This window comes from Cupriavidus sp. GW823-FHT07B10 (assembly GCF_058794355.1).
This window is the reverse complement of sequence record NZ_JBXAGS010000008.1, coordinates 1-55,317: the sequence shown is the minus strand read 5'-3', so window position 1 is coordinate 55,317 and position 55,317 is coordinate 1. Positions and strand designations below refer to the sequence as shown.

The 55,317-nt window shown below is 67.1% G+C and carries 54 protein-coding genes, 1 pseudogene and 2 riboswitches (1 of these 57 only partly in view); of the genes and pseudogenes, 19 read left to right on the top strand and 36 right to left on the bottom strand.

Annotated features, from left to right (window positions below; translation table 11 throughout):
• Positions 1–464 carry the beginning of an RtcB family protein gene (locus AC1Q6V_RS18195; protein WP_011616675.1) on the bottom strand. 766 nt of this gene lie to the left of the window's left edge, so only the first 464 of its 1,230 coding nucleotides appear in the window; it begins with the start codon at positions 462–464; its stop codon lies off the left edge, out of view.
• 75 nt (positions 465–539) lie between these two features.
• Positions 540–1,505, bottom strand: coding sequence for a threo-3-hydroxy-L-aspartate ammonia-lyase (locus AC1Q6V_RS18190; protein WP_010810406.1), 966 nt, complete (start codon positions 1,503–1,505; stop codon positions 540–542).
• A gap of 336 nt (positions 1,506–1,841) precedes the next feature.
• Between AC1Q6V_RS18190 and AC1Q6V_RS18185 the strand changes: the two genes are divergently transcribed.
• Positions 1,842–3,293, top strand: coding sequence for a serine hydrolase (locus tag AC1Q6V_RS18185; RefSeq protein WP_454749402.1), 1,452 nt, complete (start codon positions 1,842–1,844; stop codon positions 3,291–3,293).
• Positions 3,294–3,404: 111 nt separating this feature from the next.
• On the opposite strand, the gene dmpG is transcribed toward AC1Q6V_RS18185, so the two are convergent.
• The 17 genes from dmpG to AC1Q6V_RS18100 all read right to left on the bottom strand — a co-directional run bounded on the left by dmpG (position 3,405) and on the right by AC1Q6V_RS18100 (position 19,402).
• Complete coding sequence (dmpG, locus tag AC1Q6V_RS18180) at positions 3,405–4,469, bottom strand: 4-hydroxy-2-oxovalerate aldolase (protein ID WP_454749403.1); 1,065 nt, start codon at positions 4,467–4,469, stop codon at positions 3,405–3,407.
• A 17-nt stretch (positions 4,470–4,486) separates the two neighbouring features.
• The gene (locus AC1Q6V_RS18175) at positions 4,487–5,431 is read right to left on the bottom strand and encodes an acetaldehyde dehydrogenase (acetylating) (RefSeq protein ID WP_454749404.1); all 945 of its coding nucleotides are present in this window, start codon (positions 5,429–5,431) and stop codon (positions 4,487–4,489) included.
• A gap of 24 nt (positions 5,432–5,455) precedes the next feature.
• Positions 5,456–5,674 (bottom strand): 2-hydroxymuconate tautomerase, encoded by a 219-nt coding sequence (gene thmT, locus AC1Q6V_RS18170; protein WP_255266301.1) that lies wholly within the window; start codon positions 5,672–5,674, stop codon positions 5,456–5,458.
• The gene (gene dmpH / locus AC1Q6V_RS18165; protein ID WP_439672452.1) at positions 5,671–6,459 is read right to left on the bottom strand and encodes a 2-oxo-3-hexenedioate decarboxylase; all 789 of its coding nucleotides are present in this window, start codon (positions 6,457–6,459) and stop codon (positions 5,671–5,673) included. The genes thmT and dmpH overlap by 4 nt, the downstream gene beginning before the upstream one ends.
• A 36-nt stretch (positions 6,460–6,495) precedes the next feature.
• Complete coding sequence (gene dmpE / locus AC1Q6V_RS18160) at positions 6,496–7,278, bottom strand: 2-oxopent-4-enoate hydratase (protein ID WP_454749405.1); 783 nt, start codon at positions 7,276–7,278, stop codon at positions 6,496–6,498.
• A 9-nt stretch (positions 7,279–7,287) separates the two neighbouring features.
• Positions 7,288–8,742, bottom strand: a complete 1,455-nt coding sequence (locus AC1Q6V_RS18155) for a 2-hydroxymuconic semialdehyde dehydrogenase (RefSeq protein ID WP_454749406.1) — start codon at positions 8,740–8,742, stop codon at positions 7,288–7,290.
• 115 nt (positions 8,743–8,857) lie between these two features.
• Positions 8,858–9,793 carry a catechol 2,3-dioxygenase gene (locus AC1Q6V_RS18150; RefSeq protein ID WP_011616670.1) on the bottom strand — a complete coding sequence of 312 codons (936 nt, stop codon included), beginning with the start codon at positions 9,791–9,793 and terminating at the stop codon, positions 8,858–8,860.
• A 71-nt stretch (positions 9,794–9,864) separates the two neighbouring features.
• A complete protein-coding gene (locus AC1Q6V_RS18145) occupies positions 9,865–10,188 on the bottom strand; it encodes a 2Fe-2S iron-sulfur cluster binding domain-containing protein (protein WP_454749407.1) in 324 nt (107 codons plus the stop codon).
• 11 nt (positions 10,189–10,199) lie between these two features.
• A complete protein-coding gene (locus AC1Q6V_RS18140; protein ID WP_454749408.1) occupies positions 10,200–11,267 on the bottom strand; it encodes an NADH:ubiquinone reductase (Na(+)-transporting) subunit F in 1,068 nt (355 codons plus the stop codon).
• A 37-nt stretch (positions 11,268–11,304) separates the two neighbouring features.
• A complete protein-coding gene (locus AC1Q6V_RS18135) occupies positions 11,305–11,664 on the bottom strand; it encodes a phenol hydroxylase subunit P4 (protein ID WP_010810417.1) in 360 nt (119 codons plus the stop codon).
• A 32-nt stretch (positions 11,665–11,696) separates the two neighbouring features.
• Positions 11,697–13,217, bottom strand: coding sequence for an aromatic/alkene/methane monooxygenase hydroxylase/oxygenase subunit alpha (locus AC1Q6V_RS18130; RefSeq protein WP_454749409.1), 1,521 nt, complete (start codon positions 13,215–13,217; stop codon positions 11,697–11,699).
• A gap of 35 nt (positions 13,218–13,252) precedes the next feature.
• Positions 13,253–13,534: an MmoB/DmpM family protein gene (locus AC1Q6V_RS18125; RefSeq protein WP_010810419.1), complete on the bottom strand. Its 282-nt coding sequence runs from the start codon at positions 13,532–13,534 to the stop codon at positions 13,253–13,255.
• Between the two features lie 32 nt (positions 13,535–13,566).
• Complete coding sequence (locus AC1Q6V_RS18120) at positions 13,567–14,562, bottom strand: aromatic/alkene monooxygenase hydroxylase subunit beta (protein WP_439669704.1); 996 nt, start codon at positions 14,560–14,562, stop codon at positions 13,567–13,569.
• Between the two features lie 50 nt (positions 14,563–14,612).
• Positions 14,613–14,837 (bottom strand): phenol hydroxylase subunit, encoded by a 225-nt coding sequence (locus tag AC1Q6V_RS18115; RefSeq protein WP_010810421.1) that lies wholly within the window; start codon positions 14,835–14,837, stop codon positions 14,613–14,615.
• 502 nt (positions 14,838–15,339) lie between these two features.
• Positions 15,340–17,067 carry a phenol degradation transcriptional regulator PoxR gene (poxR, locus tag AC1Q6V_RS18110; RefSeq protein WP_010810422.1) on the bottom strand — a complete coding sequence of 576 codons (1,728 nt, stop codon included), beginning with the start codon at positions 17,065–17,067 and terminating at the stop codon, positions 15,340–15,342.
• 155 nt (positions 17,068–17,222) lie between these two features.
• Complete coding sequence (locus tag AC1Q6V_RS18105; RefSeq protein WP_454749410.1) at positions 17,223–18,218, bottom strand: tripartite tricarboxylate transporter substrate binding protein; 996 nt, start codon at positions 18,216–18,218, stop codon at positions 17,223–17,225.
• 65 nt (positions 18,219–18,283) lie between these two features.
• Positions 18,284–19,402: a muconate/chloromuconate family cycloisomerase gene (locus AC1Q6V_RS18100; protein WP_010810424.1), complete on the bottom strand. Its 1,119-nt coding sequence runs from the start codon at positions 19,400–19,402 to the stop codon at positions 18,284–18,286.
• A 112-nt stretch (positions 19,403–19,514) separates the two neighbouring features.
• Here AC1Q6V_RS18100 and AC1Q6V_RS18095 point away from each other — a divergent pair, with 112 nt between their 5' ends.
• Complete coding sequence (locus AC1Q6V_RS18095) at positions 19,515–20,405, top strand: LysR family transcriptional regulator (protein WP_010810425.1); 891 nt, start codon at positions 19,515–19,517, stop codon at positions 20,403–20,405.
• Positions 20,406–20,411: 6 nt separating this feature from the next.
• On the opposite strand, the gene AC1Q6V_RS18090 is transcribed toward AC1Q6V_RS18095, so the two are convergent.
• Positions 20,412–20,585 carry a hypothetical protein gene (locus AC1Q6V_RS18090; protein ID WP_010810426.1) on the bottom strand — a complete coding sequence of 58 codons (174 nt, stop codon included), beginning with the start codon at positions 20,583–20,585 and terminating at the stop codon, positions 20,412–20,414.
• A gap of 297 nt (positions 20,586–20,882) precedes the next feature.
• On the opposite strand from AC1Q6V_RS18090, the gene AC1Q6V_RS18085 reads away from it, so the two are divergent.
• Together AC1Q6V_RS18085 and AC1Q6V_RS18080 are read left to right on the top strand one after the other, a co-directional pair.
• The gene (locus AC1Q6V_RS18085) at positions 20,883–21,080 is read left to right on the top strand and encodes a hypothetical protein (protein ID WP_010810427.1); all 198 of its coding nucleotides are present in this window, start codon (positions 20,883–20,885) and stop codon (positions 21,078–21,080) included.
• A 46-nt stretch (positions 21,081–21,126) separates the two neighbouring features.
• A complete protein-coding gene (locus tag AC1Q6V_RS18080) occupies positions 21,127–23,331 on the top strand; it encodes a phosphocholine-specific phospholipase C (RefSeq protein ID WP_011616665.1) in 2,205 nt (734 codons plus the stop codon).
• 123 nt (positions 23,332–23,454) lie between these two features.
• On the opposite strand, the gene AC1Q6V_RS18075 is transcribed toward AC1Q6V_RS18080, so the two are convergent.
• Positions 23,455–24,381 (bottom strand): MBL fold metallo-hydrolase, encoded by a 927-nt coding sequence (locus AC1Q6V_RS18075; protein WP_010810429.1) that lies wholly within the window; start codon positions 24,379–24,381, stop codon positions 23,455–23,457.
• A gap of 52 nt (positions 24,382–24,433) precedes the next feature.
• On the opposite strand from AC1Q6V_RS18075, the gene AC1Q6V_RS18070 reads away from it, so the two are divergent.
• The 3 genes from AC1Q6V_RS18070 to AC1Q6V_RS18060 all read left to right on the top strand — a co-directional run bounded on the left by AC1Q6V_RS18070 (position 24,434) and on the right by AC1Q6V_RS18060 (position 27,164).
• Positions 24,434–24,646: a hypothetical protein gene (locus AC1Q6V_RS18070; RefSeq protein WP_143010754.1), complete on the top strand. Its 213-nt coding sequence runs from the start codon at positions 24,434–24,436 to the stop codon at positions 24,644–24,646.
• Between the two features lie 62 nt (positions 24,647–24,708).
• Entirely contained in the window at positions 24,709–25,683 is a 975-nt protein-coding gene (locus tag AC1Q6V_RS18065) for a Bug family tripartite tricarboxylate transporter substrate binding protein (protein WP_058698505.1), read from the top strand.
• An 11-nt stretch (positions 25,684–25,694) separates the two neighbouring features.
• A complete protein-coding gene (locus AC1Q6V_RS18060) occupies positions 25,695–27,164 on the top strand; it encodes an N-acyl-D-amino-acid deacylase family protein (RefSeq protein WP_010810431.1) in 1,470 nt (489 codons plus the stop codon).
• Positions 27,165–27,177: 13 nt separating this feature from the next.
• Here the strand turns inward: AC1Q6V_RS18060 and AC1Q6V_RS18055 are convergent, their stop codons facing one another.
• Entirely contained in the window at positions 27,178–28,086 is a 909-nt protein-coding gene (locus AC1Q6V_RS18055) for a LysR substrate-binding domain-containing protein (protein WP_010810432.1), read from the bottom strand.
• Between the two features lie 192 nt (positions 28,087–28,278).
• Here AC1Q6V_RS18055 and AC1Q6V_RS18050 point away from each other — a divergent pair, with 192 nt between their 5' ends.
• Together AC1Q6V_RS18050 and AC1Q6V_RS18045 are read left to right on the top strand one after the other, a co-directional pair.
• Complete coding sequence (locus AC1Q6V_RS18050; RefSeq protein WP_234788265.1) at positions 28,279–29,745, top strand: amidase; 1,467 nt, start codon at positions 28,279–28,281, stop codon at positions 29,743–29,745.
• A gap of 66 nt (positions 29,746–29,811) precedes the next feature.
• Positions 29,812–30,747, top strand: coding sequence for a LysR family transcriptional regulator (locus AC1Q6V_RS18045; RefSeq protein WP_011616661.1), 936 nt, complete (start codon positions 29,812–29,814; stop codon positions 30,745–30,747).
• A 31-nt stretch (positions 30,748–30,778) separates the two neighbouring features.
• On the opposite strand, the gene AC1Q6V_RS18040 is transcribed toward AC1Q6V_RS18045, so the two are convergent.
• Complete coding sequence (locus AC1Q6V_RS18040; protein ID WP_454749411.1) at positions 30,779–31,738, bottom strand: aliphatic sulfonate ABC transporter substrate-binding protein; 960 nt, start codon at positions 31,736–31,738, stop codon at positions 30,779–30,781.
• Positions 31,739–31,893: 155 nt separating this feature from the next.
• On the opposite strand from AC1Q6V_RS18040, the gene AC1Q6V_RS18035 reads away from it, so the two are divergent.
• A complete protein-coding gene (locus AC1Q6V_RS18035) occupies positions 31,894–32,259 on the top strand; it encodes a glyoxalase superfamily protein (RefSeq protein WP_010810436.1) in 366 nt (121 codons plus the stop codon).
• A 40-nt stretch (positions 32,260–32,299) separates the two neighbouring features.
• Here the strand turns inward: AC1Q6V_RS18035 and AC1Q6V_RS18030 are convergent, their stop codons facing one another.
• On the bottom strand, positions 32,300–33,676 hold the full coding sequence (locus AC1Q6V_RS18030) for a DUF1214 domain-containing protein (protein ID WP_454749412.1): 1,377 nt from the start codon (positions 33,674–33,676) through the stop codon (positions 32,300–32,302).
• 221 nt (positions 33,677–33,897) lie between these two features.
• Complete coding sequence (locus AC1Q6V_RS18025) at positions 33,898–34,506, bottom strand: glutathione S-transferase family protein (protein WP_037025592.1); 609 nt, start codon at positions 34,504–34,506, stop codon at positions 33,898–33,900.
• 116 nt (positions 34,507–34,622) lie between these two features.
• On the opposite strand from AC1Q6V_RS18025, the gene AC1Q6V_RS18020 reads away from it, so the two are divergent.
• Genes AC1Q6V_RS18020 through AC1Q6V_RS18005 form a run of 4 tightly spaced genes read left to right on the top strand, consistent with a single transcriptional unit; the run spans position 34,623 to position 39,843 of the window.
• Positions 34,623–35,363, top strand: a complete 741-nt coding sequence (locus tag AC1Q6V_RS18020; protein ID WP_058698512.1) for a DUF3348 domain-containing protein — start codon at positions 34,623–34,625, stop codon at positions 35,361–35,363.
• A gap of 10 nt (positions 35,364–35,373) precedes the next feature.
• Positions 35,374–38,511: a DUF802 domain-containing protein gene (locus AC1Q6V_RS18015; RefSeq protein ID WP_454749413.1), complete on the top strand. Its 3,138-nt coding sequence runs from the start codon at positions 35,374–35,376 to the stop codon at positions 38,509–38,511.
• Entirely contained in the window at positions 38,508–39,155 is a 648-nt protein-coding gene (locus AC1Q6V_RS18010; protein ID WP_010813237.1) for an OmpA family protein, read from the top strand. The genes AC1Q6V_RS18015 and AC1Q6V_RS18010 overlap by 4 nt, the downstream gene beginning before the upstream one ends.
• A complete protein-coding gene (locus AC1Q6V_RS18005) occupies positions 39,148–39,843 on the top strand; it encodes a DUF2894 domain-containing protein (protein WP_011616653.1) in 696 nt (231 codons plus the stop codon). The genes AC1Q6V_RS18010 and AC1Q6V_RS18005 overlap by 8 nt, the downstream gene beginning before the upstream one ends.
• A gap of 16 nt (positions 39,844–39,859) precedes the next feature.
• Here AC1Q6V_RS18005 and AC1Q6V_RS18000 read toward each other — a convergent pair.
• Positions 39,860–40,195, bottom strand: a pseudogene (locus AC1Q6V_RS18000) (zinc-binding dehydrogenase); the annotation flags it as partial.
• Here AC1Q6V_RS18000 and AC1Q6V_RS17995 point away from each other — a divergent pair.
• A complete protein-coding gene (locus tag AC1Q6V_RS17995) occupies positions 40,175–40,597 on the top strand; it encodes a LysR substrate-binding domain-containing protein (protein ID WP_454749414.1) in 423 nt (140 codons plus the stop codon). The pseudogene AC1Q6V_RS18000 and the gene AC1Q6V_RS17995 overlap by 21 nt on opposite strands.
• A gap of 21 nt (positions 40,598–40,618) precedes the next feature.
• On the opposite strand, the gene AC1Q6V_RS17990 is transcribed toward AC1Q6V_RS17995, so the two are convergent.
• Entirely contained in the window at positions 40,619–41,473 is an 855-nt protein-coding gene (locus AC1Q6V_RS17990) for an amidohydrolase family protein (protein ID WP_058698513.1), read from the bottom strand.
• Positions 41,474–41,592: 119 nt separating this feature from the next.
• On the opposite strand from AC1Q6V_RS17990, the gene AC1Q6V_RS17985 reads away from it, so the two are divergent.
• The 3 genes from AC1Q6V_RS17985 to AC1Q6V_RS17975 all read left to right on the top strand — a co-directional run bounded on the left by AC1Q6V_RS17985 (position 41,593) and on the right by AC1Q6V_RS17975 (position 44,400).
• Positions 41,593–42,342: a GntR family transcriptional regulator gene (locus AC1Q6V_RS17985; RefSeq protein WP_058698514.1), complete on the top strand. Its 750-nt coding sequence runs from the start codon at positions 41,593–41,595 to the stop codon at positions 42,340–42,342.
• Between the two features lie 26 nt (positions 42,343–42,368).
• Entirely contained in the window at positions 42,369–43,349 is a 981-nt protein-coding gene (locus AC1Q6V_RS17980; RefSeq protein WP_439672443.1) for a tripartite tricarboxylate transporter substrate binding protein, read from the top strand.
• Between the two features lie 61 nt (positions 43,350–43,410).
• Complete coding sequence (locus AC1Q6V_RS17975; protein ID WP_454749415.1) at positions 43,411–44,400, top strand: Bug family tripartite tricarboxylate transporter substrate binding protein; 990 nt, start codon at positions 43,411–43,413, stop codon at positions 44,398–44,400.
• A gap of 25 nt (positions 44,401–44,425) precedes the next feature.
• Here AC1Q6V_RS17975 and AC1Q6V_RS17970 read toward each other — a convergent pair whose 3' ends face one another.
• Genes AC1Q6V_RS17970 through AC1Q6V_RS17960 form a run of 3 tightly spaced genes read right to left on the bottom strand, consistent with a single transcriptional unit; the run spans position 44,426 to position 48,502 of the window.
• Positions 44,426–44,929 carry a TlpA family protein disulfide reductase gene (locus tag AC1Q6V_RS17970; RefSeq protein ID WP_454749416.1) on the bottom strand — a complete coding sequence of 168 codons (504 nt, stop codon included), beginning with the start codon at positions 44,927–44,929 and terminating at the stop codon, positions 44,426–44,428.
• Positions 44,926–46,149 (bottom strand): sialidase family protein, encoded by a 1,224-nt coding sequence (locus AC1Q6V_RS17965; protein ID WP_454749417.1) that lies wholly within the window; start codon positions 46,147–46,149, stop codon positions 44,926–44,928. Before AC1Q6V_RS17965 ends, AC1Q6V_RS17970 begins: the two co-directional genes overlap by 4 nt.
• A gap of 25 nt (positions 46,150–46,174) precedes the next feature.
• Complete coding sequence (locus AC1Q6V_RS17960) at positions 46,175–48,502, bottom strand: TonB-dependent receptor (protein WP_454749418.1); 2,328 nt, start codon at positions 48,500–48,502, stop codon at positions 46,175–46,177.
• Positions 48,503–48,658: 156 nt separating this feature from the next.
• A riboswitch (glycine riboswitch) is annotated at positions 48,659–48,757 on the top strand.
• A riboswitch (glycine riboswitch) is annotated at positions 48,758–48,876 on the top strand.
• A 56-nt stretch (positions 48,877–48,932) separates the two neighbouring features.
• Between AC1Q6V_RS17960 and AC1Q6V_RS17955 the strand changes: the two genes are divergently transcribed.
• Positions 48,933–50,201: a D-amino acid dehydrogenase gene (locus tag AC1Q6V_RS17955; RefSeq protein ID WP_010813248.1), complete on the top strand. Its 1,269-nt coding sequence runs from the start codon at positions 48,933–48,935 to the stop codon at positions 50,199–50,201.
• A 348-nt stretch (positions 50,202–50,549) separates the two neighbouring features.
• On the opposite strand, the gene AC1Q6V_RS17950 is transcribed toward AC1Q6V_RS17955, so the two are convergent.
• The 6 genes from AC1Q6V_RS17950 to AC1Q6V_RS17925 form a co-directional block, all read right to left on the bottom strand.
• Positions 50,550–51,143, bottom strand: a complete 594-nt coding sequence (locus tag AC1Q6V_RS17950; protein WP_011616644.1) for a type VI secretion system amidase effector protein Tae4 — start codon at positions 51,141–51,143, stop codon at positions 50,550–50,552.
• A 580-nt stretch (positions 51,144–51,723) separates the two neighbouring features.
• Positions 51,724–52,122, bottom strand: coding sequence for a PAAR domain-containing protein (locus AC1Q6V_RS17945; RefSeq protein WP_454749419.1), 399 nt, complete (start codon positions 52,120–52,122; stop codon positions 51,724–51,726).
• Positions 52,123–52,414: 292 nt separating this feature from the next.
• On the bottom strand, positions 52,415–53,359 hold the full coding sequence (locus AC1Q6V_RS17940; protein WP_371258389.1) for a branched-chain amino acid ABC transporter permease: 945 nt from the start codon (positions 53,357–53,359) through the stop codon (positions 52,415–52,417).
• A 71-nt stretch (positions 53,360–53,430) separates the two neighbouring features.
• Positions 53,431–54,315, bottom strand: coding sequence for a branched-chain amino acid ABC transporter permease (locus AC1Q6V_RS17935; RefSeq protein ID WP_010813253.1), 885 nt, complete (start codon positions 54,313–54,315; stop codon positions 53,431–53,433).
• A gap of 10 nt (positions 54,316–54,325) precedes the next feature.
• Positions 54,326–55,063, bottom strand: coding sequence for an ABC transporter ATP-binding protein (locus tag AC1Q6V_RS17930; protein ID WP_010813254.1), 738 nt, complete (start codon positions 55,061–55,063; stop codon positions 54,326–54,328).
• 17 nt (positions 55,064–55,080) lie between these two features.
• Positions 55,081–55,317: ABC transporter ATP-binding protein C-terminal domain-containing protein (locus tag AC1Q6V_RS17925; RefSeq protein WP_492316435.1), on the bottom strand; the 237-nt coding region annotated here is incomplete at its 5' end.

The following is a 55,317-nucleotide window of genomic DNA, read 5'->3' as shown; positions in this document are numbered from 1 at the left end:
TGCGGATACTTGTCGGTGATGCGGCGAAAGCCCGGCGCCATTTCGGCCCATGCCGCGTCAACGGGCGCCGGCGCCGAGCCCCAGGCCCCCTGGTCGCGCCGCCCGCCCTGCGCGGTGCGACCGTGAGGAACGGCGTGCTCGATCGCGCTGCGCAGCGGCCCGAGGTTGTCGGGCAGGTCAGCGGCGGTGAGCGAGGTCTTCACGGCCATCATGCCGCAGCCGATATCCACGCCCACCGCGGCGGGAATCACCGCGCCCACGGTCGGGATCACCGAGCCGATGGTCGAGCCCTTGCCCAGATGTACATCCGGCATCACCGCAACATGGCGGAAGATGAACGGCATCCGCGCCGTGTTCAGCAGTTGCTCGCGGGCAGCGCCTTCCACCGGGACGCCGCGCGTCCACAGCTTGACCGGCTTGCCGGCGCCGGTGTCCAGCACGTCATAGTGGCGCTTGTCCGTCATGGCCGCCCCTGGCTTTGTCGTCGCGGATTGCAGGTTAGACGGCCAGGGCCAGTCCAGGATTCCCTGCCGCCCGACTCAGCCCAGCAGGAAGCTGCCGAAGGCGCCCAGGTCGACATTGCCGCCCGAGATGATGATCCCCACGCGCTTGCCCTTCACATCCAGCTTGCCGTGCAGCACCGCGGCGGCGGCCAGGCAGCCGGTGGGCTCAGCCACGATCTTCATGCGCCCGGCGAAGAACTTCATGGTGTCGACCAGTTCCGCATCCGACACCGTGACGATGTCCGTCACCAGCTCGCGGATCACGGCAAAGGTGTGGTTGCCCAGGAACGGCGTCTGCGCGCCGTCGGCAATGGTGCGCGGGGTGTCGATGCGGACGATCTCGCCGCTGCGCAGGCTGCGCTGGCCATCGTTGCCGGCCTCGGGTTCGACGCCGTACACGGCGCAGCCGGGCGACATCGCCCGGGCCGCCACCGCGCAGCCCGACAGCAGCCCGCCACCGCCGAGGCACACCACCAGCATGTCCAGCGGCCCGGTTTCCTCGAACAGCTCCTTGGCCGCCGTGCCCTGCCCCGCCATCACGTGCGGATGGTCATACGGCGGGATCAGCGTCATGCCGCGCTCGGCGGCGATGCGCCGGCCCAGCGCTTCGCGATCGTCCTGGTAGCGGTCGTACAGCACCACTTCGGCGCCATAGCCGCGCGTGGCTTCGATCTTGATCGCGGGGGCGTCCTGCGGCATCACGATCACCGCCTGCACGCCCAGCAACCGGGCCGACAGCGCGATCGCCTGCGCATGGTTGCCGGAAGAGAACGCCAGCACGCCGCCCGCCTTCTGCTGCGGCGTGAACTGGGCGATGGCGTTGTAGGCGCCGCGGAACTTGAAGGCGCCGATGCGCTGGAAGTTCTCGGCCTTGAAGAACAGCTGCGCGCCGGTGGCCACGTTCGCGGTGGCGGAGGTCAGCACCGGGGTGCGGTGAGCCGCCGCGCGGATGCGTTCGTGTGCGGCGGCGACGTCGTCGAAGGAGATAGGCAGGGCGGTCATGGCGGTGGCAAGGAGGCTGGGACCGGCCAGTTTACCCGCCCCGGGGCCACCTTGCAGCCAGGCCGGCCCGGCGTGGCGCTATGCCGCGGCCCGCCTGTGCGCCGCGCGCCGCTGCGTGGCCAGCGTATCGGCACCCCGGTCCGTGCTCCTGTTGCGCTGGCTAACGACGCGACGCGCCGAACTGATCCCTACGAGAGAGGGGCATGGCGTGGCCAGCAGGAGGAATGGCTGTCAACGCTGGGGATGTTGCAAGCAAGGCACGGTCACTTCGACCCGGCGATGACTGCGTCGCCAGGACATGGCAGCATACGGAGCCCATGCCCCCAGGAATGCCCCATGCTGAACGGATTCGATGCACTGGTCGAAGAGTCGATGGCGGACTGGAAGATCCCCGGGCTTGCGCTGGCCGTGATCCGCGACGGCGAGCCCGTCCTGATGCTGGGCTACGGCGTCCGCGACAGCGCCGGATCAGCACCGGTGACAACGGCCACGCAGTTCATGCTGTGCTCGATCACCAAGTCCTTCACCGCGGCCGGCCTGGGCCTGCTGGTGGACGAGCGCAGGCTGGACTGGGCCACGCCCGTGCGCGACCTGATCCCGGGATTCCGGCTGCACGATGCCGTCACCACCGAGCGCATCACGGTGCGCGACCTGCTCTGCCACCACAGCGGCATGCCGCGCCACGACTGGCTCCATACCCCGGGTGACCTCGAAACCGGCGAACTGCTGGCACGGCTGCGCCACCTGGCGCCCAGCCGTGACCTGCGCGAACCCTGGCAGTACCAGAACCTTGGCTACGTGATCGCCGGCCATGTGGCCGAGCGCCTCAGCGGCCAGCGCTGGGAGGACTTCACCGAGGAGCGCCTGCTGCGGCCGCTGGGCTTCTCACGCTTCGGTTTCTGCGCCGAGGCCCTGGCCGCCGCTCCCGACCACGCGCACCCGCATACGATGGTTGCAAGCGAGTGCTTGCGTGCGAACTGGTCCTCCATTGTGAAGCCGGCCGGTGGCCTCGCCACCTCGGTGGAGGACTTGGCGAAATGGATGCGCTGCCTGCTGGATGAAGGCAAGGTTGGCGGGCGTGCCCTGCTATCGCCGGCGATCGTGCGCGACATGATGACGCCAGGCGTGCATATCGGCATGTCGGAGTTCCCGGAGGTCGGCGATCAGCATTACGGCCTTGGCCTCACGGTCGAGCAATACCGCGGCGAGCGCACGGTCTCGCACAGCGGCAGCTGGCTGGGCTGGGCGGCGCTGATGACGCTGATGCCATCCAGGCGTATCGGCATTGCGGTGCTGACCAACCGGGCACCCAGCGCGGTGACCGCGCTGCTGACCTATGCGGCCCTGGACCAGTTGCGCGGCCATGCGCCCATCGACTGGCTCGGCCGCATGCGCGCCCGGCGCCAGGAAATGCTCGCGCAGCTGCGGGTCGACAAGTCGGCACGACAGGCGCGGCAACACACCGGCACCGCTCCCAGCCATCCGCTGCACGACTACGCCGGCGATTACTCCCATCCCGCCTACGGGCAGATCACCATCGATACCGATGGCGATGCACTCTCCTGGCGCTGGCGCGGCATGTCCGGCCAGCTCGCCCATCGTCATTACGATGTGTTCACCACCGCCGAAAAACCCGCCGAAATCCATCCCGACAACCTGGCCCTCACCTTCCTCTACAATCGGGAAGGCACCATCGACCGCATTGCGGCACCGCTGGAACCGCTGGTCGACGATATTGTCTTCCACCGCATGGCAAGCGGCGACGCGACCACGGCGGGGACCGACTGACGCGCAGGTTGCCGCGCAGCCGGCCCTGGCCATTGAGCGTGAGCGGCCCGATGCTGGCGATCGTTGCGGCGCGCGCCGCGCCGGCGTCGCCCTGACCGCGCCTGCCGACGGTCAGGCCACCGCCGCCGACGGCACTGCCTGCCCCGCCTGAGCACTGCGCCGCGCCAGCAAATCCAGCGCCACATCCACGATCATGTCTTCCTGCCCGCCCACCATGCGCCGCCGGCCCAGCTCGACCAGGATGTCGACCGTGCCCAGGCCGTAGCGCGCCGCGGCGGCCTCGGCATGGCGCAGGAAGCTTGAATAGACCCCGGCGTAGCCCAGCGCCAGGGTCTCGCGGTCGACGCGCACCGGGCGGTCCTGCAGCGGGCGCACGATGTCGTCGGCGGCATCCATCAGCGTGTAGAGGTCGCAGCCGTGCAGCCAGCCCAGGCGTTCGGCGGCGGCGATAAAGACTTCCAGCGGGGCGTTGCCGGCGCCGGCACCCATGCCGGCCAGGCTGGCGTCGACGCGGTCGCAGCCCTCTTCCACCGCGACGATGGAATTGGCCACGCCCAGGCTCAGGTTGTGATGGGCGTGCATGCCGGTCTGGGTCTCCGGCCTGAGCACGTCCTTGAAGGCGCGGAAGCGCTCGCGCACGTCCTGCATGCCCAGCGCGCCGCCGGAATCGACCACATACACGCACTGGGCGCCGTAGCTTTCCATCAGCTTCGCCTGCTGCGCCAGCGCCGCGGGCGTGGTCATGTGGCTCATCATCAGGAAGCCGACGGTGTCCATGCCGAGTTCGCGCGCATATTCGATGTGCTGGCGCGAGACATCGGCTTCGGTGCAGTGCGTGGCCACGCGCACCACGCGCGCGCCGGCATCATAGGCGGCGCGCAGGTCGTGCACGGTGCCCACGCCCGGCAGCAGCAGCGTGGCCACGCGGGCATGGCGCACGGTCTCGGCCACGGCGGCGATCCATTCCAGGTCGGTATGGGCGCCAAAGCCGTAGTTGAAGCTGGAGCCCGACAGCCCGTCGCCGTGCGCGACCTCGATCGAATCCACGCGCGCGGCGTCGAGCGCGGCCGCGATGCGGCGCACGTGCTCCAGGCTGTACTGGTGGCGGATGGCGTGGCTGCCGTCGCGCAGCGTCACGTCCGAGATGTAGAGCTTCTTGGTGGGTTGTGCGGTCATCTTTGTCTCCCTGCGGCTCATGCGGACAGCCGGGTCTCGGCCAGGCGCTCAGCGCAGGCCAGTGCGGCGCTGGTCATGATGTCGAGGTTGCCGGCATAGGCCGGCAGGTAATGGGCGGCGCCCTCCACTTCCAGGAAGATCGAGGTCTTGAGCCCGCTCATCGGTCCCAGGCCGGGGATATTCAATGGCGCCGACGCGGCGATACGCTCGAACTGCACGCGCTGCTTGAGCCGGTAACCCGGTACGTAGCCCTGCACTGCCTGCGCCATCGCTTCGACGCTCGCCGCAATTTCCGCTTCATCGCCGTCCTCCGACAAGGTGAAGACCGTGTCGCGCATCATCAGCGGCGGTTCCGCCGGGTTGAGCACGATGATGGCCTTGCCGCGCGCGGCGCCGCCCACCGAGCACAGCGCCTGGCTGGTGGTCTCGGTGAACTCGTCGATATTGGCGCGCGTGCCCGGCCCGGCCGACCTGCTCGAGATCGACGCCACGATCTCGGCGTAGTGCACTCTGGCCACGCGCGACACCGCCGCCACCATGGGGATGGTGGCCTGGCCGCCGCAGGTGACCATATTGATGTTGGGGGCATCCAGGTGCTGGTCCAGGTTGACCACGGGCACCACGTACGGGCCGATCGACGCCGGCGTCAGGTCGATCACGCGCACGCCGTGCTGCTGCAGCACGCGGTTGTGATGCGCATGAGCACCGGCCGAGGTGGCATCGAAGGCGATGCGGATATCGCCGAAGCCCGGCATGCCGACCAGCCCGTCGATGCCCTCGGCCGTGGTCGGCACGCCCAGGCGCGCGGCGCGGGCCAGCCCGTCCGACGCGGCATCGATGCCCACCATGGCGCCCATCTCCAGGCTCCGGCCGTGGCGCATTACCTTGATCATCAGGTCGGTGCCGATATTGCCGGAGCCGATGATGGCCACCTTGTGGCGGCCGCTTGCTTTCATGTCCATGTCGTTATCCTTATCGCGTGGGCGTCAGCGGCCCAGTTCCGTGGCGGTCTTGCCGCCGATGCCGAACTGCGCCTTCGGCACCTCGGTGATCATCACGCGCACGGTTTCCACCGGTGCGCCCACCGCTTCGACCGCGGCATCGGTGAGCGCGCGGATCAGGCGCGCCTTCTGTTCGTCGGTACGGCCTTCGATCAGGAAGACCTGCATGATTGGCATGGTGTGTCTCCTTGCTACGCGGTTCAGGTGAAGCGCATCGATACCGTGCCCAGGTGCTGGTAGCGAACGGTGATGTTGTCGCCGGCCGCCACCGCGATGGCCTCGGTCACGCCGCCGGTCATGATGAAGGTGCCCGCCGGCAGCTCGCGCCCGCGCGCCCCCAGCATATTGGCCAGCATGGCGACGCTGTTGGCCGGATGCCCGAGCACCGCCGCGCCGGCCGCGGTGGCCACCACCTCGCCGTTCTTCTCCAGCACCACGCCCAGGTTCTTCAGGTCCAGCCCCTCGGCGCCGCGGTGCGTGCCGCCCACGACGAAGCGCGCCGACGAGGTGTTGTCGGCAATCACGCTCTTCAGGTCGAAGCGGAAGTTCTCGTAGCGCGAGTCGATCACCTCCACCGCCGGCACCACGAAGTCCGTCGCGGCCAGCACGTCGCCGATATGGCAGCCAGGCCCCTTGAGCGGCGCCTTCAGCACGAAGGCGATCTCGGCTTCCACCTTGGGATGGATCAGCGTGCCGGTATCGATGGCGGCGCCGTCCATGCAGGCGCCATAGTCGGTGAGGAAGCCGTACACCGGGTCGCTCACGCCCATCTGGCGCATCTTGGCGAACGAAGTCAGGCCCATCTTGAGCCCGGCGATGCGGGTGCCGCGCGCCTCCTTGCGCGCGCGGATGGCGTCCTGGATGGCGTAGGCGTCGTCCCAGTCCATGTCCGGGTATGCGTCGGTGATCTTGCGCACCGCCTCGCGCTGCAGCTCGGCGTTCTCCAGGTGCTCGGCGAGCCGGGCAATGGTGTCGTGTGTCAGGTTCATGGCATGTCCTGCGCTGAATTGAAAAATGGGTCGGGTTCAGGCGAAGCGCACGCCGGCCGAGCCGATGCCGCCCAGGCTGATGCGCAGCTGGTCGCCGGCGGTTACGGGCACCATCGCGGCAAGAGAGCCGGACAGGATCACCTCGCCCCGCTTCAGGCCAATGCCCAGCCGGCCAAGCGTATTGGCCAGCCACGCCACCGCATTGACGGGATGCCCGAGCGCGGCCGCGCCGGCGCCGGTGGCGACGATCTCGCCGTTTTTCTCCAGCGTCATGCCGACCGTGCCCAGGTCCACGCTGCGCGGGTCCACCGCGGCATCGCCCAGCACGAACACGCCTGACGATGCGTTGTCAGCCACGGTGTCCTGGATGCGGATCTTCCAGTCGCGGATGCGCGAGTCGACGATCTCGAAGCAGGGCAGCACATAGGCGGTGGCGCGCAGCACGTCGGCATTGGTCACGCCCGGCCCCTCCAGGTCTTCCTTCAGCACGAAGGCAATCTCGCCTTCGGCCTTGGGCGCGATCAGGGTGTCGGCGGGAATCGCCGCGCCGTCGGGGTAGACCATGCCGGACAGCAGGTGGCCAAAGTCGGGCTGGCGCACGTCGAGCATGTCCATCACCACGCGGCTGGTCACACCGATCTTCTTGCCGACCACGCGCTCGCCGGCGTCGAGCCGATGCTGCACCATCGCCAGCTGGATGCGGTAGGCATCGTCGATGCTCAGCTCCGGCCACGATTCGGTCAGCGGCGCCACCGGGCGACGGGAGGCCAGCGCATGGTGCAGGCCGGCGCCGATCTCAAGGATAAGTTCGTTATGCATGACGGGACCTCACAGGCGGACGCAGACGTTGCGCAGCTCGGTGTAGAACTCGAGCGAATGGACACCGCCCTCGCGGCCGATGCCGGACTGCCTGGCGCCGCCAAAGGCGGTGCGCAGGTCGCGCAGGAACCAGGCATTGATCCAGCAGATGCCAACGTCCAGCGCGCTGCCCATGCGGTGCGCGGTGCCGAGGTCGCCGGTCCAGACCGTGGCGGCCAGGCCGTACGGGCTGTCGTTGGCCAGCGTGATGACTTCCTCTTCGGTGTCGAACGGGGCGATATGGCAGCACGGCCCGAAGATCTCCTCGCGGATCACGGCGGCGCTTTCCGGCAGGCCGGTCCAGATGGTGGGCTGCACCCAGGCGCCTTCGGCCAGCGCCCCCGGCATCTGCGGCACGCCGCCGCCGGTGACCACGGTGGCGCCGGCCCCGGCGGCCTTGCGGTAGTAGGACAGCACCTTGTCGCGGTGCTCATGCGACACCAGCGGGCCCATGTTCACGCCGGGCTCGGTGGGCCGACCCAGCTTCAGGCCCTCGGCCTTCGCCTTCAGCGCGGCGACAAAGCGCTCGAAGATCGGCCGCTGCACGTAGACGCGCTCGGTGCCCAGGCACACCTGGCCGCTGTTCTCGAACGCCGAGCGCGTGATGCCGGCCACGGCCTTGTCGAAATCCGCATCGGCGAACACGATGCCCGCGTTCTTGCCGCCCAGCTCGAACGACACCGGCCGCACGCCGTTGGCCGCTGCCTTCATGATGGCCTCGCCGGTGCGGGTCTCGCCGGTGAAGGTGATGCCGTTGACCTGCGGGTGCGCGGTCAGGAACGCGCCGGCCGAATCCGGGCCAAAGCCGTGCACCACGTTGTAGACGCCGGGCGGCACGCCGGCCTCGTTCATCACCTCGCCCAGCAGCGTCGCGGTGGCGGGGGTCTCCTCCGAGGGCTTGACCACCACGGTGTTGCCGCAGGCCAGCGCCGGCCCGACCTTCCATGTCATCAGCAGCAGCGGCAGGTTCCACGGGCACACCACGCCGATCACGCCGCGCGGGCTGCGCACCGCGTAGTTGATGGCCTTGCCGCCGTCGGGCGTGTCCATGGCAAAGCTTTCGGTCGGCACGTTGCGGATCAGGTCGGCAAAGACCTTGAAGTTGGCCGCGCCGCGCGGGATGTCGACATGACTGGCCAGCCCGAAGGGCTTGCCGGTATCGGCAATCTCGGCCTGCACGAATTCGTCGAAGCGGCGGTTGATGCCGTCGGCCACCGCGTGCAGCAGCTCGACCCGCTGCGCCACCGTCATGCGGCCCCACGGTCCCTGCAGCGCGCTGCGCGCGGCCCGCACCGCGGCGTCGACCTCGGCCTGTCCGGCCTCGTGCACGTGGCCGATCAGGCTGTTGTCGGCCGGATTGCGGTTCTCGAAGGTCCGCGCGGTGCCGACCCACTCGCCGTTGATGAAGTTCTTGAAGTCTTTCATGTTGTTTCTCTGGTATTGAAGCATTCGTGCACGGCAATCCTCCGCTCATCGATGGGGTGCTCCCTCTCCCGCAAGCGGGAGAGGGAGCAAACGAGCGGGAGGCGAGCGTTCGCGCTCAGGTCAGCACATTCAAGAACGCTTCGTTCAGCTTCCTGTCGTGGTAGAAGATCGCGCGCCCCAGCTCGTTGTCGGTCCAGGTGATGGTGGGCTTGTCCGGGTAGTGGATATAGCCGCCGGAGAAGACCTCGTTGCGGTTGCCCGAGGGATCGAAGAAGTAGATCGTCGCGCCACGCGTAATGCCGTGACGGGTCGGGCCGATGTCGAGCGACACGTCCTTCTTGGAGATGATGTCGGCCGCCTTCAACACTTCGCTCCAGTTATCAAGCAGGAACGAGGCATGGTGGAAGCGGTTCTTCTCCGGGTGGCGGATAAAGGCAATGTCGTGCGCCTTGTTCGAGCAGGTCAGGAAGGCACCGATCAGCATCTCGCCGTCGGCCCCGGCCACGACCTGCTCGGCCAGAGAAAAGCCCAGCACGTCGCGGAACAACTTGACGGTGCCGTCGACATCGTCGCCATACAGCAGGCAGTGGTCGAAGCGGCTGGGCGCCATGCCGCGCAGGTCGTCCGGCCACGGGTCGGGATTGAGGTCGCCGGTCTTGCAGCCAAGCTTGTCCTTGTCGGCAAAGAGTTCGATCGCATGCCCTGTCGGGATGGTGAAGCGAAAGCGCACGCCGGTATGCGGGTGCTCGCCCGCGGCGATCCACTTGCAATCGCTGGCCAGGCCGGATTGCTCCACCTCCTGCGCCAGCCGCTCCAGCGTGTGGCCGCTGTCGACGCGAAAACCCATGTAGTCCATGCCCGGGCTGTCGGCCTCGCGCAGCACCACGCTGTGGTGGTCGTGCTCGTCCCATGCCTTCAGGAACACCCGGCCCTGCGCATCGCGCGCGGTTTCGATCAAGCCGAGTACCTCGGTGTAGTGTTTCAGCGCCGGTTCCAGCTCCAGCACGCGCAGGGCTACGTGCCCCGGTCGCAATACGCCTGTCAATGCCATGATGGGTCTCCTGGTGTGGTGGGGTGGCGTTGTGTGGGTGCCACCTTCCTTGTTTGTGCTTCGTTTGCGTGCTACCGGCCCTGTTCGCGCCACCGCTGCTTTTCCAGGCAGCGCTGCAGCAGGGCCACCGGCCGCAGGCGGATATCGCTGTCCGGGTAGGTCTTGCAGGCCAGCACCAGTCCGTCGCGCTGCTCCGCTTCGGACAGGCAGGCGCGGCTCATCTTTCCGGCGTGAAAGTCGCCGGCTTCGATGCGGACCTTGCACACGCCGCAGCCGCCGCCGCGGCAGCCGGCGGGGATGCCGCGCTGGCCCAGCACTTCCATGGCCCGCAGCAGGTTCTGCTCGGGCGCGCAGGGGTAGCGCAGCCCGCTGCCGGCGATCTCGACGGTATGCATGGCCGGCCTCCTCAGATCTTGAACAGCGGACTGCGCGCGCTGTTCTGCGCATCGGCCGCGGACAGGAACTTCTCGGTGTGGATATCCGCCTCGAACAGCCGGCCCTGCATCAGCGTGCGGATGCAGGCCTCGATCATCGGCGGCGGCCCGCACAGGTAGGCCTTGTGGCCGCGGAAGTCGGCATTGCCGTCCTGCGCGTAGAGCTGGTGCAGCACGTCATGCACGTAGCCGCGCGCGCCGCTCCAGCCGCTGTCGGCGGGTTCGTCCGACAGCGCGGGCACGTAGCGGAAGTTGGGGTGGGCCTGCGCCAGTGCCTGGAACTCGGCGTCGTAGTACAGCTCGCCGCGGTTGCGCGCGCCCTGCACCAGCGTGATCGGCAGGGTCTCGCCGGCGGCCAGCAGGTCCAGGATCATCGCGCGCGGGCTGGACAGGCCGGAGCCGCCCGCGAGGAACAGCATCGGCACCTGCGCCGACTTGCGCACGAAGAAGCGGCCATAGGGCGCTGAGAACGACAATTCGTCGCCGACCGCCAGCTGGTCGTGCAGGTACCCGGTGGCCTGCCCGTCCGGCACGCGCCGCACGTGCAGCTCGACCAGCTCGTCGCCCGGCGCGTTGGCCAGCGAGAACGCACGCGGCTGGTCGCAGCCCGGCACGTTCAGGTTGACGTACTGACCGGCCTGGAAGGTCGTGCGTCCACCATCCTTCACACGCAGCCAGATGCCCAGGATGGTGGGCGTCAGGGCGCGCGTCTCGACAACTTCGGCGCGATAGTCGGCCAGCGGCAGGCCCAGCGCATCGGCGTCTTCCTCGATGTCGGCCTCGATCACCAGGTCCGACTGCGCGGTCGCGCAGCAGGCCAGGCACTGGCCGTTGTCGCGCTCGAAATCCATCAGCGCGAAGCTGGAGGCCTCGCCCTGCTCGACCTCGCCGTCCACCACCTGCACCTTGCAGGTGGCGCACAGCCCGTGGCAGCAGGCATGGGGCAGCCACACGCCGTTGCGCAGGCAGGCGTCCAGCACGGTCTGCCCGGGAGCGATGGGGATGGTCTGCCCGATCGGTTCAATGGTCAGCGAATACATCTTGGTCTCCTTCCGGTGGTGCGTTCGACCATGCGCCTCAGCTGCGGCTGCCGCCGATGCCGTCCAGCCCCGGCGTGCGGAAGCGGATCACGTCCTTGTGGCCCAGGCCGTTCTCTTCCAGCGAGCGGTCCAGGTCGGGCTGCCAGGGCTGGCCGCCGCGCAGCCACTGCACCTGGCCCCAGTCGATGCGGGCAAAGTCGGGGTGGTAGCCGTAGACGCCGGGCAGCACCTTGTCGACCACGTCGCGCAGCGGCATCGACGGCGGGAACGGGAAGCAATGCGGCGCGCAGAACAGCAGGTGGCCGTCCCAGCCGATATAGAGCAGCCGGTTGCCGTGGAACACGGCCTCGCGGTCGGCCGCCTCGAAGGCGTAGTCGCCGATGGATACGACGGGCATGGTTGTCTCCTTGTCTTGTGATGGGGGCCGCTTCAGGCGGCGTCCGCGGCAGGCCAGATGCCCTTCCACGCGTTCCAGTTGCGCTGGTCCTGCGAGCCCTCGAAGTCCAGGTTGTCAGCGCCCGGGTTCAGCCGGTACCACTTGAGCACGTCCTCCAGCGTGGCGCCGCCGCAGTTGCCCTGGTAGATCTGGTGCACCGGCAGCCAGGCCTGCGCGTACTTGGCGGGCTCGTCGTCGAAGATGTCCTTGCAGCCGTCCGAGCAGAAATGGAACTTCATGCCGTGGTACCTGCTTTCGCGGTAGCAGGTCTGGGTCGGGTCGTCCGGCTCCGAGAACACCATCGGGATCTGGCAGGTCTGGCACAGCATCGGCAGCGTGGTGTTGTAGAAGCGGTCGCCGGCCTGCTGGCGCTCCTGCCAGTGGTCCAGGCGCGGCTTGTAGTAGCGCTCGAAGGTCTGGGGGTACTTCTCGGCCAGCCATGCCATCTCGTCGGCCTTGGGCACCCAGGTGTGGAAGCCGGCGGCGCCCGCGTAGTTGTAGAAGGTGGCCCAGGCCTCGTGCGTGATGCGGTCCTTGGTCCTGGTGGCCACTTCGTGGTACTTGGGCATGCACAGGCCGTAGCGCTCCAGGTCCTTGAACAGGGCCCCGCCCGCCTGCTCGAAGTACATCTCCCAGGCCTCGGCCCACGACATCACGCGCTTGGGCAGCATGTAGTCCATCATCATGCCGACCAGCGTGAGCAGTCGGAAGCCGCGCCAGAACCACTTGTCCAGCCACTTCTGCAGGATCGGGATATTGCCGGGGTCCTGCTCGCACAGGAACTTGACCACTTCCAGGCCCAGCGTCATGTGGCGCGACTCGTCGGACTGCGCGGAGAAGCCGAAGGTCACCGTGGCCATGTCGCCGTTGTAGGCGGCGCCGGACATGAACGGCATGAACAGCAGGTTGGTCAGCACATACTCGAACGAGAACGAGATCGCGGTGATGAACTCGAACGGCCCCGCGCTCATCGCGTCCTCGAAGTAGGACTTGGGCACCGACAGGTACCAGACCCGGTCGTGCATGTGGCGCCATTCGCCAAAGCCGTGGAAGTACTTGTTGTAGACCGACAGCGTGTGCAGCTGGGTCTGGGCGTGGCGCAGCTCGTCGACCGACTGCATCTGCGCCGCCACGCGCGCGCCGGCGCCGCGGAAATGCCGGCCCAGGTGCGCGTAGCCGCGGTGGGCGGCGTATTCCAGCGGCGTCACGCCGGTCAGGAACAGCCGCAGCGCGTTCAGGTAGCGCGGGTCGGATACGTTCAGGTGGCCGTTGTTCTGCACGAACGAGTCGATGATCGCGTACAGCTTGCGCTCCTTCTCCGACTGGTATTTCCAGTAGGCATCCATGGTCATGCGGAACGGGTCTTCCCATTTGTCCCAGTCGTGGATGCGAATGCCCTCGTACTTGTCGAACGGGAAGACCTTGTCCATCGGCTCGTAGGTCGTTTCCCAGGCCAGGTCCCGCGTCATCGAGGCGTACTTCTCGCGCAGGTTGAGCTTCTTGCGTGCGTCCATGATGTCTCCGTGATGTTCTGTGTGCCGCTGCCCGGTCAGGCGTTCCAGCGCAGCGTGAAGGCGTCTTCGTCTTCGTCGATGTTTCCGCACAGCGAGATCAGGTTAAGGTGGATCTCCTGCAGGTCCCAGTCGCGGCCGAGCTTGCCGGCCACCAGTTCGCGCACGATGGTCAGGTGGCCGGGGGCGTCGATCTTGACCATGGCGGGAAACTGCGACACCACCGCATGCGGGTTGGCCTCGGTGATGGCGTCGATGATGGGTCGGGTGTCGTCGTTGTTCTGCAGGGCGATATAGACGTTGGCAGCGGTGGCTGACATGGCGTGTCTCCGTGGGGTACGTCGTGGGCGGATCAGGCAGCCAGGCCGAGCCTGCCCAGGCGGACTTCGAACTGCTCGCGGCACAGCGCCACCATCTGCGCGCCGTCTTCGCCGGTGAGCACATCGGCCACCGGCACCAGCGCCTGCGCCACCTCGGCGCAGGCGGCGCGCGCCCAGCCCGACAGCAGCGCGCGGTTGGCGTCGGACTCGGCCGCTGCGGCCTGGATCACGGCATCGACCCAGCGTGCGTGCTCGTCGCGCCAGTCGTTCATGAATTCGGTCAGCACCGCCAGCCCGGTGCCGCAGGCGCGCGCGATCACCGCGTCGGCATGCTGGTAGACCAGCGGGTAGAGCAGTCCGTCGAGCACCAGGTTCTGTGCGACGAAGGTCTCGAACCAGTCCCCGGTGACAAAGGTGTGCTCGACAAAGCGGCGCAGCGGCTGCCACGCGGCGCTCTCCAGCCAGGCCACCCTGGCCCGCTCCAGCGCCACGCCGGTATTGCCGTCCAGCAGCATGCCGATGCGCGACAGGTATTGGGCGATACCCAGGCGGTCCATCGCGCAATAGGTGCAGGCCTGCGTGATGGCCGTGCCCCAGCCATAGTCGGCGCAGTAGAAGTTGTTCATGTTGGCGCCCCACTCCACATGGCGCAGCGGCAGCAGGCCAACGGCCAGGCGTTCCTGCCATTCGGCCGGCAGCGCCTGCAGCAGCCCGCGCTTCTCGACGAAGGCAAAGCTCTTTTCGGTTGCATCCTGCTGGCGCCCACGCGCGGTCACGTAGGCGCCGTAGTAGAACTGGCGCGGGTCCTTCAGCGCGTACCAGTCCTGCATCACGATCGCCGTGCGGCGCTTGTCATACAGCTCGAAGCCTGGGTCCCAGGTGGGGCGGTAGTGGAAGTTCACCTCAGACTGCACGTCGTAGGTCGCCTCCTGGTAGCGCGACGCCGGCTTGTCGCCGAAGCGGCGCGCGACATGGCCGTAGGTCTGGCGCAGCGGCTGGATCTGCTGGGTCTTGATATCGACTTGCATCGCTTGGTCTCCTGTATCCCTTCTCTCTTTGTGATGCGGTGGCTGCGGCGTCAGTCGTCGGCTTGCGGCTGCGGCGCGGTTTCCAGCGGGGGCAGGAAGCGCACGCGGTTGACGCAGCAGAAGGCTTCGAACATCGGTTCCGGCATGATCAGTTCGACGTTGAGCTCCGGGTCGGCCACGCTGAAGGCGAACTGCACAAACCCTTCGGGGGTGCGGCCCTCGACCCGCACATAGCGCGGCGTGGCTTCGAACAGGGGAACCGACGGGGTGTTCATGGCGCGCTCCGTTGCGTTGGCTGGACGCAGGCCTTACTGCGAAGACCGTGCCAGCAAGCGCGAAGCGTTGTGGGACAAGGGTTACGGGGAATTGGCGATGGCGAGCGTGCGCGTTAACCCGGAAAGGTCCGCGCGAAACGCATCGATGAATTGATGAAGCTGCGCACAGGTCTTGATCAAATGATCAAAAGCCGCGCCGGGCGGGCGTTTGCGGGCAGCGAGCAGATGCGGATGGGATTGCCCTGCGGCGCAGCAGCGTGCGTGGGCAACCTGGGTGAGAAGACTTGATCTGGCAGGGAAAAATCGCTGGCGCGGTGCAGCATCGGGCAACTTCGGGCCGATGCGCGGCCCGGAGGGGCTGCATCAAATGATCAAGTGGGGAAGAAGCTGGAATTCGAGGCGCTTGGAAGACGCGATCGATGTTGATGACCACCGGCGCGCTCCCTCTCCCGCAAGCGGGAGAGGGGAGCAAACCCTCGGCACTTGAGGCGAGGAAACGGCGTCAGTTACCGTTGCCGTGCCCGTTACCGGCACGCGTACCGCGCATCTTCCACCGATACGCCAGCTGCGGCCGCGTAATGCCGAGCAACCGCGCCGCCTGGCTCATGTTGCCGTCGGCGCGCTGCATGGCCGCCTCCATCAGCACGGTCTCGACGTCGCCCAGCGCCAGCTGCTGCTCTGACATCTGGTCCAGCAGCGCATGGACCGCGGCTTCGCGCAGGTCTGGCAAGGTGCCGCCCGCGCCCAGCCGCGGCGCGGTATCCACCACCGGTGCCACGGTGCCCGGCAGGAACAGGTGGTCGGCCGTGATCTGGCCGCCCTGGCTGGCCAGGATCACGCCGCGCTCGATCACGTTCTCCAGTTCGCGCACATTGCCGGGCCAGTCATAGTGGCGCAGCTCGGCCAGCGCGCGGTCGGTGATGCCGACGATGCGCTTGCCGTGGCGCGCGCCGTAGCGGGCCACGAAGCGCTCGGCCAGCGGCCGGATGTCGTCCAGGCGCTCGCGCAGCGGCGGGATCGTGACCGGGTAGACGTTGAGGCGGTAGTACAGGTCCTTGCGGAAGGTGCCCTGCTTCACGGCTTCGGCCAGGTCGACATTGGTGGCGGCCACCAGCCGCACATCCACCTTGCGCGTGCCGGTGCCGCCCACGCGCTCGACCTCGCCTTCCTGCAGCACGCGCAGCAGCTTGGACTGGGCCGAGGCGGACAGCTCGCCCAGTTCGTCCAGGAACAGCGTGCCGCCATGCGCACGCTCGAAGCGCCCGGGGCGCGACTGGCTGGCGCCGGTGAAGGCGCCCTTTTCCACGCCGAACAGCTCGGACTCGATCAGCTCATCGGGAATCGCCGCGCAGTTCACGGCAATGAAGGGCTTGTCGGCGCGCCCGCTCACGCTGTGCAGCGCCTGCGCGAACCGCTCCTTGCCCACGCCGGTCTCGCCCAGCAGCAGCACCGTCACGTTGCTGGCCGCGGCCCGCTGCAGCAGGCCCCAGGCGGCACGGAAGCCGGGCGAGGTGCCGACCAGGTCGGCCGGCGTGGCCGGGGTGCCCTGCAGCGCGCGCAGGTGCTCTACCTCGCTCTGCAAGGCGATGATGGTTTCGATCACGGGATCGGGCTGGTACAGCGCCAGCGCCTGCGCGCCGTCTTCCCAGGCTTCCACCGGCTTGCCGATGATGCGGCAGTGCGGATGGCCGCAGGCGATGCACTCGACCTCGCGGTACAGGATGGTGCGCCCCATCAGCGCCGAGGTGTAGCCGGTGGCGTAGCCGATCTGCATCCAGCAGGCAGGCTCGTCGACGATGCCGAACAGCTGGCGGTGGACGTCGCCCTCGAAAGAGTCTTCCCACAGGAATTCGCCATCGTAGATGCCGGCGGCGATGTCGATGTCGACCTTGACCGGCGTGACCCGCACCACCCCCTCGATGGTATGCAGGCAGGGCCCGATCTCCAGCTGGCCGAAGTCGCTGTGGCCGGCGCGCAGCTTGCGCGCGACCTCCGCATCGCGCATGCCCGAATGGAAGCCCATGCGCATGAACAGGCCGCGCGCGCGCTCCATGCCCAGGGTGTCCACCAGTTCCTTGCGCAGCGCGCCCAGGGCGGCGGTATGGATCAGGATCATGCGCTGCTCATCCAGCCAGATCGCACCCTCTTCCATGGCGAAGCGCAGGCGGCGGGCAAGATCGGCCAGGCCATCGCGCATGGTGGCCGAGAACTTGTCGGTTGAACTGCTCATTGTCTCCCCTCAGTGCCGGCGGGTGATCCGCTCGAGTGTGCCTTTCGGCTGGCATCTTACGCACATTATGTGCCAGGGAGACGGGGGCAGGGTAATGACATTCCCCCGGAGCATTTCCGGGGGGTCTCCCTATGAACCGCGTTGGTCCGGGCCGCTCAATCCGCCCGGATACCCCGCTGGCGGATCAGCACACCCCACTTGTCGGTTTCCTTCGCCAGGTGCTCGCGCAGCACCGCCGGCGAACTGCCGATCGGCTCGGCGCCGATCAGCGCCAGCCGCTTCTGCACCGCAGGCTTGCGCAGCGCCTCGAGCATGGCGCGGTTGAGCGCGTCGATGACCGGCTGCGGCGTCTTCGCCGGCACGAAGGCGGCGAACCACGGCGACAGCTCATAGCCCGGCAGGCCGGCCTCCGCCACCGTCGGCACGTTGGGCAGCGCGCTGGAGCGCTTGCTGGTGGTGACCGCGATCGCCGTCAGCTTGCCCGATTCGATATGCGGCCTGGCCGAGGTGATGCTGTCGAACATGTAGTCGACCTGGCCGCCCAGCAGGTCCGTCATGGCCGGGCCGCTGCCCTTGTAGGGGATATGCAGCATGTCGACGCCGGCCATCGAGGTGAACAGCTCGCCTGCCAGGTGGATCGAGGTGCCATTGCCCGCGGAGGCATAGGTGTACTTGCCCGGCGCCGCCTTGGCGTGCGCCACCACGTCCTTGACGGTGCTTTCCTGGCGCCGCGCCTTGCTGGCCACCAGCACGTTGGGCACCACCGCCAGCAGCGACACCGGCGCGAAGTCCTTGACCGGGTCGTAGCTCAGCCGGCCGTACAGCGCCGGGTTCACGGCCATGCCGTTGGCAACGATGATCATCGTGTAGCCGTCGGCGGGCGCGCGCGCCACCAGTTCGGCGCCGATATTGCCGCCGGCGCCCGGCCGGTTCTCGACCACGATGGCCTGGCCCAGCGTGCGCGACATGTCTTCGCCCAGCGTGCGCGCGATATTGTCCATGGCACCGCCCGCGGGGAACGGCACGATCCAGCGGATCGGATGGTCGGGATAGGCCGCGTGCGCGGCCGGCGCTGCGAACGACAGGCCGGCAGCCAGTGCCAGCGCCCCTGCGCGGCTGGTGCTTGCCAGCCGCTGGAATAACGTTTTCATAGTCTCCTCACTGCTTGATGCGCCCCGCGCATATAGCGCGTCATGCGGGGAAGTTGCCTGCCAGTTCAGCCGCGCCGGTAGTGCGCCAGCTTGTCTTCGTCCAGCGCCAGCCCCAGGCCGGGGCCTTCAGGCAGGTGCAGGCTGAAGTCGCGGTACTCGGGGCGCTGCTGCACGATATCGTCCTTGAGCAGCAGCGGTCCGAACAGCTCGGTGCCCCAGGCCAGCTGCGGCAGCGTGCAGAAGCCATGCGCCGCGGCGATGGTGCCGACGCTGCCCTCCAGCATGGTGCCGCCGTACAGCGCGATGCCGGCGGCGTCGCCCACCGCGGCGGTGCGCAGCATGCCGAAGATGCCGCCGGCCTTGGCGATCTTCAGCGCGAACACGTCGGCGCCGCCGATGCGCGCCAGTTCCATCGCGTCTTCCGGGCCGCACACCGCTTCATCGGCCATGATCGGCACCACGAAGCGCGCGGCCAGCCGGGCCAGCGCCATGCGCTGCTCACGCGGAGTGGGCTGCTCGATCAGGTCGATGCCGGCGGCTTCCAGCATGGCGATGCCGGTGGCGGCGTCGGCCTCGTTCCAGGCCTGGTTGACGTCGACGGTGACGCGCGCCCGCTCGCCCAGCGCGCGCTTGATCGCGGCCACGTGGGCCACGTCGTCGCGCACGCTGCGCCGGCCGATCTTCAGCTTGAAGGTATGGTGGCGGCGCTCGGCCAGCAGTTGCTCGGCCTCCGCGATGTCGCGGGCGGTGTCGCCGCTGGCAAGCGTCCACAGCACCGGCAGGGTCGAGCGCACCGCGCCCCCCAGCAGCGTGGCCAGCGGCACGCCCAGGCGCTTGCCCTGCGCATCCAGCAACGCGGTCTCCAGCGCTGACTTGGCGAAGCGGTTGCCGCGCGCGACCTTGCCCAGGCGCGCCATCGCGCCATGCACGTTGGTGGCATCCTGGCCAGCCAGCGCGGGGGCCAGGTAGGTGTCAATGGTCAGCTTGATGCCTTCCGGACTTTCGTCGCCATAGGACAGGCCGCCGATGGTGGTGGCCTCGCCGATGCCCTCCACGCCGTCGCTGCAGCGCAGCCGCACGATCACCAGCGTCTGCTGCTGCATGGTGGCCATGGCCAGCTGGTGTGCCCGGATGGTGGGCAGGTCCACCAGGATGGCTTCCACCGAAGTGATAGTCGTGGTCATACCTTGTCGATGCCAATTGATCATTGAAGCCAAGTATGCGGCTTGACTTTGCCGGCGTCCAAGACCGATGATGTCTCGATCGATACCCTACAGGTATGGGAGCAGGACACCAATGGAACTCCGGCACCTGCGTTATTTTCAGGTCGTGGCCCAGGAACTCAACGTTACCCGCGCCGCCGAGCGGCTGCATATGGCGCAGCCGCCGCTGTCGCGCCAGATCCGCCAGCTGGAAGAAGAAGTGGGCGTGGCACTGTTCGACCGCGTCGGCCGCGGGCTGCGGCTGACCGAGGCCGGCCGCTTCCTGCTGGAGCAGACCACCCAGCTGACGCAGCGGCTGGAAGAAACCATCGAAGGCACGCGCCGCATCGGGCGGCAGGACAAGCGCTGGTTCGGCATCGGCTTCGTGCCGTCGGTGCTGTATGGCGTGCTGCCGGAACTGATCCGCGAACTGCGCGAATCAGACCGGCACGACCAGCAGGTAGAGGTAGGACTGGCCGAGATGATCACCGTGGAGCAGATCGAGGCGCTCAAGGCCGGCCGCATCGACCTGGGCTTCGGCCGCATCGCGCTGAACGATCCCGCCATCCGCCAGCAGGTGGTGATGGCCGAGCCACTGGTGGCAGCGCTGCCCGCACGCCTGCCCGCGCCGCGCCGCAAGGCGCTGACGCCACAGGCGCTGGCGGCGCAGCCGTTCATTCTTTACCCGGCCCGGCCGCGGCCCAGCTATGCCGACCACCTGCTGTCGATGTTCCGCGCGCAGGGCCTGCAGTTGCGTGTGGCGCAGGAGGCCAACGAACTGCAGACCGCGCTGGGGCTGGTGGCGGCCGGCATCGGCATCACGCTGGTGCCGGCCTCGATCCAGCGCCTGCATCGTGACGACGTGCGCTACTGCCCGATCGACGCGCCGGGCTTCGTGTCGCCGGTGATCATGAGCTATCGCGAAGGCGACACGTCACCGTTCCTGGCGCGGGCGGTGGAATGGGTGATGCGGCAGGCGCAGTAAGCTGCATCAGGTGCCGGTGAACTGCGGCGTGCGCTTTTCCTTCCAGGCCAGCGCGCCTTCGCGGATGTCCTGCGACTGGGTGGCCCGGCTGATGTCGCCAGCCAGCGCCTCGGCATCCAGCGCGCCGCGCCCGATCGCGTTCAGGTGCCGCTTGTGTGCACACGATGGGGCCCCACGCACGCCAGCCTGACTGAGAGCGGGCGGGGCCAGCCAGCAATTGCCAACTCTGCCAGCGCGACACTTTTGGTTACAAAACCAAATCGCCAAATGTGTTTGATGTCAAATATCTGACATTTGACCAATCAACAATCGCTCGCTGTCACGACAAGCCAAGGCCAACCGCACCCGAACCGGCCAGTTCCCCGCGCTTGTCGTCCGCGCGGCGGAAGTCCATGGGCCTGCATCCGATGTCGGCGCATGGGCTCGGCAATCGTTATCCCCTCAACGACTACAGGGCATGCACACATGAGACCTTCATTGCTGTCGCGTTCCGCCCGGCCATGGCTGGCGGCCGGCACCCTCACCCTCGCACTGATGCTTACCGCCTGCGGCGGCGACGATTCGCCGGGCGCGACGGGCGGCACCCTCCAGCCCAGCGGCGCCAATGGCACCAAGCCGGACCAGCCAGGCAAGCCTGACCAGCCCGGCACCTGCACCACGCGTTGCGCCCCGTGATGCGGGCCCGCTTTCCGATCCAGCGACAGACCGACCAGCGACAGCCATGACCTTCAACCCGTCTAAGCGACATTTCCTCAAGACCAGCCTCGGCACCGGTGCCGCCGCCGCGGTGCTGGCCAGCTTTCCGCCCAGCATCCGCCGCGCGCTCGCCATCGAGGCCAACAACGCCACCGGCACCATCCAGGACGTCAAGCACGTCGTGATGGTGATGCTGGAAAACCGCTCGTTCGACAACTACTTCGGCACCTTCAAGGGCGTGCGCGGCTACGGCGACCGCTTCGCGATCCCGTTGCCCAATGGCAAGAACGCGTTCTACCAGACCGATGCCAACGGCAACCTCCTGACGCCCTACCATCTCGACGAAACCCAGGGCAACGCGCAGCGCGCGGGCGGCACGCCGCACACCTGGCCCGATGCGCAGGCCGCGTGGGACCACGGGCGCATGGACCGCTGGCCGGTCGCGAAGAAAGCGCTGTCGATGGGCTACTACGATGACGCCGAGATCCCGTTCCAGCGCGCGCTGGCTGACGCCTTCACGCTGTGCGATGCCTACCACTGCGCGATGCACACCGGCACCATTCCCAACCGCCTGTTCTACTGGACCGGCAGCAATGGTCCCACCGGCGACAACGTCGCGGTGATGATTAACGAGTTCAACGCGGGCGCGGATGTTGGCCCCTCCACCGAAGGCTGGACCTGGAAAACCTATGCCGACCGCCTGCAGGCCGCCGGCGTGGGCTGGAAGGTCTACCAGAACGTGCCGGACAACTATGGCTGCAACCAGATGATGAGCTTCCGGCACTGGCGCGCAGAGATGGAGAAGATGCCCGTCGGACGCAAGCTCTCCAACACCGCCGGCACCGGCGTCAACCCGCCCTACAACCCCGACATCGACGACCAGTACAGCCCGCTGGCCAAGGGCTTCTGCAACACCATGTCCGACGGCGGCTTCCTGCAGTCGCTGCGCGACGACGTGCTCAACGGCAAGCTGCCCGAGGTGTCGTGGATCATCCCGCCGGCCGAGTTCAGCGAGCACCCCGGCCCGTCCAGCCCGGCCAAGGGCGGCTGGTACGTGCAGGCCATCCTGGACGCGCTGACGGCATCGCCCGAGGTCTGGAGCAAGACCGTGCTGCTGATCAACTTCGACGAGAACGACGGCTTCTTCGACCACAGCCCGCCGCCGACCGCGCCGTCGCGCAACCTGGACGGCACGCTGGCCGGCAAGTCGACCCTCGACGACGCGCAGATGGCGTACGAGTACTTCAACTTCCAGCCCGCCACGGCCAAGCAGCCGCCGCAGGACGGCAAGCCCTTCGGCCCCGGCCCGCGCGTGCCGCTGTGGGTGGTGTCGCCGTGGAGCCGCGGCGGCTGGGTCAACTCTGAAGTGTTCGACCACACCTCGGTGCTGCGCTTCCTGGAGGCGCGCTTCGGCGTGATGGAGCCGCAGATCAGCGCCTATCGTCGTGCCATCTGCGGCGACCTGACCAGCGCCTTCAACTTTGCCACGCCCAACACCGAGACCCTGCCCACGCTGGCCGGCCGCACCACCCGTGCCGACGCCACCAGCCTGACCGCATGGCAGCAGACCCAGCCGGCGATCCCGGTGCCGGCCACGCCCGCGCTGCCTGAGCAGGACACCGGCACGCGTCCGTCGCGCAAGCTGCCATATGAACTGCATACCAGTGCACGCGTCGATGCCGCATCCAAGGCAGTCCGCCTGCTGTTCGCCAACGCCAGCACCAACCAGGCCGGCGCGCTGTTCCACGTCTATGACAAGCTGCACCTCGACCGCATTCCGCGCCGCTACGTGGTCGAAGCCGGCAAGACGCTGGACGACGTGTGGAACATCAATGCCGACGGCGGCAAGTACGACCTGTGGGTGCTGGGGCCCAACGGCTATCACCGCTCGTTCTCCGGCGATATCAACGAAGCGGTGACCACGTCCACCGAAATCCAGGTCTGCTACAACCCGTGCAGGAAGCCCACGATCCAGGTGAAGCTGCATAACGACAGCGATGCCGACGTGACCTTCACCGTCACGGCGCTGGCCTACCGCGACGACGGCCCGTGGACCCAAAGCCTGAAGCGGGGCAAGGTGGAAACGCTGGAATGGCCGGTGGCCGACAGCGGCAACTGGTACGACTTCGTCGTGACCTGCGAGGCCAGCCCGTCGTTCGCGCGGCGCCTTGCGGGGCGGATGGAGACCGGCGAGGACGCGGTCAGCGATCCGGAGATGGGAGTGGTTTGATGCCCTGCCTGCGGGGATGAGCGGAGTCCGTCGTGCCTCGGCGTGGCGGGCTCTTGCATGCAGCATGCAGGATCAAGGCGCAGTCGCATCGACTTGCCAGGTACAGCCATCGCATTGACAGCCTCACCGCCCCATGCTGTATTCGGCCGGCACCCACGCGAACCCCTTGCCCTCGCGCCGCACGTGGCCGATACCCGGGAAGGAGATATGCGCCGCGCCCACCCAATAGCCCTTGGCCGCTGCATCCGCCATGGCGCGCTTGCGCATCTTCACCGCGGCCGTGGAATCCACGTCGAAATCGATGGCTACGCCGGGCTCGGGGAACTGCAGGTGCTGCGCATGGATGGTGTCGCCCCACAGTTGCAGCCGCTGTCCTTCGCTACTGATCTCATAGAACGTGTGGCCCGGCGTATGGCCCGGCATGCGCAGCGGACGGATGCCGGGAAACAGCTCATGCTCGTCGTCGAAGCTGCGGACCTTGTCGGCTTTCAGATAGGGTGCGAACACTGCCTCCGCCTGCGCGAAGTTGTGCCGCTGGCCCGATGCCGCCCTGGCGGCGTTGGCCGGATTCAGCCAGAACTCAGCGTCGCGGCGGTCGACGTAGACCACGGCATTCGGGAATATGGCCTTGCCATCGACGGCAAGCCCGCCGGAGTGATCCACGTGGATGTGGGTCAGCAGCACCGCATCGATCTGCTCCGGCTGGTAGCCGGCCGCACGGATGTTGTCCGGCAGCTTGCCGCCCACGCCCGGGCCAAACAGGCTGCCCGCGCCCGCATCGACCAGCACCAGGTGCTGGCCGGTGTTGACCAGGAACGCATTGACAGAGGTCTCGGGCTGAGTGGACTGGTAGTTGCGCGCCTGCACCGACGCAATGTGCTCATGCGACGCATGCTTGAGCAGCTTGCTGATCGGCACGTTGACAGTGCCGTCCGACAGCGCCGTGATCTCGAACTTGCCGAGCTTCATGCGGTAGTAGCCGGGCGCCTGCGTGCCGACCTGGGGTGCGCCGGCATGTGCCGGGATGGCTACCACTGACCAGAGCAGCATACCGACCAGAAGTGCGCGGTGCCACAGGGGGGGCTTAGCCGGGGAATGAGGTGTGTTCATTGTGTTTGCCTGGAAAATGACCGCGAGCGAAAGGGATGCCCGCGTGTTGTGCAGGATTCTGGCGGCCGCGGCGGCATCGCACAAATCGATTGGAATGATTGCCGGTATCGCTGCAGGCGATACCGCAGCGGAGGCTGCGCGAGCCCTGTGGCGCTCGCGTCATTCATTCCGCCACGGAAACTATCGCATCAAAAAACTTCACTAGGCCCGCACGGGGCCGTCGCCGATACTCGTCCACAGTTACACCACGACGACGAGGGAGTCAGCATGAGGAAGTCAGCAGTTCAAGTCCTGGCCGCGGGGATCTTCGGCGCGCTGCCATGGGCACCGGCGGCCGTGCAAGCGGCGTGGCCGGAGAAGCCGGTGCGCCTGATCGTGCCGACCGCGCCGGGCGGCGCGCCGGACATCGTCGCGCGCCTGTTCGGCGATGCGCTGTCCAGGCGCCTCGGCCAGGCCGTAATCGTCGAGAACCGGCCGGGCGCGGGCGGAAATATCGGCATGCAGGCGCTGCTGGCCGCGCCGCCGGACGGCTATACGATCGGCTACGGCAACAATGCCACGCTGTCGACCAATCGCTTCCTTTACAGCAAGCTCCCCTACGATCCGGACAAGCTGGTGCCCATCGTCGGCCTGGTCACGACCTTCAACATCCTCGCCGTCAATCCGTCGCTACCGGTCAAGTCCACCGGGGAACTGGTGGCATACTCCCGCGCCAATCCGGGCAAGCTCTCCATGGGCTCGGCGGGCAACGGCACCACCAGCCACCTGGGCGGCGAGCTGTTCAAGGTCATGGCCAATCTCAGCATCACACACGTGCCCTACAAGGGCAGCACGCCGGCGCTGCAGGACCTGGTCGGCAACAACGTGCAGTTGATGTTCGACAATGTGCCTTCGATCGGACCGTACGTGACGTCCAACCGCGTACGCGCGCTGGCGGTGACCTCAAGCAAGCGCTCGCCGCACTTCCCGGATTTGCCCACCATGGCGGAGGCCGGCCTCAAGGGCTATGAACTGACGGCATGGGCGGGCCTGGTCGCCGCGCCGGGCACTCCCACCGAGGTGATTGAGCGGATCAACCGGGAAATCAACGCGATCATCAATGACCCGGCATTCCGTGCCCAACTGGACAAGCTCTCATTCGATCCGCTGGGCGGCACCGCGCGCGACTTCCAGGCGCTGATCGCGAGCGAGACCGTCAAGTTCGGCGAGCTGGTGCGCAAGAGCGGCGCCAGGGTCGATTGAGAGAGAACACCATGCAAACGCACCAAGACCTGCACTTCAAACTGATCATCCGCAATGGCGACGTCATCGACGGCACCGGCGCGCCGCGCCGCACGGCCGACGTCGGCGTGGCGGATGGCGAGATCGTCGCCATCGGCAACCTCGCGGCAGCGCGGGCAGATGCCGAAGTCGATGCCACCGGCCTGATCGTAGCGCCTGGGTTCATCGACACGCACACGCACGACGACTGGATGGTGTTCCAGTCCCCCGACATGCTGCCGAAGGTCACGCAGGGCGTGACCACCATCATCGCGGGCAACTGCGGCATCAGCCTGTTCCCGCTGGTCACCGACAGCATTCCGCCGGCTCCGCTCGACATCATGCGTGGCGGCTACCGCTTCGATTCTGTGCGCGCCTACCGGGAAGCGTTTGCGGTGCGGCCGGCGGCTGTGAATGTCGCGGTGCTGGTGGGGCAGTCCACGCTGCGCGCCAGGCGCATGGGACAGCTCGGCCTGCCCGCCAGCGATGCCGAGATCGAGAGCATGCGCCAGGATGTGGAGAACGCCCTGCGCCAAGGCGCGATCGGAGTGTCCACCGGCACCTTCTATCCGCCTTCGGCCGCGGCACCCGAGGATGAAATCGTGCGCATGTGCGAGCCGATGAAGCGGCTCGGCGGTGTGCTGGTGTCGCATATGCGCGATGAGAGCGACAACATCAGCGAGTCGATCGACGAGACCGCGCGCATTGGCAAGGCGCTGGGCGTATCGACCGTCATCTCGCACCACAAGCTGGTAGGCAAGCAGAACCATGGCCGCAGCCGCCATACCCTGGCCCAGGTGCGCAACCTGGCCGAAACCATGCCGCTGTGCCTGGACTGCTATCCGTATGCGGCGTCATCGACCATGCTGCGGCCCGAACGGGTGCATCAGTGCGACCGCATCCTGATCACGTGGTCGGCCCCGCACCCTGAGGCCGCGGGGCGCTACCTGGAGGACCTGGCGCAGGAGTGGGGGCAGACGCGCCATGAGGTTGCAAGGCAGCTGGTACCAGGCGGCGCGGTTTACTTCATCATGGACGAGACGGACGTCCGCGACATCCTGACCTATCCGGACACGATGGTCGGCTCAGACGGCATTCCCTCCGACGAAACCCCACACCCGCGGCTGTGGGGCACGTTCCCGCGCGTGCTGGGGCTGTACTCGCGCGACCTGGGCCTGTTCCCGCTGGAACGCGCGGTCCACAAGATGACCGGACTGCCGGCGCAGCGCTTTGGACTGGAGCGGCGTGGAGAACTCAGGCCGGGCCATGTCGCCGACATCACCGTCTTCGATCCGGCAACGATCCAGGACCGCGCCACCTTCGACGACCCGCAGCAGCCGTCAGTGGGCGTGCGGCATGTGTTCGTCGCCGGTGAGGCCACCCTGCGCGACGGCCTGCCGGCCAGCACCCGTCCCGGGCGCTTCGTCACTTCCACCCTGGTGAAGGCGGACCAGGCCGGCTGAGGACGCGCTTCACCTAGCGCCCGCTTGCATCGGCGCTTTGCTCAAGCAGCCACGCGATGAAGGTCTGCATCGCCGGGCTGTCGCGCTTGTCCTCCGGACAGATGAAGTAGTAGGCCTTGGGTGAGACATAGGGCTCGTCGGACAGGCGCAGCAGCCGGCCGGCCTTGATGTCTTCACCCGCCACATAATCGGGCAGCAGGGCCACGCCCATGCCGCTGACGGCGGCCTGCAGACCCATGGTCAGCAGACCATAGCGTGAGCCGTCGTCGGGATGCGGCAGCTTGATCCCGGCCTGCCGGAGATAGGCGGGCCAGGCCTCCAGCGCGGCGATCTGGTGCAGCAGCGGCAAGCGCTTCACGGCCTTGGCCAGCGTTCCGCCGCCAGGCAGCAACTCAGGCGCGCACATCGGATAGAGCACCAGCGGCATGACCTTCAGGCTGAAATGGCGTGGCGGCGGCCCCGCGCAATACATGATCGCCGCATCGAGCCCGGTGCTTTCCAGGTCGACCGGCCCCACCTTGGTCGTGACGTTTAGCTGGATCTGCGGCTGCGCCTTGACGAACCTGAGAATGCGCGGCAACAGCCAGATATTGCCCAGCGAAACCGGCACCGACAGGTTCAGCCGCCCGCCCGCGGCGCGGCCGGACTGCACCTCCATGGTCGCTTCCTCCAGCAGCGCCAGCGCCTTGCGCACGTTCCTGAGGTAATCCTCGCCCGCGGGTGTCGCCGCCACCGCGCCTTTGCGCCGGTTCAGCATGCGCGCGCCGAGGAACGATTCCAGCTCGGTGATCTGCTTGCTGACCGCGCTCTGCGTCAGGCAGAGTTCCTCGGCCGCCCCGGTGACGCTGCCCGTGCGGGCCGTGGTCTCGAATGCGATCAGGTTCGCCAGCGCAGGCAGGTGGCGGCCGTTTGTACTTTTCATGGCGGTAGGGCGTGACGGGAAGCCGACTTCGGTTTGAGGGGCCGTTCGCGTGCTGGCATTGTCATCCATTCATTCCCTGAAGGAAAGAAGCATGGACAAAACTTCCATTGCCTGCCGGCACGGCTGCACCAATACTGGCGTCATGCCGCCTGATTGCCGATGACTCCGATGCCTGCTGCCGCCCCTCGCCTTGTGCCTGATCGTTTCGACCTTCTCGAGGCCTCCATCGGGGAACTCGCCGCCGCCATGCACGCCGGCCGGATCAGCGCAGCGGGTCTGGTGGACTACTACCTCGCGCGTATCGCCGCCTTCGACAAGGACGGGCCGCGCATCAATGCGATCAGTTGCATCAATCCCGCTGCCATGCACGAGGCGCGAGTCCTGGACGACGAACTGCGCACGCACGGCCCGCGCGGGCCTCTGCACGGCATACCGATGGTGGTCAAGGACAATATCGATACTGTCGGCATGCCGACCACTGCCGGCTGCGCGGCACTGCGGCAGGCCTACCCGCGCGCCGACGCGGCCTGCGTGGCGCGCCTGCGCGCGGCCGGTGCCATCGTACTGGCCAAGACCAACATGTCGGAACTGGCCGCCTCTAACGGGCGCTTCGGGTACAGCTCTGCCAACGGCCTGACGTTGAACCCCTATCGCTTATCCCGCAACGCCAGCGGTTCCAGCAGCGGCACCGGTGCGGCAGTGGCGGCCAATTTCGCGGCGTTCGGGCTGGGGACCGATTCGTTCGGCTCCGTGCGCGGTCCGGCATGCGTGCATGCGCTGGCCGGTATCCGGCCTACGCATGACCTGGTGGAGTCGGCCGGCGTACTGCCGCTGGCCACATCGTTCGATATCGTCGGGCCCTTGGCCCGTAACGCCGACGATGCGGCCACGGTCCTGGATGCACTGGTGCCGGGCTCAGGCGTTATCGCACAGCCGGCGTCGCTGGCTGGCCGCAGGCTGGGCATCGTGACCGACTTCGCCGGAGGCAGCGACGAGGTCGACGCACTCTTTGCAACCGCAACGGAGGCGATGCGGGCGGCGGGCGCCGTGACGATACCCGTGCGTCTGCCGGCATTGGCGCTCACGCTCTACGCCGACCTGCTGGACGCTATCGTACAAGCGGAATGGGTGCGTGGGCTCGATGCCTACCTGGGACAGTTGCCTGGCGGTGCTCCGGCCAGCACGGCCGCACTGCTGGCGCACATCACCACCACGGACCTCTCCACGGATGCGCACCAAATGAACCCGCTTACGCTTGCCGCGCTGCGGCATGCGTTCGAGATGCGAGACACGCTGCCCCAGGCCAATGTTGCAGCGGCACGCCGCTTCGGCGCCATGCTCGACGACATCCTGCGCGGGCGTGGCCTGGAGGCCCTGGTATTTCCCACGCTGGCCTGCCCGGCCTCGCCGCGCTTTGACATGGCGGACGCCACTTACCATTGCCGGGCGCAGCAGCCGCTGGCGGCAATGCATATGGCAAGCGCCAGCGGCTTTCCGGAGGTCAGCGTACCCATGGGATTCACGTCGGCTGACATCCCAGCCGGGGTGTCGTGGCTTGGACGTCCACGCAGCGATGCCGTGCTGCTGGCCATTGCGTCGGCCTTCGAGCGCGCGACCGGGCACCGCCGCCCACCCGTCAGCACGCCGGCCCTGGCATGACGACGGCCGGCTTGCCGCGGATTGCACGCGATGTTCCAATGCCCTATCTGCGGGGGAGGGTAGCAGATGAGCATTAAGGAAGGCCATTTTCGCGGCGTCGACCTGAACCTGATGGTAACGCTGACCGTGCTGCTGCGCGAGCGCAGCGTCTCGCGCGCCGCGGCGCGCCTGCACCTGGGACAGCCAGCCGTCAGCGGTGCACTGGCACGGCTGCGGGAGATGTTCGACGACCCGTTGCTGGTACGCACCGCTCACGGCATGGAGCCGACCGAGCGCGCACTGGAACTCGAGCGGCGCCTGCTGCCGGCCCTCGGCGAGATCGAGGCCGCCCTGCTGCAGCGGCGCGACTTCGACCCGCTTACGTCGGACCGGACTTTCGTGGTCGGGATGCCGGACTGGGTGGAGCTATGGCTCGCGCCGCGCATTCTGCCGAGCCTCAGCACCTGCGCGCCGGGCGTGCGACTGGCCATCGTGCCGACGGACCCGTTCCGTGGCACCGAGATGCTCGAGCGCAATGAGATGGACCTCGGTATCGGGCCATTCGCCAAGGGCGCGGCATGGCGGCGCGAGCGCGCCTGGCAGACCATGGGCTTTCGCTGCGTCTATGGGGCCGCGCCGCTGGATGCCTGCCAGATCCTGTCGCTGCAAGACTATCTGCGGTTTCCGCATGTGCTGGTGTCATATCGCGGCGCTTTCGACAGCACCGCCGATACGTGGCTGGCCACCCAGGGCCAGGCGCGGGACGTGCGCTACAGCAGTGCGCGCTTCGCCAGCGTACCGGCCATCCTGAAGGGAACCGCTGCACTGGCAACGGTGCCGGCGGTGCTGGCGGACCAATGGTGCGCCACCGAAGGCCTGCGCCAGCTTCCCTGCCCCGTGCCGATGCCTGACTTCACGGTGACCGCAGTCTGGTCCGCGGCAAGGGACAATGATGCGGGCCTGATGTGGCTGGCAAATACGTTCGCCGGGCTTGCACAGGATGGCGTGCCCGCTGGCATATGACGCTTCCCTGACGGGCGATGCTCGGACCCGGTCAGGCCTTGCGCCAGACTGGCGAAGAAGAAATCGCTACCTTGCGCGGCAGGATCTGCTGCGCGGTGAAGGCATCGGCGATGCGCTGCTGCTCGGCCAGCGCGGCGGCGTCGACCGTGCGCACCGCATAGCTGCGCCGTGCGTTCGCGGCTTCCACGGTGGCCGCATCCAGGCCGATCAGTGGCGCATGCCAGCGCGCTGCCTCGGCCGGATTGCGCTTGACCCAGTCGCCCGCGTCGCGCAACGCATCGAACACCACCTCGAGCACCTCCGCATGCGCGCGCGCGAACGGCGTCGCCGCCAGGTAGAAGCGCCGATAGCTGGCCAGCCCCTCGCCATCGCGCAGCAAGCGCGCATTGGCCTGGCGCTGCACCGCGGCCAGGAAAGGATCCCAGATCACCCATGCCGCCACGCTGCCGCGCTCGAACGCCGCGCGGGCGTCGGCCGGGCTCAGGTATGCCGGTTCGATATCGCGGATCGACAGACCCGCGCGCGCCAGCGCTTCCAGCACCAGGTAGTGCGCGCCTGCGCCCTTGGCAAATGCCACCCGCTGCCCCTTGAGCTGCGCCACCTCGCGGATCGGCGAGTCGCCACGCACGACAATGGCCTGTGCCTGCGGCGAAGGCGTCTCGCTGGCGTAGTAGGTCAGCGCGGCACCCGCGGCCAGCGCAAACGGCGGCACCGCATCGGCCACGTCGGCGCTCAGGTCGATATTGCCGAGGTTCAGCGCTTCAAGCAGCGGCAAGCCCGAGGTGAATTCGTACCACTGCACCGTCACCCCCTTGGGCGCCAGCGCCTTCTCCAGCGTCTGCCGCGACTTCAGCAGGATCATCAGCGTGGAGGATTTCTGGTAGCCGATGCGCAGCACGGTCTGTCCCTGCCCCCAGCTGACGCCTGGCAGCGCACTGGCGGCGACTGCGGTCAGAAGCAGGCGGCGGCGTGAATCGTGGGTCGGGTTCATGACGGTGCTCCGGGCTTTCATCAGGAGCGCCAGCTTAGTCACGGGCCCGCACAAAGCCAACGAAGATTGTCGCGGATGCTTATGCGCCGCGCGCGCGGATCACCGCGGGCCGGCGCTATCATCTGCCATTCCTGCGCAACTACCGAACGAAAACCATGAACCTGTCTGCCGGCATCCCCATCCTCCGGATCTTCTCGGTCGACAAGGCCAAGGAGTTCTACCTCGACTTCCTCGGCTTCTCGCTCGACTGGGAGCATCGGTATGAAGAGGGATTTCCGCTGTACGCGCAGGTCAGGCGCAGCGGCCTGACGCTGCACCTGAGCGAGCATTATGGCGACGCCACGCCCGGATCGACGGTGTTCGTGACGGTGGAGGATGTCGATGCGCTGCAGCAGGAGCTGTCTGCCAAGGACTATCCGTACGCGAGGCCCGGTGTGGAGGATGTGGGCTGGGGGCGGATGCTGCAGGTGGCCGATCCGTTCGGGAACCGGCTGCGGTTTTGCGAGGTGGCGGAGGATTAGGCCAGCACTGGCAGGCGCCTTCCTGCCAAGACTGGCCCGCTCAGTTGCGCTTGACCAGCGGCGCCGGGAACCACTCCCCGGACAGGACCGGCTGGTCCGCCCCATAGAGCCGGAACGTCAGGTGGTAGTTCTTTCCCTTGGGCGTGGGCAGCCAGTTGCCGTCAGGCGCGTCCTTCGGCCTGGCAGGCGCGAAGTACAGCGTCAGCGAACCGTCCTCGCCATAGCTCAGCCTGGACTGCTTGTTGATCAGAAACCGGTTCTTCGCATTCGGGATCACGCGGAAGTTTTTGGCATCCACCGCAATCACCGACCAGAAGTATTTGACGTGGCGCGCGGGCAGCCCGTCCTTCGGGAAGGTGATGGTGTAGGTATTGCCGCCGTCGAGCTTGGTGCCGGTCCCGTCTGCATCCGTCTTGAAATAGACGACCTCATCCGTGCTGTTGGCCCAGATCCCGCCCAGGTTGATGCGGGTGCGGGTCTGGTAGTCGCTGCCGTACTTGCCGATGGTAGCGGGCCGGTTCCAGCCGTTCCTGATGGTACCTGCGGTGGAGAACGACTGTAAGAACGCCGGCAGCGTCTTCTCGCGGATGACCTTGTCCACCCGCGCGCGTTCGGCGAGGCTGCTGGCCACCGCGGCACTCACCGCGCGCACCTTGGCCTGGATGGGCTCCATGCCCGGATTGATGTCCGGCTCGGAGCGAAGCGCAACGGCTGCCGAGTCAAAGGCTTCAACGCCGGGGAGCTTGTCATTGCTGAAGGCGGGCGTGGCAGGTACCGGGGCAATCGTCGCCGTGCCAGTGATCCGTGTCGTGATCCGATGCTGCAGGGCAATGGCCTGCTTCTTGTCTGCGCCGATTTCCACCCGGGCCAGCACCCGCGAGGTCTTGCCCGGCAGGTCGATGCGCCTGGCATTGGGCGAAAGTGCCGCAGTGGCACCCTTCAGGCACATCGCGAATTCGCCGCCTGGATGGTCCGGATAGTTGCGTTCGTTGATATTGGCGACGGTTTCGCCCCAGCCGTTCAGGAACTGAATGGTGTAGTAGCGCCCCTTGATGGCCGGCACGCTGAAGACCGTGCAGGTCTTTTCGTCGACCGCAATCCAGGCCTCGCTGTAGGCGACATCCAGATTGGGGTTGGCCCACGACACACCGCCGACGTCGCGATGAATGATCCGGTTCCACTGGAAACCTTCTTTCCGGAAGTCGATTTGCTGCTGGCGCAGGACAAGCAGCCGGCCCAGCAGGTAGATGTAGGCATCGTTGATATCCTGTTCCGACACTGCGGTCGTCGCGGAGCCCGACGTGACAGCCGACGCCGCAGCCAACGCCGCGGCCGACGGGCTATGGCATCCGGCCAGGCCCGCCAACATGGAAACGGCCAGCATGGAGGCAGCGACAGCGCGGTTTGAGATAGACATGGGGCCCTCTCTTTCCAGTATCGCGATTTGCGGTCGCTAGACTGTCGCCGAGAGGTCGAAAAAAGTGAACTAAATAAATTCTTCAGGTGATCTGAATAAAGTCGATCCGGACAATTCTTTCGCCCCGGAGATGCCTGAGTGGGACCTACCACAGGGGGACTGATGTTGCATCGGAATGCCTGCGATTGGCACCCTACCGCGGTAGGCGCGCCAGCGGCCACCTATGCGCAGGGCAATGCCTCGAATGCGGGTAGCCGCTCAAGCGCCGCGGTCAGCGCAACCAGCGCCGGATGCCGCGCCGGATCGACCGCGCCCGGCATCATGAACTGCGCAAAGGTCCAGGTGACCGCGGCGGTCAGCTCGGCCTGGCCGGTTTCCGCCTCGCCAGCCGGGACCGGACGCGTGGCGAGTTCCGCCTCCAGCAGAGCAAAGGCGCTCTCGCGCTGGGCATCGACACGGTCCAGCCATGGCTGGTGCAGCTTGCCCGCCGGCCGCTGGCTGTGCTCATAGAAGTTCTGCACCACCTTCTCGCTCGCCGCCAGCGCCAGCCCGACGATGCGCAGCGCGGCCTGCCGTGACGCGGTTTGCGCCGGCATCAGGCTGCGGCCCGCCAGCGACTCGGCATAGTCGATGATAAGCGTCGAGTCCATCAGTACGACCCCGTTGTCGCAGACCAGCGAAGGCGCCTTGACCACCGGGTTGATGGCATGGAAGCGCTCGAATTCACGGAAGACGGACACCGACTCATGCGTGAACGGCAACCCGAGCAGGCGCAGCGAGATCGCCGTGCGGCGGACATAAGGGGAATCAAGCATGCCAACCAGTCTCATGGTTTCACTCCGTGGTGGGATGGGTCCGGGACGGATTCCCGCCAATCATCCACCACGCCAGCCGGCCACGCCACCGCCCGGGCGTGTAAACTGCTGGATTTTTCGAATCCGGCGCAATGTTACAAGTGCCCCGGCGCACAGGTTTCAGCGGCCCGACGCTCGTCCGCCTGCTGGCTCGCCTGACTGACGCCGATGCCCCTCCTCCTGCAAGCTCGCTCTCGAGCCAGCTGAGCCAATGGCTTGGCTGGGCGGATGCGATCGCGCTGTCATCGGCGCTGAAGGCCAATGCGCCGGCAACGCCGCCTGCCGCACGTGCTGCCGACAGCACTGAGGCACGCGAATGCGCGCGCGTGCGCGCCGCGCTGGCCGATGCCATCGTGGAAGACACCTCGCTTGCCGGCAAGCGGCGCGGGCCGGGCCGGCCGTCCGCGCTGCCCGACCCCGTGGACGCGCAGGTCGACTACGCGGTCTATCGCCAGCGCTACCTCACGCTGCAACAGACCATGGAGACCGCGATCGGCGACCTGCGCAGGCGCCTGCGCGGCGCGTTGTCCGGCCACGCACCCGGCATGGCCAAGCTGGCCATGGTCGATGCCGTGATGGAGCGCGTGCTGGGCGCGCGCGAACAGAGCCTGCTGGGCGCCGTGCCGACGATGCTGGAGCCGCACTTCCAGCGCCTGCGCCAGGCCGAAGCCGCGGCGCTGGCCGAAGCCCAGGCCGCGGGACAGCCCGCAACGGCCAGGCCCGGTGCATGGCTGGGGGTATTCCGCAAGGATATGCAGAGCGTATTGCTCGCCGAACTCGACATCCGCTGGCAGCCCCTTGAAGGCTTGCTGGCGGCGCTGCAGGACAGCTAACCAGAACATCATGACCCGATACCTTACCCATATTGTCGCTTTCCTGGCGGGCCTGGCCATCGTGTGCTGGATCGCCGCCGGCTATGCAGGCACGAACTTCCTGGCGCTGGCCGTGACGCTGCTGATCGGCGGCTGCTACCTGGCGGGGGCGTTGGAGCTGTACCGCTACCGCCAGGCCACCGCCACGCTGGCGCAGGCCGTCGCCGGATTGTCCGAAGCGCCGGCCAGCCTTGGCAACTGGCTGGAACGGCTGCATCCCAGCCTGCGCGACAGCGCCCGCCTGCGCGTGGAAGGCGAGCGCGTCGGCCTGCCCGGCCCCGCGCTGACACCCTACCTGGTCGGCCTGCTGGTGCTGCTGGGCATGCTGGGCACGTTCCTGGGCATGGTGGCGACCCTGCGCGGCACCGGCATCGCGCTGGAGACCGCCACCGACCTGCAGGCCATCCGCGCCTCGCTGGCCGCACCGGTCAAGGGCCTGGGCTTTGCGTTCGGCACCTCGGTCGCGGGCGTGGCCACGTCCGCGATGCTGGGGCTGTTGTCGGCATTGTGCCGGCGCGAGCGGATCCAGGCCGCGCAGGCGCTGGATGCCCGCATCGCCACCACGCTGCGTCCCTACTCGCGCGGCCACCAGCGTGATGAAGCGGTCCGGCTGCTGCAGCGCCAGGCCGACGTGATGCCGGCACTGGTCGAGCGCATGCAGGCCATGATGACCACGATGGCCGAACAGAACCAGGCCCTGACCGAGCGCCTGGCCGCCAGCCAGGACGCCTTCCACGGCAAGACCGAAGTGGTCTACACGCGCCTGGCGTCTTCGGTCGAGCAATCGCTGAAGGACAGCATCGCCGACAGCGCCCGTGCCGCAAGCGCAGCGATCCAGCCCGCGGTGGACGCGACCATGGCGGGCCTGGCACGCGAAACCTCGGCCTTGCGCGACAACGTGACCCAAGCCGTGCAACAGCACCTGGATGGGGTATCGAGCCGCTTCGCGAGCGCCACCGCGGGCGTTGCGGATACCTGGAACCAGGCGCTGGCCGGGCATCAACGCGCGAGCGAGGCACTGGCAGCGGACCTGCGCACATCCCTCGACGGCTTTGCCCAGACCTTTGAACAACGCTCGGCCGGGCTGCTGGACAATGTCGCCACCCGGCTCGACACGGCAGCCGCCAGCGCTGCCGACGCATGGCGCGAGGCGCTGGCGCGCCAGGAGCGCACCGGCGAGAAGCTCGCCGGCGACAACCGGCAGGCCCTGACGGCCGCCGCAGCCGCGTTCGGCGAGCATGCGGCGACACTGGTGCGCACCGTGGGCGAGTCGCATGCCGGGCTGCAGACGCAGCTGGCCGCGCACGACGCGCAGCGCCTGTCGGCCTGGACCGATACGCTCGGCACCATGACGACTGCCCTGCGCCAGGAGTGGGAACAGCTGAACGCGCATACGGTAAGCCGCCAGGACGAGATCAGCACTACGCTGGCGCAAAGCGTGCGCGACATCTCGGCCCAGACCCAAGCGCATGCCAGCCAGACCCTCGCGGAAATCGACCGCCTTGTGCAAGCCGCTTCGGACGCCCCGAAGGCGGCCGTTGCGCTGCAGGCGGAACTGGCCTCGCGCGACGAACAGCGCTTTGCCACCTGGGCCAATACGCTCGACAGCATGACCGCAGCGCTGCGCCAGGAGTGGGAGCATCTGAACACCCACACGGTAAGCCGCCAGGACGAGATCAGTGCAACGCTGGCGCAAAGCGTGCGCGACATCTCGGCCCAGACCCAGGCGCATGCCAGCCAGACCCTCGCGGAAATCGACCGCCTGGTGCAAGCCGCGTCGGACGCGCCGAAGGCGGCCGTCGCGCTGCAGGCGGAACTGGCTGCGCGCGATGCACAGCGCTTCGCCGCCTGGACCGATACGCTCGGCACCATGACAGCCGCGTTGCGCCAGGAGTGGGAACAGCTGAACGCGCACACGGTAAGCCGCCAGGACGAGATCAGCACGACGCTGGCGCAGAGCGTGCGCGACATCTCGGCCCAGACCCAGGCGCATGCCAGCCGCACCCTCGCTGAGATCGACCGTCTGGTGCAGGCCGCAACGGATGCCCCAAAGGCGGCCGTTGCGCTGCAGGCCGAGCTGGCTGCGCGCGATGAGCAGCGCTTTGCCGGCTGGACCGATACGCTCGGCACCATCGCCGCCACGCTGCGCCAGCAGTGGGAACAGGCCAGCACGCACGCCGCCACGCGCCAGCAGGAGATCTGCGAGGCGCTGGCGCAGACCGCGCGCGACATCTCGGCCGAGACGCAGGCGCATGCCAGCACCACACTCGCCGAAATCGACCGCCTGGTGCAGGCCGCGGCCGAGGCACCCAAGGCCGCCACCACATTGCAGGCGGAACTGGCATCGCAGGACGCGCAACGCATGGCCGCCTGGACTGACACGCTCGGCACCATGGCCGCATCGCTGCGCCAGGAATGGGAACAGGCCAGCGCGCACACCGTCAGCCGCCAGCAGGAAATCTGCGAGACGCTGGCCGTCACCGCGCGCGACATGGCAGCCCAGGCGCAGGCCCAGGCCACCGGCACCATCGCCGAAGTCGCCCACCTGATGCAGGCCGCATCCGAAGCGCCCAAGGCCGCCGCGGAGGTCATCGCAGAACTGCGCGAGAAGCTCACCGACGGCATGGCGCGCGACAACGCCATGCTGGAAGAGCGCAGCCGCATGCTGGAAACGCTGGGCACGCTGCTCGATGCCGTGAGCCGCGCCTCCACTGAGCAGCGCAGCGCGGTCGACACCCTGGTCGCCACCACGGCGGACCTGCTGGACCGCGTCGGCACGCGCTTTACCGACAAGGTCGAAGCCGAAACCGGCAAGCTCACCGACATCGCCGCGCAGGTCACCGGCAGTGCGGTGGAAGTCGCGAGCCTGGGCGAGGCCTTCGGCGTGGCGGTGCAGCTGTTCAGCGAATCCAACGGCAAGCTGATCGACCACCTGCAGCGCATCGAGGCCGCGCTGGACAAGTCGATGACGCGCAGCGACGAGCAACTGGCCTACTACGTGGCGCAGGCGCGCGAAGTCGTCGACCTGAGCATGCTGTCGCAAAAGCAGATCCTTGAGGACCTGCAGCAGCGCGCCGGCCAGCAAGCGCCCAGCGCAGAGGCGGCATGAGAGAGGACCTTGACGCCGGCGTCGAGCCGACCGTACCGGCCTGGGCCGTCTTCGGCGACCTGATGTCGGTGCTGCTGGGCGCGTTCGTGCTCGTCCTTCTGGGGGTCATCGGCGTGCAGATGGAACTGTCGGCCAGGCTGGAAGCCGAGGTGAAGCAGCGGCAGGAGGAAGCACAGCGCCGCGAGACGCTGGAAAAGGCGCTGGCGGCGCCGCTGGCGGCCGGCCGCGTGACGCTGGTGAACGGCCGCATCGGCATCAGCGGCAACGTGCTGTTTGCGCTCAACTCAGACCAGCTGCAACCTGAAGGCCGCGATCTGCTGAAGAGCCTGGCGCAGCCGTTGTCGGCCTACCTGCGCAGCCGCGACGAGATCCTGATGGTGAGCGGCTTTACCGACGACCAGCAGGTGCGCGAAGGCAACCGCCGCTTTGCCGACAACTGGGAGCTGTCGGCGCAGCGCGCGCTGACCGTGACCCGCACCCTGATCGATGCCGGCATCCCGCCCACCTCGGTGTTCTCGGCCGCCTTCGGTTCGCAGCAGCCGGTGACACCGAATGCCGATGCCGAGGGCCGCGCGAAGAACCGGCGCGTCGAGATCTCGCCGGTGCCGCGTGTGACCGCGGGCACCGTGAAGCCGCATGGCTAGCCTCGACGTGGCAACCGATATCCGCGCGCAACTGGACGCCTGGCAGGCCAGCGGCGCCGATCAGGCCGATCCCGTGCGCTTCCGCCTGATGGAAGCACTGGCCCGCCGCGCCGCCGCACACAGTGGCGCGGTGCGGGGCTTGCTGGATGAGCGCCTGCGTGGCCTGGCCGCCGCGTATGCAGCCATCGTGCAGCGGCACACAGGCCAGGATAGCGATGGTGCCGATGGTGCCGCGCCGTCCGCGCCAACAGCCGGCCCGACAGCCAGCGCGCTTGGCGCACTCGTGCACGACATCACCGCACGCGCCAGGCCCGCCATCGCGATCGCCTCGAACGATGCACGATCGCCCACGCCGGTGCCGGCAACCGCACCCCAGTCCGACGCGCCGCTGGTCGACGCCCTGGCCGACTACTTCCGCGAGACCTGGGCCAGGGTCAGCGTCGAGCAGCACTTCCGCCTGTCGCTGGAACGCGTGCCGGAGAATGCCGGGCCGCTCAATACCGACCATCTCGTGCATCGTTCGCTGTCCCTGATGCGCGAGACGTCGCCGGAATACCTGCGGCATTTCCTATCCTATGTCGAGGGCATGTCCTGGCTGGAGCAGTTGGGCGCGGCGGCAGCGGCCGAAAAAGAAGCGGCGCGCGCCGCCGCGGCCAAGAAGAGCGTGCGCGGCAAGGCTCGCAAATAGCAGTCCGGCCCGCGCCTCAGCGCAGCCGCACCACCACCTTGCCGAAGGCCCCGCGTTCCAGGTGGTCGAGCGCCGCGGGCAAGTCCCCGAACCCGTACTCGCTCTCGATCACCGGGCGCAGCCCCAACCAGTCCACGGCACGCACCAGGTCCTGCAGCGCGCGCCGGTGCGACACGCCGATCCCCTGCACGGTCACGCGGCCATGCAGCACCGGATAGACGCTGGCGCGCAGCTCATCCCCCTGAAGGTTGCCGATCACCGAGATCCGGCCGCCCTGCGCCAGCGCGGCAAGCGACCGGCCGAAGTTGTCTCCGCCAGCCAGTTCCAGCACATGGTCGGCACCGCGGCCTCCGCGCCCGGCTACCTGCGCAAGCATGGCACGCCGGCCAGCATTGCCGACCTGGCCTCGCACCGCTGCCTCGTCTACATGCATGGCGGCCAGTCCGTGCCCTGGTCACTGGCCGGGCCCGACGGCAATATCGCGCGGCCTGAGCTGGCTCACCATCTCGGCTTTGACGATATCGACACCATCGCCGCGGCAGCCATACGAGGCGCGGGCCTGGTCAATGTCCCCTTGTGGCTGGTGCGGGAGCCGCTGGACCAGGGCACGCTGGTGCGCGTGCTGCCGCAAGCCTCGGTGATCCGGACCCCGCTGCACCTGGTGTGGCCGCGCACCCGTTTCCTGCCGCACAAGCTGAGGGTGACGATCGATTTGCTGGTGGAGGCGATTCCCGGGGTGCTGGCGCTGGATTGACGCCGGCGTGCAAGCCGCCCGCTACCCCTTCACCGCAAACCCGTACAACGCTGCCGCGTTCCGCCACCGGAGCGCAGCGGACAAGGCCGCGCCGGCCTCCTCGCTGTCACCGGGCGCCCCTTGTCCCGGCCATGCGGCAAGCATCCGGCACTCGTCGACCCGAGCCGGCGCCTCGTGGTTGGTCCATGGCCAGTCGCTGCCCCACAGCAAGCGGTCATCGCCCACGACTTCGCGCCATCTCTGCGCAAGCCCGTGCCAGTCCTGAGGGGATGCAAGCCGGTACGGCGCGCTGATCTTCACCCAGACCTGGCGGCGCGCGCGCACGGCAGAGGCCACGTCAAAGATCGCGTCCGCGGTTCCTGCGGGGCCGGGCCGGCCAAAGTGGTCAAGCACGACCGGCGCGCCGGTATCGCCAAGGGCCGCGTCAAGCTGTGCCAGCACCATGGCGCCATCGCCGTTGCGGGTATGGAGCTCGACATGCCAGCCGAGCCCGGCGATCCTGGAGAACAGCCCGCGCCACGGCACGGTGGCGATGCGCTGCCAGTCCGGATCGCCGTACAGGTTCAGGCGGATGCCCCGCACGCCGGCCGCGTGCAACGTAGCCAGTTCCGCATCCGTTACCTCAGGGCCGACCACCGCGACGCCGCGCAAGCGCCCGGGCATGGCCTGCAGCGCGGCCAGCAGCGCCGCATTGTCGGTGCCGAGAAAACTGGTCTGCACCACCACCCCATACATGTCCCCCAATCCGGCAAGCCGGGCGTGCCAGTCCTTCAGGTCAGCGGCATAGGGCGGCCGGTAGCGGGCCGATGGCGCGGCCGCTCCGGCATCGAAGACGTGGAAGTGGGTATCCACCAGCGGCAAAGCGCGCTTGCTCATCAGTCAGCCCCTCCGTGGCGCGGCTCAGTGGCGCGGGTATATCCGGATATGGCATCCGTATCCGCGTCAGTATTCTAGTCCTCTAGATGACATCGACATCAATTTAGCACGGGTTCGGCATGCCAGACAACGCGCTGCTCCAGACTACGACCACCGCCGCGGGCCTGAGCCGCTATGGCCAGATCGCGGCGGAACTGCAGGCAAAGATCGTTTCGGGCGCGTGGACGCCCGGCAGCGCCATCCCTGCGGAAGGCGCGCTGGCCAGGGAGTTCGGCATTGCGCTGGGCACCATCCGGCAGGCCATCGCCGTGCTGGTCCAGCAGGGCCTGCTGGAGCGCGTGCAGGGCAAGGGCACCTTTGTGCGCAAGGGACTGAGCGGGGCCAGCCTGATGCGGTTTTTCCGCTTCGGCGGCGCCGATGGCGCGCCGGCGGTGCCGCGCTCGGAAATCCTGTCGTGCCGCGCCGTGCGCCTGGACAAGGCCATGGCAACCCGCTTCGGGCTGCCGACCGGCGCGCGCGGGCTGGCGATCTCGCGCCGCCGCTGGCTGGAGGACACGCCCCGGCTGCTGGAATCGATCTGGCTGCCGCTGCCGCGCTGCGAAGCCCTGCAGCAACTCCCGCCGGCGCAATGGGGCGACCTGCTCTACCCGCTGCTGGGCAGCGCCTGCGGCATCACGGTCCATCGCGCCGTTGACGAAGTGACCTTCCGCACGCTGGCAGCAGACGAGGCGGCCTTGCTGGACCTGCCGGATGCGCATCCGTGCGCGGTCGTGACCCGGCATGCCTTCGACCTGGGCGGCAACTGCATCGAATACCGGCTGACGCGGGGCGACGCCTTTGCCTTTCGCTATACCGCGGACGTCCGCTGACGGACCGCACCCGAGGAGACAGACCCATGCACGCACGCCACGCGATCGCCGCCACGGTCGCTGCCATGATCGCCACCACCACGCTGGCGCAGGCCGCCGACACCGCCGCGGCCTGGCCGGCACGGCCCATCACGATCGTGGTGACATATCCGCCGGGCGGCGGCGCGGACCTGATGGCACGGCTGATCGCGCCGGGCCTCGGGCGCGAGCTGGGCCAGACCGTCGTCGTCGAGAACCGCCCGGGTGCCGGCGGGCAGATCGGTGCCGCCTATGTCGCCAAGGCGGCACCGGACGGCTACACGATGATGGTCGATGCCTCCTCTTATGCGGTGAATCCCAGTCTCTATCCGCGCCTGCCCTACGATCCGGACAAGGCCTTCCGGCCGGTCGGCGTGCTGGCGCGCTATCCCAACGTGCTGGTGGCCACGGCGGGCTTCCCCGCCAGCAACGTCAGCGACGTCCTGGCCATGGCCAGGCAAAAGCCAGGCTCGGTCGCCTTTGCGTCCTCGGGCAATGGCTCGGCGCAGCATCTGGCCGGCGTGCTGTTCGAGCAGCGCGCGGGGGTCGATCTACTGCATGTGCCCTACAAGGGCGGCGGCCCCGCCATGACCGATGTCATCGCCGGCCAGGTGCCGCTGTTCTTTGCCAACGTCGCTTCGAGCCTGCAGCACATCAAGGCCGGCAAGCTGAAGCCGCTGGCGGTGACCAGCCATGCCCGCACCCAGGCATTGCCGTCCGTGCCCACCATGCAGGAAGCCGGCGTGGCGAGCTACGAGGTCTATGAATGGAACGCGGCCTTCCTGCCCGCCGCAACGCCGGACCCGATCGCAGCGAAGCTCGCCGACGCCCTGCGGAAAGTCATGACCAGCCCCGAGATCCGGCAACGCGTGGCCGAGCTGGGCGGCGAGGTCGTGGCTGCGCCGCCAGCACAGGCACGGCAATTCATCGACGGGCAGGCCCGGCTATGGGCCAAGGTCATCCGGGACGGCAACATCAAGCCCGAATAGCACCAATTGGCACCGACTCTGCCCCACCACGGCCCAGCTACAGAACTTTGAGGAGAAATACATGACCCCGATAAATCCCCTTCGCCGCCATCTGCTCAAGACCACCGCCGCGCTGGGCGCGTGCGCGCTGGCACCAACACTGGCCCGCGCACAGGCCTGGCCGGCCAAGCCGATCCGGCTGGTGGTGCCGTTCGCGCCGGGCGGCAGCTCGGAGATCGTGGCGCGCTCCACCGCGGCGGAGCTGACCAAGCTGCTAGGCGTGTCAGTCTTCGTCGAGAACAAGCCCGGCGCGGCCGGCAATATCGCGATGGCCGAAGTCGCGCGCGCCGATGACAACCACACGCTGATCCTCGGCCATATCGGCACGCTGGCGGTCAATCCGTTTATCTTCCCGAAGCTGCCCTACGACCCCGTCAAGGACTTCCGCGCGATCTCGCTGCTGTCCAAGGTGCCGAGCCTGTACGTGGTCCACCCGGACGTCCCCGCGAAGAACCTGAAGGAGTTCGTGGCGTTGGCCAAGAGCAAGCCCGGCAAGCTGAACTACGGTTCGGCCGGCAACGGCAGCGCCGGCCACCTGGCCTTTGAATACCTGAAGGCCGCGACCGGCACCTTCATCACCCATGTGCCGTATCGCGGCAGCGGTCCGCAGATCACTGACCTGCTGTCCGGAAGGCTGGACGCGGCCGCGGTCGGCGCGCCGGCGATCATCCAGTTCATCAAGGCCGGCAAGGTGCGCTGCATCGCCACCGGCACGACCCAGCGCATTGCCCAGCTGCCTGACGTGCCAACGGTTGCGGAACAAGGCTATCCCGGCTTCGAGATGACGCAGTGGTATGGCCTGCTGGCACCGGCATCTCTGCCCCAGGCGGCCGCCGACAAGCTGGCGGACGCCACCGTGAAAGCAGTGAAGAGCAAGTCGTCGGTCGAGCGCCTGAGCGCGGATGCGGCGATTGTGGTGGGCGACACGCCGGCGGAGTTCTCGCGCTTTATCGCGCAGGAGCAGCAGCGCTGGAAGCCCATCATTGCGCGCGCCGGGATCAAGCCGGATTGAGCGGACAGCCGCTCCCGGCGCAGCCTCAGCCGGCGATGCCAGCCCAGCGCAGGTGCTTGCCCCAGCCGGCGTCGCTGATCACGCCGGACACGCCCTGCCGCTGGCCATCGGCGCGATAGAAGTAGGTGCGCGGCATCTCGCCCATCCAGTCCGGATCGACCGCATAGCGCAGCCGCTCCTGCGGCTCGTGCCCGAACACCCACGCGTTGCGCGTGAGCCTGACGCGCTGGAGCAGTTGCTGCACCTGTGGCAGCGCGTCGGGGTTGTCCGTCGCCAGCGTGACGACGCGCAGGTTTGGATGCTGCGCGCGCAGCTTGCCGATGGCGTCGAAGTTGCGCTTGCAATAGACGCAGTCGAGCGACCACACCACCAGCACAAAGGGCTTGCCCTGCTGGCTGGCTGCGAGCTGGGCGGCGCTGGCCGATGCGAACACGGCGACGCGCTCGGCCGGTTGACTGCCGGCATTGGCGGCAGTCATCGCCAGGGTCAGGACTGCAGCGGCGAGCAGCTTGCGGCGGGATGGCATCATGCGCCCTCCTTGCCCAGCGGGAACACCTGGAAGCCCTCGGCCTCGGTACGCCACAGCACGTAGGCGCGGCCGGCGTGCTGCAGCAGGTGCGGCTGGTCCGAGTCGCGCTCCGTGCCGGCCAGTTTGCGCGTCTGCCAGGTCTTGCCGCCATCGTGCGACAGCATGGCGGACAGCCGTGTCTGCTGGGCGTCGAACGATTTCCAGGCCACCGCGATCTCGTTGTCGTTCAGCGCGACGATGTCGGCATGCTGCGCACGCGGATCATCCAGCGGGCGCTGTGCCTGCAGCTTGCCGTCCTTCCAGCGCCCCACCGAGACCGTGGGCTTGCCTTCGCGCACGTTGAACCAGACCATGTGCACCGTGCCATCGGGCGCCACCGAAGCGCCGGGGCCGTGGTGCGGACAGGCATCGATGCGCCAGTCGTCGAAGGTGGCGCGCTGCACCGGCGTGGCCTTGCCGTCGGTGCCCAGCAGCGCCAGCGCGTGGTCGCGCGCGTTGGGCGGGAATACATGGCGCCACAGCGCCAGCATCTTGCCGTCGGGCGTGGGCGACAGCGCGATGCGGCAGCATTCGCACGACTGGTCGGCGATCTTGTAGTCGCCCTGGAAGGTCTTGCCGTGATCGGCCGAGACCGCGTAGTAGACCGCGGCGCCGGCGTACGGCTGCTTGCGCGCCTCGGCGGCAACCACGTCGCGCTTGTCGATCCAGCTGACGAAGACGCGCCCGGCATTGTCCACCGCGATGGCGTCGAAGCGGTGGGCGATCTGGTCGCGGTTGGCATGCACCGTCAGCGGTTCGGCGAAGGACTTGCCGCCATCGGTGGAACGCGCAAAGCGGATAAAGCCGGTCCACGGCTTGGGCAGCGGCTGGGTCCAGATGACGAAGATCGCGCCGTCGCGCCCGGTGGCGACCTTGGGCCGGCTTTCGTGATCGGCGGCGACCTGCTCCGGCACGCTGTTGACATGCTGCGCCGGCCCGAAGCTGCGGCCGTAATCGGTCGATGCACGTACCGCGACGTAAGGGCCGTCCTTGTAGGCGACCCATAGCTTGCCGTTTCGATCGAACGCGGCGCCGGTGCCCAGCTCGCTCATCTTCGCGGCCTTGGCCTGCGCGCCGTGGCCGCTGTGATCGCCGTGCGTTTGCGCGGTCGCGGCCAGCGCGGCACCGGCCATCATCAGCCCGGCAACGATCAAGCGGAAACCGGGGCGAACGCCTTGCATGGTTGTGGTCAGCCTGTTCACGTGCTCAGAAGGAGAGTTTCGCCTCGGCGTAGAACGTCCGGCCCGGATACGGGTGATAGACGTAGTAGCGCTGGTCGGTGAGGTTGTCGATGCCAAGCCCGAGGCGCACGTTCTTCGCGGGCCGGTACGTCAGCTTGACGTCAAAGGTCAGGAAGCTGCTGGTGCCGCCGAAGGTGTCGGGGTTGACGTCGGAATTGTCGAGCGTATTGTACTGCCGCCCCGAATAGGTCATGGCCAGCGTGCCGGCCCAGGCCGGCGTGATGCGATAGGTGCCCATCAGGTTGGCCCGCCACTTGGGGATGCGGTAGAAGTACTTGCCCACCGAGGCCGGGTTGTTGGCGTTCTCAAGCGTCTTCGAATGGTTGTAGGCCCCGCTGGCCGACAGGTCGAAGCCGCTGACGAACACACCGCGCGCGTCATAGGCCAGCTCGATGCCGCGGGTGCGCACGCGGTCGACGTTCTGAAAGCTGGTGACAGTCGGGAATACCGTGGTGTTGGTCTGGCTGACCAGGGCATCGCGGATATCGTCCTCATACACCGAGACCCGGAAGTACGACGAATCCAGCGTGCGCTCGAAGGTCAGGTCCTTCGAGAACGACCGCTCGGGCTGCAGGTTGGGATCGTTGTTGATCAACGCGGTCCCGGTGATGCGGCCCTGGAACAGCTCGCTGACAGTCGGATAGCGATAGGCCTGGCCCAGCGACAACCGGCCCAGCCAGTCCTGCCCGAATGCCTTCTCCAGCGCCAGCTTGGGCGACCAGTTGGATTCGCTGCGCACCGGGTAGCCGATATCCACGCCGGGCTGGCTGCGGCTGCCGTCATAGGCGCGCCAGTGTTCGTAGCGCACGCCGGGGATCAGCTTCCAGTCCTCGGCAAAGTACCAGGCGTCTTGCGCATACAGCGCCTGGGTCTCGGTCTTGCCGGCAAAGGCGTTGTTGAAGGCGCTGATGGTGGCCGCCTGCCAGTCCGAGGTGTTGTAGGTGGTGTTGCTCAGCCGGTAATTGTCATGGTGGTAGCCGAACGTGACCCAGTGCCCGCCCTGCAGCTGCCGCGGCCGGTAGTCGGCCTTCAGGTCGAGCGTGCGCCAGCCGGTGCCGTCGCCATAGGTCACCGTGCCCGGCCCGCTGCCGACGGTGTTGGCGCTGCGGCTGATGTCCTTGCTGACATCGAACAGCGACGCCACGCCCGAGAAATTCCAGCCGGTCTCGTTGCGCGTACGCAGCGACAGGCCATAGAGCCAGCGCGCGTCCTCGCCATTGCTCGGGGCGAAGGCGTTGGCGGGAATCACATAGCGATAACCGCCGATATTCACGGGACCGCTCGACACAACATTGCCATCGGCATCGCGCAGGTAGCTGCCGGTGGCGCTGGAGCGGTCCTGCTGCCAGTAGGCCGCGGTGAACTGCGCCTGCAGGGTATTGGTGATGTCGTAGCCGAGCTTGAGCTTGAGCTGGTCCTGCACGGTATGCGTGACGCCCTCGCTGTTCACGCCCATCACCACGCGCTCGCGGCCGGTCTGGTCCTGGTCGAAGTACGCGCCGGTGACCGGCTTGTCGGCGGAAGTGGCACGGGCCGTGGAGCGCGCCGCGGTATAGAAACTCAGCGGCTGGCTCTTGCTGTCCTGCCGGTCCACGCTGACCAGCCACGAGAACGGGCCGACGCGGTCGCCCACATAGGCGTTGGCGTGGACCCCGTTGAAGTTGTCGTGCGTGCCATACAGGCTGAAGCGCTGCGTGAACAGCTGCACGCTGGCATCGCCCTCGAACTTCTCCGGCGTGCGCGTGGTGATCAGCACCGTCGCGCCCAGCGAGTTGCCGGGATACAGCGCCGAATACGGGCCGTACAGCACATCCATGCGCTCGATCTCAGCGCTGTTGACCAGCGACCAGCGCGGCGGGAAGCTGAAGTCCGATCCCAGCAGGTTGGACAGCAGCAGGCCGTCCGCATAGACCAGCCCCCGCGCCGACTGGCGCGAACTGGTGCTGCGCACCGAGATGATCGAATTCATATCGCCGATGAAGCGCTTGCGTACGGCGAGGTTGGGCGCGTACTTGAGGGCGTCTTCCGTGTTCACCACATTGAAGTCGGCCATGCGGCGGCGGCTGATGCCGTAGGACGGCGAGGGCGTGTTGGGCGGTATGGCCGGCGTCTCGGCGCGCTCCGACTTGGCCGAGACCACCACCTCCTGCAGCGGCTCGGGCGCGTCCACCACCTGGGCGGCGGCGACGGCGGGGCCCATCAGCACCGCCGAAACGGCCAGTGCAATGCGATTCTTCTTCACTGGAAAACCTTGTTGTCGTCTTTTTCGACTCACTCCACCTGAGCGCAGCATACGGCGCCTCTCCCCGAGAGCGAGCGCTGACATTTTATGGGGCACGGGGGCGCAGGCCGATGCGACATAGCGACGCGGGCGGCAGGCTGCCTAAGCGTTAACCCGCATATCCAACGTCGAGCCTTGTCACTACATTGCCCGGATTGGCGTCAAGCCAATGTGATGCAGGGAGAGACTGTCGCGGCGCCCGCCGCGGACAGCGCCGAAGGAGCAACCGCCCCGGAAACTCTCAGGCAAAAGGACCGGCATCACCAGTCAGTGCACTCTGAAGAATGCCGGACGCTATCGTCCGCCGGCATACCGAAGGAGCAAGCGCGCCCCGCCCTCGCGGCCGGGTGGCGTGAATCTCTCAGGTCCAGAACAGAGGGGGCGTCCGCCACGCATATTGCGTCCGGGCTCCCACCATCGACGTTCCTGGAACCTGCAGATCATGAAATCAATCGCTGTCATCGGCGGTGGCATCACGGGTGTCACCACGGCCTACGCGCTGGCCCGGCGCGGATTCTCCGTCACGCTGTTCGAACGGCACCGCTATGCCGCCATGGAGACCTCGTTCGCCAACGGCGGCCAGTTGTCGGCCTCCAACGCCGAGGTCTGGACCCACTGGTCGACCCTCGTCAAGGGCATGAAATGGATGCTGCGCAACGACGCCCCGTTGTTGGTCAATCCCCGGCCCAGCTGGCACAAGCTGTCCTGGTTCGCCGAGTTCATCGCCGCGATCCCCCACTACCGCCGCAACACCATCGAGACCGCGCGCCTGGCCATCGCGGCGCGTGAGCACCTGTTCGCCTGGGCGGCGCAGGAAGGCATCGATTTCGACCTGAAGAAGGAAGGCATCCTCCATATCTACCGCGACAAGACCGGCTTCGAGCATGCCGGCCGGGTCTCGGCACTGCTGGCGCAGGGCGGGCTGGAACGGCGCGCCGTGACGCCCGAGGAGATGCGCGCGATCGAGCCGACGCTGGCCGGCTCGTACTACGGCGGCTACTTCACCGAGAGCGATTCCACCGGCGACATCCACAAGTTCACCAGCGGCCTGGCCGCAGCCATCGATCGGCTGGGCGTGCGCTGCCTGTACGGCCAGGACGTGCGGGCGGTGAAGACCGACGGCAGGCGCGCCACCGTGACCGTGCAGGACGGAGCCGACACGGCCACCTCCACCTTCGACGGCGCCGTGATCTGCGCCGGCACCGCCAGCCGCGCACTGGCCGCGGGGCTGGGCGACCGCGTCAACATCTATCCGGTCAAGGGCTATTCGATCACGGTCAACCTGACCGACGAGGCCAGCCGCGCCGCCGCACCGGTGGTCAGCCTGCTCGACGACGAAACCAAGCTGGTCACCAGCCGCCTGGGCGACGACCGCTTCCGCGTGGCCGGCACCGCCGAGTTCAACGGCTACAACCGCGATATCCGCGCCGACCGCATCCGCCCGCTGGTGGAATGGGTGCAGCAGTGCTTCCCCGGCGTCAGCACGCGCAGCGTGGTGCCTTGGGCCGGGCTGCGGCCGATGATGCCGGATATGCTGCCGCGCGTGGGGCGCGGGCGTGCGGCATGCATCTTCTACAACACCGGGCATGGGCACCTGGGGTGGACTTTGTCGGCGGTGACGGCGGATATGGTGGCAGGGGTTGTCGACCAGCATCTCGGCGCGAGGGTGGCAGTCGCGGCGGGTGCGCCGATGGCATTGGCCAAGGCTTGAGTTCGCGGGTGTTTTCTCCCCTCTCCCATTTGTAAGATAGGGCCACCGTGCTCGAACAGCGCCGCGCCATGATGGAATCATGGCGCGGCGCATGTATACGCTTGAAAAATAGTGGATGTGTGCCCTATTTTCGCCCGGATGAATACCCAAGCCATCCACCAATTAATGAGGCTGCGACCATAGACACGAACCAGCCAACAAAGAACAGATTCGCTGCATGCTGATTCGTGTCGAACAAACTTCCTGTCCCGCGCGAAACTACAACGCCGAAGAGATATAACCCGCCCCAAGCAGCAAGCGTAGCCAGGACAGCACCAGTCATAGCGCCGATGACTGCTCTCAGTATCTTCATTTTACGGGGAAGAAAAGAATTGTTTTCGAGTTGCGAAAATCTGACCAAATACCCGGAACCACAATATTCAAACTTACTCTTAGACCAGTACCAAAGCCTGTGAGCTTTTCTCCATTCCATAAATCGATATGGCCTCCGCTAGCATTCCCTGCCACCTCTCCGTCACGCGTCCAATAGCCATCGAACATTATTATTCCGGTTCGCCCCTTTACCTTGCCCACCCAGTCCCGCCCTGTAATATTCTCCGCCTTCCCTAGTCCGGCAAAAGGTTGCAACTTCAACCATTCCCCGAGTTCGTTTGCTCGCGTGGCAGTGACCTTCCCGTCTGCGGGAAGAATAATACGCCCGATACTCGGCTGCCCCGACAGCGGCTTCACAAGCTTCGATGAAAAGGACTTCATCTCGATGCCGACTCGATGAAGAGTAACACTCATACGGATCGCGCACTGATCGGAATAGGCCGGATTGTCGTATGGATTACCCGACGGATAATTTTCCCAGAGTTCCTGAAACGTTACCACCTTAAGCTGCACTTCCTTAATGGAGTTCGGTGTCGCGTTTGTTGTCACGATCGTTTTCTTATTGGGCATACCTCATACCTCTGTCTGTTTTGCTAGAGCGTCATCGCCCCAATAAATTGCGTACTCGTTGAGGTTCTTTGTATATATGCGAGGTAACTTGCGGCTTTCGTCTATACACCCGGAGAATGCCCGCCCGTCGGGCGTCGCGATGAAGTAGGGGTAGCCTTCCAAGGGTGTATTACCCGCTCGGACTCGGACTTGCTCGTCGTAGTCACCTGTCGCGGGCGAAGTCAGGTTCGAAGAGGCCAAGGACGCGGACGATGGCGGCGGCGGCGCATTGCGGCCTCCCCGGTTCACCTCAATAATGAAATCCATCCGCGAGTGGATGACAACCGGGTGAGTCGGGCACTTGCAATTGACTCGCGCACCAGTCACCAACATCTGTTTGCCATCTACATCGACGGCCGGATAACAGTCATTCATCACCGGCCCGCCCACCTTGCAGGCGGGGGCAGGTTGCATGGTCGCCTTCGACACCGACTATCAGGTCATGATGGAATATGCTGCGGCCCGTGGCGAAGAGTATGCCGCCCGAGCTTGTCTTGTCTCCGTTCCGGAGTGCGTAGCGAATATCCGGCATGACGGCCTCTTAGGCGGGACCGAGCAGGCCAAGGATAGACTTGTCTGCCGATTCGTGGAATTCCAGCGCCGTCACGGGACTGAACACAATGGTGTCCCCATTGCTCAGGGGGCTGCCGATGAGGGCCACCGGCACGCCTGCTGACTCGCACGCCTTGCCTGCGCCCGCCATAATCACCGCCGTACTGCCATCCTGGTAGGTCGCCACGTCGCCAACCCGGACGATGGGACGGCCATCGTAGCTTTGATTGCCGGAACCCTTCACGACTTCACCGCCGTTGGCGGTCTTCGCACCTTCGAATGCTGCAACGTAAATCTTCTTGGTTTTCCTGTCTTGCATCATTGATGCTCGGTTGGAAACGGCTGGTTTGCCGAATACCATTGAGCCGAAATCGGCAGTGGGGATCAATCAGACATGGCCTAAATTTGGGGATGATTTTTCAAAGGCTTTGCATGACGGCCGGGCGGTTTGAAGCCTATTGTTCGCGGGACGACCGCGACCGGCCTCCTGGCTGTGGGGCGCTCGGTGCGGCAGCCGCACGCTCGGCCTGCGCCCGCACTACCAGCTCCCCGATCGCCTGCGCGAGCCGCGTGTGGGCTCCCAGCCCCATCTTGTAGGCCGCATTGCGTGAGGGATACCCTCTCCCCGGCCCCTCTCCCGCAAGCGCGAGAGAGGAGAAACTCCTTGGACGGCTTTCACCTCATCCGGGTCCGCGCCCCAAACTCCCCACAATCCCCTTGCGGAAGGTCAGCACACATACGATGAAGATGATGCCCGTCACCATCGACACCGATTCACCGAGCCCGTTGAACCAGTCGATGTCCGTCACCGCCGCAAGGTAGCTGCCCAGTTCGCCCAGCTTGTTCTCCAGCGCGATCACAACAAACGCGCCGACGATCGGGCCGGTGAGTGTGCCGAGCCCCCCCAGCAGGGTCATCAGGATCACCATGCCGGACATCGACCAGTGCACGTCGGTCAGCGTCTCGAAGCCCAGCACCAGCGCCTTGATCGAGCCGGCCAGCCCCGACAGCGCCGCCGACAGCACGAAGGCCGTGAGCTTGAAGCGGTCGACGTCATAGCCCAGCGACACCGCGCGCGGCTCGTTCTCCTTGATCGCCTTCAGGATCTGGCCGAACGGCGAATGCACCGTGCGCACCATCAGCGCAAAGGCGGCCACGATGATCGCCAGCGCCACGTAGTACAGCGTCAGATCGTCCGACAGCGGCAGCACCCCGAACAGCTTGCCGCGCGGGATGCCCTGCAGGCCGTCCTCGCCGCCGGTGAACGGCGCCTGCAGGCAGATAAAGAACAGCATCTGCGCCAGCGCCAGCGTGATCATCGAGAAGTAGATGCCCTGTCGGCGGATGGCCAGCGAGCCCACCACGTAGCCGATCAGAGCGCCCGCACCGGTACCCAGGATCAGGCCGATTTCCGGGGTCACGCCCCAGACCTTCATGGCATGGCCGGCGGCGTAGCCAGCGCCGCCGAAGAAGGCCGCATGGCCGAACGACAGCAGCCCGGTATAGCCGATCAGCAGGTTGAAGGCACACGCAAACAGCGCAAAGCACATCACCTTGAGCACGAACACCGGATACGCACCGGCCAGCGGCGCGGCCAGCAGGCACGCCAGCACCACGCCGTACATCACCTGCTTTGGCAGGCGCCCCGCCGCCTGCTGCTGCCGCATGCCGATTGCGGCGATAGATTGTCCGCTCATCACTTCTCCTTTCCGAACAGCCCTGCCGGGCGCAACAACAGCACCACCACCATGATGACGAAGACAACAGTGGAAGATGCTTCCGGGTACAACACCTTGGCCAGCCCCTCGATCACGCCCAGCCCCAGGCCGGTCAGGATCGCGCCCATGATCGAGCCCATGCCGCCGATCACCACCACCGCGAACACGACGATGATCAGGTTCTGCCCCATCAGCGGCGATACCTGCATGACGGGCGCCGCCAGCACCCCGGCAAACGCGGCCAGCGCCACGCCGAAGCCATAGGTCAGCGTCACCATCCGCGGCACGTTGACGCCGAACGCCTCGACCACCTTGGCGTTCTCGGTGCCGGCGCGCAGGTAGGCGCCCAGCCTGGTCTTCTCGATCACGTACCACGTCGACAGGCAGACCGCCAGCGATGCCCCGACCACCCACACGCGGTAGTTGGGCAAGCGCATGAAGCCGAGGTCGGAGGCGCCCTGCAGCGCCTCGGGCGGTGCATAGGGCAGCCCGGACACGCCATAGACCGAGCGGAAGATGCCTTCGATCACCAGCGTGATGCCTAGCGTCAGCAGCAGGCCGTAGATATGGTCGAGCTTGTAGATCCAGCGCAGCATGGTCTTCTCGATCCCCACGCCCAGCGCGGCAACCGCCAGCGGCGACAACAGCAGCATCACCCAGTAGCTGAGGCCGGCATAGGCCATGCCGGCCCACGCCAGCACCGCACCCAGCATGAAGAGCGCGCCGTGCGCAAAGTTGATGACATTCAGCAGCCCGAAGATGACCGCCAGCCCCAGGCTCAGCATGGCGTAGAAGGCGCCGTTGACGAGCCCGAGCAACAACTGCGACAGCAGCGCCGGGAGCGGGATTTCAAACAGATTCATGAGTCGCTCCTTATACGCCCAGCAGTTCATGCAGCACCGGCATCCTGGCCTGCAGCTCACTGGCCGCGAAGCGCTCGACGATGCTGCCGTGCTCCATCACGTAGAAGCGGTCAGCCAGCGGCGCGGCAAAGCGGAAGTTCTGCTCCACCATCACCACCGTGTACCCCTTCTGCTTGAGCATCAGGATCATGCGCGCAAGCGCCTGCACGATCACCGGTGCCAACCCTTCCGAGATTTCATCGAGCAGCAGCAGGTTGGCGCCGGTGCGCAGGATGCGCCCGACCGCCAGCATCTGCTGCTCGCCGCCGGAAAGACGCGTGCCCTGGCTCTGGCGGCGCTCCTTCAGGTTCGGGAACATCTCGTAGAGTTCGGTCTCGCTCATGCCCTTGCTGGTGTCGGCGCCCTTCAGCACCGGCGGCAGCATCAGGTTCTCTTCGCATGAGAGGCTGGAGAAGATGGCGCGCTCTTCGGGGCAATAGCCGATGCCGTAGTGCGCGATCTTGTGCGTCGGCAGGCTGATGGTCTCGTGGCCGTCGACCTTGATCGAGCCCTTGCGCGCCCCGGTCAGGCCCATGATCGCGCGCAGCGTGGTGGTGCGTCCGGCGCCGTTGCGGCCCAGCAGCGTGACCACTTCGCCGCGGTTCACGGTCAGGTTCACGCCGTGCAGGATGTGCGATTCGCCGTACCAGGCGTGCAGGTCCTTGAGCTCGAGCGCGGGTGTATTGGCGCGTGTGTTCAATGAGGTCATCTCGTTGGTCTCCCGGCTCAGTGCGCGCCCTGCAGTTCCGCGTCGGCGGTGCCCATGTAGGCCTCCATCACGCGCGGGTCCCTGGACACTTCGGCATACGGGCCTTCGGCCAGGATCGCGCCACGCTGCAGCACCGTGATCTTGTCCGCGATCGACGAGACCACGCTCATGTTGTGCTCCACCATCAGGATGGTGCGGCCCGCCGAGACCTTCCTGATCAGCTGCGTGACGCGGTCCACGTCTTCGTGGCCCAT

Bases quoted from the DNA above. Each gene is read 5' to 3' on its own strand.
- AC1Q6V_RS17965 (WP_454749417.1), bottom strand. From the start codon at position 46,149: ATGCAAGGCGTTCGCCCCGGTTTCCGCTTGATCGTTGCCGGGCTGATG.
- AC1Q6V_RS18035 (WP_010810436.1), top strand. From the start codon at position 31,894: ATGAACCTGTCTGCCGGCATCCCCATCCTCCGGATCTTCTCGGTCGAC.
- AC1Q6V_RS18135 (WP_010810417.1), bottom strand. From the start codon at position 11,664: ATGCCCGTCGTATCCATCGGCGACTACGCCTTCGAGGCGGCCGACCGC.
- AC1Q6V_RS18095 (WP_010810425.1), top strand. From the start codon at position 19,515: ATGGAACTCCGGCACCTGCGTTATTTTCAGGTCGTGGCCCAGGAACTC.
- AC1Q6V_RS17990 (WP_058698513.1), bottom strand. From the start codon at position 41,473: ATGAGCAAGCGCGCTTTGCCGCTGGTGGATACCCACTTCCACGTCTTC.
- AC1Q6V_RS18055 (WP_010810432.1), bottom strand. From the start codon at position 28,086: ATGAAAAGTACAAACGGCCGCCACCTGCCTGCGCTGGCGAACCTGATC.
- AC1Q6V_RS17980 (WP_439672443.1), top strand. From the start codon at position 42,369: ATGCACGCACGCCACGCGATCGCCGCCACGGTCGCTGCCATGATCGCC.
- AC1Q6V_RS17960 (WP_454749418.1), bottom strand. From the start codon at position 48,502: ATGCTGCGCTCAGGTGGAGTGAGTCGAAAAAGACGACAACAAGGTTTT.
- dmpE (WP_454749405.1), bottom strand. From the start codon at position 7,278: ATGCATAACGAACTTATCCTTGAGATCGGCGCCGGCCTGCACCATGCG.
- AC1Q6V_RS18075 (WP_010810429.1), bottom strand. From the start codon at position 24,381: ATGCTGCTCTGGTCAGTGGTAGCCATCCCGGCACATGCCGGCGCACCC.
- dmpH (WP_439672452.1), bottom strand. From the start codon at position 6,459: ATGAACCTGACACACGACACCATTGCCCGGCTCGCCGAGCACCTGGAG.
- dmpG (WP_454749403.1), bottom strand. From the start codon at position 4,469: ATGACCGCACAACCCACCAAGAAGCTCTACATCTCGGACGTGACGCTG.
- AC1Q6V_RS17995 (WP_454749414.1), top strand. From the start codon at position 40,175: ATGGTCGGCACCGCGGCCTCCGCGCCCGGCTACCTGCGCAAGCATGGC.
- AC1Q6V_RS18100 (WP_010810424.1), bottom strand. From the start codon at position 19,402: ATGACCACGACTATCACTTCGGTGGAAGCCATCCTGGTGGACCTGCCC.
- AC1Q6V_RS18140 (WP_454749408.1), bottom strand. From the start codon at position 11,267: ATGTATTCGCTGACCATTGAACCGATCGGGCAGACCATCCCCATCGCT.
- AC1Q6V_RS18155 (WP_454749406.1), bottom strand. From the start codon at position 8,742: ATGAAAGACTTCAAGAACTTCATCAACGGCGAGTGGGTCGGCACCGCG.
- AC1Q6V_RS18105 (WP_454749410.1), bottom strand. From the start codon at position 18,218: ATGAAAACGTTATTCCAGCGGCTGGCAAGCACCAGCCGCGCAGGGGCG.
- AC1Q6V_RS18010 (WP_010813237.1), top strand. From the start codon at position 38,508: ATGAGAGAGGACCTTGACGCCGGCGTCGAGCCGACCGTACCGGCCTGG.
- AC1Q6V_RS18005 (WP_011616653.1), top strand. From the start codon at position 39,148: ATGGCTAGCCTCGACGTGGCAACCGATATCCGCGCGCAACTGGACGCC.
- AC1Q6V_RS18060 (WP_010810431.1), top strand. From the start codon at position 25,695: ATGCAAACGCACCAAGACCTGCACTTCAAACTGATCATCCGCAATGGC.
- AC1Q6V_RS17940 (WP_371258389.1), bottom strand. From the start codon at position 53,359: ATGTACGGCGTGGTGCTGGCGTGCCTGCTGGCCGCGCCGCTGGCCGGT.
- AC1Q6V_RS17970 (WP_454749416.1), bottom strand. From the start codon at position 44,929: ATGATGCCATCCCGCCGCAAGCTGCTCGCCGCTGCAGTCCTGACCCTG.
- AC1Q6V_RS18065 (WP_058698505.1), top strand. From the start codon at position 24,709: ATGAGGAAGTCAGCAGTTCAAGTCCTGGCCGCGGGGATCTTCGGCGCG.
- AC1Q6V_RS18185 (WP_454749402.1), top strand. From the start codon at position 1,842: ATGCTGAACGGATTCGATGCACTGGTCGAAGAGTCGATGGCGGACTGG.
- AC1Q6V_RS18125 (WP_010810419.1), bottom strand. From the start codon at position 13,534: ATGTCAGCCACCGCTGCCAACGTCTATATCGCCCTGCAGAACAACGAC.
- AC1Q6V_RS17930 (WP_010813254.1), bottom strand. From the start codon at position 55,063: ATGACCTCATTGAACACACGCGCCAATACACCCGCGCTCGAGCTCAAG.
- AC1Q6V_RS17950 (WP_011616644.1), bottom strand. From the start codon at position 51,143: ATGCCCAATAAGAAAACGATCGTGACAACAAACGCGACACCGAACTCC.
- AC1Q6V_RS18115 (WP_010810421.1), bottom strand. From the start codon at position 14,837: ATGAACACCCCGTCGGTTCCCCTGTTCGAAGCCACGCCGCGCTATGTG.
- AC1Q6V_RS18030 (WP_454749412.1), bottom strand. From the start codon at position 33,676: ATGTCTATCTCAAACCGCGCTGTCGCTGCCTCCATGCTGGCCGTTTCC.
- AC1Q6V_RS18145 (WP_454749407.1), bottom strand. From the start codon at position 10,188: ATGCATACCGTCGAGATCGCCGGCAGCGGGCTGCGCTACCCCTGCGCG.
- AC1Q6V_RS18025 (WP_037025592.1), bottom strand. From the start codon at position 34,506: ATGAGACTGGTTGGCATGCTTGATTCCCCTTATGTCCGCCGCACGGCG.
- AC1Q6V_RS18150 (WP_011616670.1), bottom strand. From the start codon at position 9,793: ATGGCATTGACAGGCGTATTGCGACCGGGGCACGTAGCCCTGCGCGTG.
- AC1Q6V_RS18175 (WP_454749404.1), bottom strand. From the start codon at position 5,431: ATGGACATGAAAGCAAGCGGCCGCCACAAGGTGGCCATCATCGGCTCC.
- AC1Q6V_RS18190 (WP_010810406.1), bottom strand. From the start codon at position 1,505: ATGACCGCCCTGCCTATCTCCTTCGACGACGTCGCCGCCGCACACGAA.
- AC1Q6V_RS18015 (WP_454749413.1), top strand. From the start codon at position 35,374: ATGACCCGATACCTTACCCATATTGTCGCTTTCCTGGCGGGCCTGGCC.
- AC1Q6V_RS18045 (WP_011616661.1), top strand. From the start codon at position 29,812: ATGAGCATTAAGGAAGGCCATTTTCGCGGCGTCGACCTGAACCTGATG.
- AC1Q6V_RS18020 (WP_058698512.1), top strand. From the start codon at position 34,623: ATGTTACAAGTGCCCCGGCGCACAGGTTTCAGCGGCCCGACGCTCGTC.
- AC1Q6V_RS18130 (WP_454749409.1), bottom strand. From the start codon at position 13,217: ATGGACGCACGCAAGAAGCTCAACCTGCGCGAGAAGTACGCCTCGATG.
- AC1Q6V_RS18120 (WP_439669704.1), bottom strand. From the start codon at position 14,562: ATGCAAGTCGATATCAAGACCCAGCAGATCCAGCCGCTGCGCCAGACC.
- AC1Q6V_RS17955 (WP_010813248.1), top strand. From the start codon at position 48,933: ATGAAATCAATCGCTGTCATCGGCGGTGGCATCACGGGTGTCACCACG.
- AC1Q6V_RS18040 (WP_454749411.1), bottom strand. From the start codon at position 31,738: ATGAACCCGACCCACGATTCACGCCGCCGCCTGCTTCTGACCGCAGTC.
- poxR (WP_010810422.1), bottom strand. From the start codon at position 17,067: ATGAGCAGTTCAACCGACAAGTTCTCGGCCACCATGCGCGATGGCCTG.
- AC1Q6V_RS17935 (WP_010813253.1), bottom strand. From the start codon at position 54,315: ATGAATCTGTTTGAAATCCCGCTCCCGGCGCTGCTGTCGCAGTTGTTG.
- AC1Q6V_RS18080 (WP_011616665.1), top strand. From the start codon at position 21,127: ATGACCTTCAACCCGTCTAAGCGACATTTCCTCAAGACCAGCCTCGGC.
- AC1Q6V_RS17985 (WP_058698514.1), top strand. From the start codon at position 41,593: ATGCCAGACAACGCGCTGCTCCAGACTACGACCACCGCCGCGGGCCTG.
- AC1Q6V_RS17975 (WP_454749415.1), top strand. From the start codon at position 43,411: ATGACCCCGATAAATCCCCTTCGCCGCCATCTGCTCAAGACCACCGCC.